The sequence below is a fragment of the Bradyrhizobium sp. B097 genome (assembly GCF_038957035.1).
Classification (GTDB): domain Bacteria; phylum Pseudomonadota; class Alphaproteobacteria; order Rhizobiales; family Xanthobacteraceae; genus Bradyrhizobium.
Window position 1 is genome coordinate 57,672 of record NZ_CP152412.1, and the last position, 56,098, is coordinate 113,769.

Consider the following 56,098-nt stretch of genomic DNA (forward strand, 5'->3'; position numbering starts at 1 on the left):
CTGGTGTCCTCGATCTCTGCGACTTCGATCGTTTTGGATTCGGCCGTGCTCATGCGCGTTCCCCGGAGAAATCATTCACCGGCTGTTTGCGATCCGCGGCCGGAGTTGCGCGGACCGCCAATCTATCGCGATGTTGCAGGCCGGGCAAAGCCGCGTTTGCCCCTCTAGGTCTTTAGTTCGAGCATGACCTTTTCGGAAAACCGCTTCGCACTCTTCCGGATATCATGCTCTAAGGCGCGATTATTCTTGGTTGAGTCAGCCGGACCGCAGACTCGCTTCGCCTCTCCCGCTTGCGGGGGAGGCCGACGAGCGACGCGGAGCGTGGCGGGTGGGGGCTCTCTCAACAATATGACTCGCGGATAGACCCCCACCCCAACCCTCCCCCGCAAGCGGGAGAGGGAGGGCAGCGTCTTCGCGGTCGCCGGTTCGACCTAACTTCATCAAGCTCTAGTATCCCGCGGCCTCGGAGCCGCGCGTGCGCGGGTCGGGCGCGCCGAGCAGACCATTGGTCGTGACGACGATCGAGTTCGCGGAGGAGTAGCCGAGCGGCTCGACCGGTTTGTGGCCCTTGGCGCGCAGCTCGGCCAGCACCTCGTCGGGAAAGCCGCGCTCGATCCGGACCTCGTCGGGCAGCCATTGATGATGCATGCGGGGCGCCGCGACCGCGGCCGCGATGTCCATCTTGTAGTCGATGACGTCGACGATGATCTGCGTCACCGCGGAGATGATGCGGCTGCCGCCCGGCGATCCCGTCACCAGCACGGGCTTGCCGTCCTTCAGCACGATGGTCGGCGCCATCGACGACAGCGGGCGCTTGCCGGGCCCCGGCAGATTGGCCTCGAAGCCGACCAGGCCGAAGGCGTTGGAGGCGCCCGGCGCCGCGGTGAAATCGTCGAGCTCGTTGTTGAGCAGCACGCCGGTGCCGTCGGCGACGAGGCCGACGCCATAGGGAAAGTTCAGCGTGTAGGTGTTGCTGACGGCGTTGCCGCTGGCGTCGACGACCGAATAATGCGTGGTGTTGTCGCCCTCATGCGGCTGTTTCGCATTGCGCACATCGGTCCAGGGCGTAGCGCGCGCAAGGTCGATGGTCGCGCGCTGCCTGGCAGCATAATCCTTGTCGATCAGCAGCTGCGTCGGCGCGTCGACGAAGGCAGGGTCGCCGAGATAGCGGGCGCGATCGGCATAGGCCCGCTTCATCGCCTCGATCATGACATGCAGCGAGGCGGCCGAGCCCTGCTTCATATCCGACATCGGAAAGCCTTCGAGGATGTTGAGGATCTCCAGCAGCACGACACCGCCGGAGGAGGGCTGCGGCATCGAGACGATGTCGTAGCCGCGATAGGTGCCGCGGATTGGCGTGCGGATCACCGGCTGATAGGCTTTCAGATCCGCGAGCGTAAAGATGCCGCCGGCATTCCTGATCCCGCTGACAAGCTTCTCGGCGACCGCGCCCTCGTAGAACCCACGAGGTCCCTGCTCGGCAATCGCCGTCAGTACGCCGGCGAGATCGTCCTGGATCAGGCGGTCGCCCTCATGCAGCGGCGTGCCGTCGGCATGCGAGAACGTCTTGGCCGAGTTCGGCCAGCGCGACATGCGGCGGTACATGTCCGACAGCGTGTCCGACGTATCGTCGGTGACGATGAAGCCGTCGCGGGCGAGATCGATCGCGGGCTTGACGATCTGTGCCAGCGTGAACTTGCCGGAACCGTATTTCTCCAGCGCCAGCGCGAGGCCCGCGACCGTGCCGGGAACGCCGATCGCGAGCGCGGAGTTGCGCGACTTGTCTGGATCAGGCTTGCCGTCGGCGTTCAGGAACATGTCGCGGGTTGCGGCCTGCGGCGCGGTTTCGCGATAATCGATTGCGACATCTTCGTTGCGGCCGGCGAGATGGATCACCATGAAACCGCCGCCGCCGATATTGCCGGCGCGCGGATAGGTCACCGCCATCGCAAAGCCGGTGGCGACCGCGGCGTCGACGGCGTTGCCGCCCTGCCGCAGGATGTCGGTGCCGACCCGCGCCGCCAGCTTCTCCTGCGCCACCACCATGCCGTTGTCGGCGCGAATGCTTTGAATCGTATTGGTGGCTGAGGGCTCGTAAGCGCGCCGCTGCACCTGACCGAAGGCCGGCGTCACGATGCCGATCACCAGGAGAGCGGCAAACAGCCGTCGCGACATCGTTGCTGTCAGCGCCATCGAAATGTCCTGCCCTGTTCATCGCCGTATCAGCAAACCGGCCCATGCTATATGGGAGCGGATTGAAGCGGCAAAAGCCTGCCTGTGGTTCGAGTTGGGGAATATCTTTCGCGATGACGGCAACAATGCAGACGGGCGCTGAACATGCGAAGGCCACCACCAAGGTCTATCCTGGCCGCGCCGCCGTCATCAGCTGGATCTTCTTCGACTGGGCCGCGCAGCCCTATTTCACGCTGATCACGACCTTCGTGTTCGCGCCCTATTTCGCGAGCTTCGTTGCGCCCGATGCCGCGAGCGGGCAGGCGCTGTGGGGCTTTGCCACCGCGGCTGCGGGACTTGCGATCGCGCTGCTGTCGCCGGTGCTGGGTGCGATCGCCGATGCCAGCGGCCGGCGCAAGCCGTGGATCGCTGTTTTCGGCGCGCTGCTGGTGATCGGCTCGAGTGCGATGTGGATCGGTAAGCCCGGCAATCCCGACATCATTCCCGCGCTGCTGCTGGCCTACGCGATCGCCAGCGTCGGCGTCGAGTTCGCCACCGTGTTCAACAATGCGATGATGCCGACCCTGGTGCCGCCGGAGCGGATCGGGCGGCTGTCAGGCACCGGCTGGGCCACCGGCTATGTGGGCGGCATCCTGAGTCTCGTGCTGGTGCTCGGCTTCCTCGCCGCTAATGCCGAGACCGGCCGCACGCTGTTCGGCCTCACGCCGCTGTTCGGTCTCGATCCCGTCATGCATGAAGGCGATCGCATCACCGGACCGCTGACCGGGCTGTGGTTCATCATCTTCGTGATGCCGATGTTCCTGTTCACGCCGGACTATCCGGCGAAACGGCCGATGCGCGAAGCGCTCGGCGAGGGCATGCGCGAGCTCAGGGAATCATTGGCCAGCCTGCCGAAGCAGCAGTCGCTGGCGCGGTTTCTGCTGGCGAACATGATCTACACCGACGGGCTGGTCTCGCTGTTCGCGTTCGGCGGCATCTATGCCGCCGGCACGTTCGGCTGGGACACCATCCGGATCGGCACCTTCGGCATCATTTTGGCGGTGGCCGGCACATTCGGCGGCTGGCTCGGCGGCAAGCTCGACGATGCGTTCGGTCCGAGACGCGTGATCACCGGCAGCCTCGTGATCCTGCTGTTTGCGATCGTCGTGATCCTCACCGTGAACAAGGATTCCATCCTGTTCATCCCGGTTGCGCCGCCGGTGCCTGGCGGTCCCCTGTTCGCGGGCGCCGCCGAGCGCGCATATATCGTGCTCGGCTGCCTGATCGGCGCCACCGGCGCGCCGCTGCAGGCGGCCTCGCGCTCGCTGATGATTCGGCTCGCGCCGAAGGATCGCATCGCGCAGTATTTTGGCTTGTTCGCGCTGACCGGAAAGGTGACGTCGTTCATCGGCCCGCTGCTGATCGGCGCGATCACGGCAGCGACCGCGAGCCAGAAATACGGCATGGCGGTCCTGGTGGGGTTCTTTGTGGTGGGGCTGGTGTTGCTGGCGAAGGTGCGGGAATAACCGCCGCCGTCGTCCCGGCGAAGGCCGGGACCCATAACCACCGGCCAAGCTTGGTGAGGGATAACTAACCCCAGCGCGCCTTCGATAGATCACCCGGTATGGGTCCCGGCCTTCGCCGGGACGACAACTGATAGATCAGTGCCTGAAATGCCGCACGCCGGTGAACACCATGGCGATGCCGTGCTCGTCGGCGGCCTTGATCACCTCGTCGTCGCGCATCGAGCCGCCGGGCTGGATCACGGCGGTCGCGCCGGCTTCGATGCAGGCGAGCATACCGTCGGCGAATGGGAAGAAGGCGTCGGAGGCGACCACCGAACCCTTGGTCAGGGGCTCGGCGAGCTTCAGCTCGGCCGCCGCATCCAGCGCCTTGCGCGCGGCGATGCGCGCGGAATCGACCCGGCTCATCTGGCCGGCGCCGATGCCGACCGTGGCGAGATCCTTGGCATAGATGATGGTGTTCGACTTGACGTGTTTTGCCACCCGGAAGGCGAATTTGAGATCGCGCAGCTCGGCATCGGTCGGCGCGCGCTTGGTCGCGACCTTCAGGTTCATGTCCTCGACCACGGCATTGTCGCGGCTCTGCACCAAGAGGCCGCCTGCAACGGTCTTGGCGGTGAGGCCGACCGCGCGCGCGTTCGGCAGGCCGCCCGCGAGCAGCAGGCGCAGATTGCGCCGGCCTGCGATGATCGAGATCGCCTCTTCGGTCGCGTCGGGCGCGATGATCACCTCGGTGAAGATGCCGATGATGGCGCGCGCTGCGTCCGCATCGAGCGTGCGGTTGACCGCGATGATGCCGCCATAGGCCGAGGTGGAGTCGCAGGCAAGCGCGCGGGCATAGGCGGTGGCGAGATCCGGACCCTCGGCGACGCCGCAGGGATTGGCATGCTTGACGATCACGCAGGCCGCGGTGCGCTGCGGGTCGAACTCGCCGACACATTCATAGGCCGCGTCGGTGTCGTTGATGTTGTTGTAGGACAGTTCCTTGCCCTGCAGCTGGCGTGCGGTCGCAACGCCCGGCCGCTTCTCCGGCGTGGCGTAGAACGCCGCGGTCTGGTGCGGGTTCTCGCCGTAGCGCAGCGACTGGATCAGCCGGCCGCCGAAGGCGCGGAAGTCCGGCGCCTTGGTGTCGAGCTGCACGGCGAACCAGTTCGAGATCGCGGCGTCATAGGCCGCGGTGCGCGCATAGGCCTTGGCGGCGAGCCGCCGGCGCAGGCCGAGCGAGGTCGCGCCCTTGTGCGCGGTAAGCTCGTCGAGAACAGCTTGATAGTCGTTCGCCTCGACCACCACGGCGACGTCGTCATGGTTCTTGGCCGCGGCGCGGATCATCGCGGGGCCGCCGATGTCGATATTCTCGATGCACTCCTCGAAGCCGGCGCCTTTGTCGACGGTGGCCTCGAACGGATAGAGATTGACCACCAGAAGGTCGATCGGCGCGATGCCGTGCGAGGCCATCGCCGCGGCGTGTTCCTTGTTGTCGCGGATCGCGAGCAGGCCGCCATGCACCTTCGGATGCAGCGTCTTGACCCGGCCGTCCATCATTTCAGGGAAACCGGTGAGCTCGGAGACGTCCTTGACCTTGAGCCCGGCCGCCGCGATCGCCTTGGCGGTGCCCCCGGTCGAGACCAGCTCGACGCCATGGTCGGAAAGCGCCTTGGCGAAATCGATCAGTCCGGTCTTGTCGGAAACGGACAACAGAGCGCGGGTCACGCGGCGAAGCTGTTCGGTCATTCTAGGAAATCCCTGGCTGTTAAGGCAGCCGGGTAGCACGGTTTTGTGTGGCACGAAACCGGTCTCCGAGGCCGATTCCCGGGAATCTATCCCCGTCACCCTGAGGAGCGCCAACGGGTCCGCGCGAAGCGCGGCCCGATGACAGGCTCCGCGCGTCTCGAAGGGTCGACGGCCACCGGCGGGGCCGTGGATCCTTCGAGACGCCGCTTCGCGGCTCCTCAGGATGACGGTTCAAATAGCGGAGATTGCCCTACAGCGGCAGTTCCGGCTCGCGGCGGGCGTTGCGGCGAGCGTTGGTGGCGGTGGCCGAGGTCGAGGAGCGCACGAAGCTCCAGCGGATGGTGGCGGCCTGCCTTGCGTCCTGCCGGATCACGATCTGGGAGGTGCGGCGCGGGCCGTCATTGCCGGCCAGGAAGACGCTGTCCTCGAGGTCGACCTTGTCGTCCAGCGCCTCGAAGGTCCAGACGTCGCGATTGGGCAGCACCAGCATCACGCCGCGGGCATCCGACAGCCGGCTCGCCTTCACCGAGGGGTGCAGATGGAAGCGCAGCGCGAAATCGGCCTCGCTGCCCTTGATGCGGCCGCCGGGCGCCGGCGACAGCGAGTCCTCGCCCTCCATCCGCGTGCCGTCCTGGGCGATCATCAGCACGCGGCGGTGGATCACGCCGAAGCGCGAGAGATAGCCGTCATGCGAGGCGGTCAGCACGTCGCCGCCGGGGATGGCCTCGCGGTAGCTCTCGACATTGCTGGGCCCGCTGGTGACCGGCGCGCCGCGCAACAGCCGCTTCATCGCCGACAGTTCGACGAACTGGCACGATGAGGTGTCGCGATAGGTCAGCGTCGAATGCGCCGCGGTGGAGCGAGCGAACGGCCGCCAATTGTCGCGCCCCGTGTTCGGCATGCCGCAATTGACGACGATGCGGCTGACGCCGGAGGAGAGCTCGAACGACAGGCAGCCGGCATGCGCATCCTGGCTGACGCTTGCTGGTGGCGGCGGACCGGTGTCGATGATCAGGGTCATGTTGCCGGCATCGAGGCGCTGGAAGCCGGTGTGGGGCATGCTCGCCATCGGCACGCCGCGGGTGTCGTCATAGGCGAGCAGTGTCGCGACGAGATCGGACGGCGCGGTGCTCATGCCGTTGAACAGCGCGAAGCTGCCGTCGCCGTGCCGGAAGAAGCGCAGCATCGGCATCATGCGGTCGATGGCGTTGAGCAGCGCCGGCGGCGGCGCGATATTGCGTGCAGCAAAGGTCTGCCGCAGCGGCAAGAGATCGCTGAGCAATTCGACCAGCGCGCCGGGATTGCGCGAGATGTGGCCGCCGTCGGGCAGGATCTGGCGCTGCAATTCGTCCGACAGCCTGCGCGTGGCCGATTTGATGTTGCGCGCCTGGTTGGCGAGGCAGAGCGAGGCGTAGCACAGCGCGATCAGCACTTGCAGGCGCGGCACGCCGTCAATGTCGAGTGTTGCGTGGCGCAGATAACGGATCTCGCGCGCCAGCCCGCGCAGATATTTGCGGTAGAATTTTCCGTCGGTGTCGCCGAGCACCAATGGGGCCTGCGACAACAGCGAGATCACCCGCCGTGCGCGCACGTCGGCGCGCCGCTCCAGCGGCCGCTTGCGGGCCTGGTTGGAGATCCAGTCGTCGACCAGCGAGCGGGCATTGGCGCGGGTCAGCGCGGTGTCGGCGGCGCGCAGATGGCGCAGCCAGCCGAAGCCGAGCAGGGCGGCCTCCCAATCCTCCGACGGCGGTTCGAGATCGAAGATCGAGCGGCCGTGGCAGGTGACGATCTTGCCAGCGAACACGAATCGCCCGGCATAGATCTCGGCCGCGCGGGTGGCGTCGGCGGTCCGCAGATCATGCGGGGCGATGATCAGCCGGTCGGTGCGGCCGGGCCAGAGCCGCGACAGTGCCACCGTGCTCCCGCTGGCGCGTGCGAGCATGCTGCGGGCAAACCGGCCAGCAATCAGCGTCGAGATGCGTCTGCTTTGAGCGACCGACACGCCTAACCTTGCGGGGAGGGAATTTTCAACGAATCCTTATTTAATCCGGAAACGCGGCCAAGACACCCTCTTGATATCGAAGACACCCTCTTGATACCGCGCGAATCACTTCGAGCTTAGAGGACTGAAGTTTAAAATCAGGATTTGACCAGCCGGGCCGCGTAAAAACCGTCCAGTCCACCCAGCCGCGGGTCGGCGTTGGGCAAATGGCTGGGCAGGGTGCGCAGATCGCCGTCGGCGGTGATGATGTCGTCGAGGCCGGCAACCTCGTCCTTCTCGATCGGCGCACGGCGCAGGCCTGATTCGCTCGCCAGCAGCGCGGCAATCGCGTGCTCGCCTTCCTCCGGCTCCAGCGAGCAGGTGCAGTAGACCAGCGTGCCGCCCGGCTTCAGCAGATTGGTGGCCTTATGCAACAGCCGCTTCTGCAGCGCCGTCAGCGCGGCGATGTCGCTTTCCTGGCGCAGCCAGGCGACGTCGGGATGGCGGCGGATGGTTCCCGTCGAGGTGCAGGGCGCATCGACCAGAATACCGTCGAAGCTCGCGGCCTCCGCCGGCCATTCGGCGGCGTCGGCGACGACGGTCTCGGCTTGCAACGCCAGCCGCGTGAGATTGTCGCGCAGCCGCGCGACGCGCGCCGGCGAGCGGTCGACCGCGGTGACCTGTGCGCCGGCCAGCGCGAGCTGGGCCGTCTTGCCCCCGGGCGCCGCGCAGAGATCGGCGACCCGCTTGTCCTTGATGTCGCCGAACAGGCGCACCGGAAGTGCTGCGGCGGCGTCCTGCACCCACCATTGGCCTTCGGCAAAGCCCGGCAGCATGGTCACGGAACCCTGCAGCAGCGTGCGTACGGTTCCCGTCGGCAGGATCTCGCCATGCAGGCGGCTCGCCCATTGCGGCGCGTCGGACTTCACCGTGAGATCGAGCGACGGTTCGTGGCCGAGCGCCAGCGCCATGTCGCGCGCGGTGGCTTCACCGTAATGCGCATTCCAGCGCGCCAGCATCCATTGCGGCAGGTCCAGCGTTTGCGGGCTGATCTCGTCGATCAGGCCCTGGCCCTCGCGCGCGCAGCGGCGCAGCACGGCGTTGACCAGCCCGGCATATTTCGCCGCGCGCCGGTCGGACTGTACGAGCCGCACCGAGAGATCGACCGCGGCATGGTCAGGCACGTCCATCCAGAGGATCTGCGCGGCGCCGATCAGCAGCGCGCTCTGCGCGCGCGGTGCATCGGTCGGGACACCGCGGTCGAGCAGGCGTGACAGCAAATGGCCGAGCGTGCCGAGCTTGCGCAGGATGGTCGACACCAGCCGGCGCATCAGCGCGCGGTCGCGATCGGCCAGCGATTTCAGGCCGGGATGCGCGCCGGCGCCGTCGAGCTGATCGTCGAGCGTGCGGTGCTTGTGCAGCACGCCGTCGAGGATGTCGGCCGCGATGCGGCGCGCGGCGAGACCGGGGACTTCGGCAGGGACTGCAAATCTTGAAGGAGGCATGGAGCGGAGATATCTCGAAGGTGCTGAGTTACATTCGGCTCATGCCATCAACTCGAAAACACCACTGGCATGCGAATATGCCAAATGTAAGAATCGTCTTGCGGGATTTTGTGATCGTGATGTCGTCACTGAGCCAACACCAAGATACGAAATTCGCAGGCAGAAAGTTTTGTCATGTCTGAGAAATCGCCATCGCCATCGCCATCGCCATCGCCATCGCCATTGCCGCCGGAACCCGCGCCGCGCAAGCCGCTGACGCCGGCGGCGCAGCGCGCGCTCGCCGAGGCTGCGGCGCGGCGCAAGGCTGCCGAGGAAGCCGCCGCGAAGGATGCGGCCGCGCGGCCGAAGGAATTCCAGGGCCCGAAGGGACCAGAACCGACGCGTTACGGCGATTGGGAGACCAAGGGCATCGCCTCGGACTTCTGAGAGTCTTGTCTGCCGGCCCGACTCAAGCCAGTCTGGGAATATGTCCCCATACGAGAGAATAAATCCTTATCGTGGGACGGGACGTCCGCCCTTTCGCCGCTCACCCTGGGGCCGGCGTGTCTCGGCGGCGCTGCCGTGGGTGTTCGTGCTTGGCATTGCCGTCGGCAGCGTGCTGCCGGTCCGCCGATGGGTGCCTGAATGGGTGCCCTTGCCGTCGCACTGGTCGTTGAGCCGGTCGCGCGATGCCGAAATGATCCGGCAGCGCGCCGGCGCGCCTGACGCACGCCACGCTGTTGATGTCGTCAGGACGATCGATGGCGACACCTTCGAGGCGCGGGTGCATCTCGCGCCGGGACCCGATCTGTACACGCGGGTCCGGCTGCGCGGCATCGATGCGCCGGAGCTGAAGGCGTCGTGCGCGCGCGAACTGCAAATGGCGCAAGCGGCAACGGTGGCGCTGCGCGATCTGCTCGGCCAGGGCGACGTCGCGATCTACAATGTCGGTCCCGACAAATACCAGGGACGTGTCGTCGCCGACGTTGCGACGAAGAAGACCGACAACGTTTCGGCCGCGCTGCTCGCGGCCGGCCATGCGCGCGCCTACAATGGCGGCCACCGCTTCGGCTGGTGCGGATACTTTACGCGCTGAGCGGTCGTGGCGGCGATAGCGCAGGACAGGCAAACAAAAAGCCGCGCATCTGCGCGGCTTTTCTTTCGACGAAGCGCCCTGCGCGATCAGCGGGTGACGACGACTGTCGTGCCGATCTCGACGCGCGAGTAAAGATCGGTGATGTCGGTGTTCAGCATGCGGATGCAGCCGTAGGAGACGAAGCCGCCGACCGAACCCGGCACGTTGGTGCCGTGGATGGCATATTCGCCGCCGGCCAGCGTCATCGCGGCGACGCCCATCGGGTTCGCCGGCGAACCGCCTGCGATTACGTTCGGGATGCTCGGCTTGTCGCGCCTGATCTCGGCGGGCGGCGACCAGGCCGGGTTGCGATACTTGCCGTCGATCCGGGTCGTGCCGGCCCACTGCTTGCCGGACCTGCCGACGCCGACCGGGTAACGCATTGCGTGACCGGAATCGAGAATGAGATAGAGCCGCCGTTCGTTGGTCTTCACCACGATGGTGCCCGGCTCATAATTATCAGCGTGTATTCCGACCATTTCCGGCCGCGCTTCGGCCGTCTGCGACATCACAACAACAGCGCCAAGGGTGGCAGCCAGCGCCACCGCAAATTTCATCGACATCAACCTCTCCACTTCCCAACAGCTCCCAGGAGGAGCCAAAAACGAAGGTGTAGAACCCTGAAAAAGCCGGGCCCGCCGGTCCACGCACGCAATATTAACCGCGTGTCTTAACCGAGTGGTTTCACACCGGCCGCGAGACACGTCCTGATGGCGGGCAGAAAAGGAAAAGTTCGGATTAAAGTAAATGACCTGAAAACAACACTTGGCCACAAACGCGCCGCAATGGTGCCGCGCCTCTGACAATCCCGTGAAACAGCCGGCCTCGGAGTGTGATGAGATTACGCTGAATGGCGGCCGCGACCGCAGTGTGCTCCCGGTCCCGCATGCGGGGAGGCTGGCCAGTCTGCCGTGAGATCGATTCAACCTGACTTGATCGTGCTCCAAAAAAGCGAAGGGCCGCGGCGGTGATCGCACGCGGCCCTTGCTCGATGTTCCGATCTTGCTGCCGCCGGCCTATGCCGGCGCGCCCTTCTTGTTCTGCCGGTTCTGCACGAGGTCGTCGACCACGGCCGGATCGGCCAAGGTCGAGGTGTCGCCGAGGCTGGACGGTTCGTCCTCGGCGATCTTGCGCAGGATGCGGCGCATGATCTTGCCGGAGCGCGTCTTCGGCAGGCCGGGCGCGAATTGAATGAGGTCCGGCGAGGCGATCGGGCCGATGTCCTTGCGGACCCAGGCGACGAGCTCCTTGCGCAAGGCCTCGGTCGGCTCGGTGCCCTTCATCAGCGTGACATAGGCGTAGATGCCCTGGCCCTTGATGTCGTGCGGGTAGCCGACCACGGCGGCTTCCGACACCGCCTCATGCGCGACCAGCGAGCTCTCGACCTCGGCCGTGCCCATGCGGTGGCCAGAGACGTTGATGACGTCGTCGACGCGACCGGTGATCCAGTAATAGCCGTCGGCATCACGCCGGCAGCCGTCGCCGGTGAAGTACTTGTTCTTGTAGGTCGAGAAATAGGTCTGCTCGAACCGCGCATGGTCGCCATAGACCGTGCGCATCTGGCCCGGCCATGATTTGGCCAGGCAGAGATTGCCCGAGGTCTCGCCCTCCAGCGTCTTGCCGTCGGCATCGACGATTTCAGGCGCCACGCCGAAGAACGGCCGCGTCGCCGATCCCGGCTTCAGCTTGGTCGCGCCGGGCAGCGGCGTGATCAGGATGCCGCCGGTCTCGGTCTGCCACCAGGTGTCGACGATCGGGCAGCGATCGTCGCCGACCACGCGGTAGTACCACTCCCAGGCTTCCGGATTGATCGGCTCGCCGACCGAGCCGAGCAGGCGCAGCGATTTGCGCGAGGTCTTCTTCACCGGCTCGTCACCGCCCTGCATCAGCGCGCGGATCGCGGTCGGCGCGGTGTAGAAGATGTTGACCTTGTGCTTGTCGACCACGTTCCAGAAGCGCGAATTGTCCGGGTAGTTCGGCACGCCCTCGAACATCAGCGTGGTCGCGCCGTTGGCGAGCGGCCCATAGAGGATGTAGCTGTGGCCGGTGACCCAGCCGACGTCGGCGGTGCACCAGTAGACGTCGCCGTCGTGATAGTCGAAGACGTATTGATGCGTCATCGACGCGAACACGAGATAGCCGGCCGAGGTGTGCAGCACGCCCTTCGGCGTGCCGGTCGAACCCGAGGTGTAGAGGATGAACAGCGGGTCCTCGGCATGCATGTGCTCGGCCGGGCATTCCGTCGTGACCATCTTGGCGGCCTCGTGATACCAGAGGTCGCGCGTCGGGTTCATGTCGACCTTGCCGCCGGTGCGCTTCACCACCACGACCCAATCGACGCCGCCGGTTTTGGCGATCGCGGCATCGACATTGGCCTTCAGCGGCACCTTCTTGCCGCCGCGCAGGCCCTCGTCGGCGGTGATGACCACCTTGGAGTCGCAGTCCTTGATGCGCTGGGCAAGGCTGTCCGGCGAGAAGCCGCCGAACACCACCGAGTGGATCGCGCCGATCCGCGCGCAGGCCAGCATGGCGTAGGCCGCTTCCGGAATCATCGGCAGATAGATCGTGACGCGGTCGCCCTTCTTGACATTCCGCGTGCGCAGGATGTTGGCCATCTTGCAGACTTCGTCGTGCAACTGGCGGTAGGTGATGTGCTTGGATTCGGAGGGGTCGTCGCCCTCCCAGATGATCGCGGTCTGGTCGCCGCGCTTCTCGAGATGGCGGTCGATGCAATTCCAGGCGACGTTCAGCACGCCATCTTCGAACCACTTGATCGAGATGTTGCCGGGCGCAAAGGAGACGTTCTCGACCTTGGTGAAGGGCTTGATCCAGTCGATCCGCTTGCCGTGCTCGGCCCAGAAGCCGTTGGGGTCCTTGACCGAGCGCGCGTACATCTCGCGATATTTGGCGTCATCGATGTAGGCGCGCTTGGCCCAGTCGGCCGACACGTCATAGATCTTCTCGGACATCATTTTCCTCCACTCATTGCCGATCGCACACAACGCGCCGACAAGCCATCTTGATCATTGCCGCGATTATGCGTTGCCGCATTCCGGCCCGGCAAGGAAAAAGGACTGTCACTTTCGTCGCGGCAAAGCCGCCGGGCATCCTGCCGGCTTCCTCATCTGATTGGGCGGTTTACCGCGCCTGGTTGACGAGCGAAACCTATGCTCCATCGTCTGCTTCAGGTCACTGGTCTCTTGGTCGTAGTGGTATCGTTCTCTGCTCCGCTTGCCGGCGTTTCACGCCGTCACCGCAGAGGCTGGATGTCGCGAAGGAATTGCTGACCGCGATCCGCTGATGCCGATATTGGAGAGCCTCAATCAACGTTCAGGGAGCGACGCCGACGGTGGCACGGCGCCAATTCTGCTGGACCACCTCCAGCGTGCTTCGATGAATACCGGCAGGGCCGCCGCGACGATCCGCGCCGACAATTTCGCCCGAACAGGCTGTGAGGTTTGATCATTCTTCCGGACGAGCTGGACGGATCGTGAGGTGCGGCGGTGCCGTCCGGGGACCTGGTACGAAACGGCACGATCCCTGACCTTTCTCGTGGAGCCTGGTCGCCCTGGTCGCGCCTAAAAACCCGGTTCCCAAGCCGGGCTTCCGCCATTTTGACCGATCCCGGAGGGCTCAAAATCAAGGTTAGCGGGCGAATGGCACCCATGAAAGGTAATTAGAAACCGTCGATAACCGATTCGCGACTCGCAATGTCAGCCCTGACGCCCTAAATCGCCATTCCGAGGCCGGACGGCCCCACCGGAACGAAGCCCGAAGCAACGGCATTACCGGGAGAACAGCGGAACAAGGCGTCTTGGAAGTATGATGGATCAGCAGAACATCGCGGCTGTGCGGCCCATGTCCGCCGATCCCGCTGTCGCCTTGGCCAAGGCGCTGGGCCAATGGCCCAAGCAGCCGCAGGCAAAATTGCGGCCGCAGGCGAAGTTGCAGCCGCCCCGGGCAAAGCTCATGCTCGACGCGCCCGCTGCCATCAAGACCTCGGTCGAGGATCTGGCGCGTGATCTGGGCCTGCGGCTCGGCGACCAGAATGAGCTGACCATCCGCCGCATCAAGCGCGGCAAGAATTATTCGTTCGTTCGCGCCAACGGTTCGCGCGTCCGCGATGCGCGTACGATCCGCCGGCTGCATGCGATGGCGGTTCCGCCGGCCTATCGCCAGGTGCGCTATTCCAGCGATCCGAGCTCGCATCTGCAGGCGGTCGGCCGCGATGCCGCGGGCCGATTGCAGTACCGTTATCACGCCGACTGGGAGAAGGTCCGCGAGCAGCGCAAGGCGCATCGCCTGGCCAAGCTCGTCGCCGCGCTGCCGAAGATCCGGCGCAAGGTCTCGGCGTTCCTGTCCGGCGACGAGCCGACGCGCGAGTTCGCGCTGTCGGCGGTGATCGAGCTGATCGCGCGCACCGCGATCCGGCCCGGCAACGAGTCCTATGCCCGCCTCAACGGCACCCGCGGCGCCACCACGCTTCTGAAGTCCAACGTCACGCTGGAAGACGATTCCCTGGTGCTGACCTTCAAGGCCAAGGGCGGCAAGGCCGTACGCAAGGAATGCGATGCGGCCAAGCTGGTGCGTGCGATCGGCATTCTGCGCGGTGTCCCGGGCAAGCGCATGTTCCAGTACCACGACCGCTCCGGCGTGGTCCGCGCTGCCTCGACCACGGCGGTGAACGCATTCCTGCGCGAGCTCGCCGGCATCAAGATCTCGCTGAAGGATTTCCGCACCCTGATGGCCTCGGCCGTCGTCGTGGAATCGCTGTCGCGGATCACGCCGGCCGCCAGCCAGCGCGGCCGCAAGCGCCAGGTGCTGGACGCGATCCGCGCCGCCGCCGACCAGCTCTCCAACACGCCGGCGATCTGCCGCAAGAGCTATGTCCACGACACCATCGTCACCGCCTTCGAGGACGGCATCCTCGAACGCTTCGCCGCGACGATGGGCGGTTACCGCACCCAGTCCAAGCGCGAGCAATTGCTGGCGCAGGTGGTGATGGCGGCGGGGGCGTAAGCCCGCCTCACTCGTCGTCCCGGCCAAGCGAAGCGCGAGCCGGGACCCATTACCCCAAATGTTGATTGTGGAAATGAGCTGGAGCCACAGCACGCCCTAACAATGGTCGCCTGTGGTTATGGGTCCCTGCTTTCGCAGGGACGACGGTTGAGTTTGTGGAACGCTACAGCCCGCCCATCTTGCAGACGTATTTCCATTCCTCTGATGTCACCGGCTGCACCGAGAGCCGCGAATATTTCACCAGCGCCATGTCGGCGAGTTTCTTGTCGGCCTTGATCGCGGCCATCGTCACCGGCGTCTTCAACGGCTTGTCGGCCTTGATGTCGACGCAGACGAACTTGCCGGTCTTGTCGGTCGGATCGGGATAGGCCTCCTTGATGATCTCGGCGATGCCGACGATCTCCTTGCCCTCGTTGGAATGATAGAAGAACGCCTTGTCGCCCTTCTTCATGTTGACGAGGTTCTGCCGCGCCGTGAAGTTGCGCACGCCGGTCCAGGCTTCGCCCTTCGCGCCCTTGGCGACCTGCTGGTCCCACGACCAGGTCGACGGTTCGGATTTCACCAGCCAGTAATTCATCGCAACTCACCCCGTTCTCGAGCGTCCATTGCGCGGCAATCTACAGGCAGCCGGATGCCCGCGACAAGCACGGGCATCTGATCCTGATGGCAGCACTCACTGCTTCAGGTATCGATCGAAGAATTTGGCGATGTCGGTGAAGGCTTCCTTGGTCTCGGGCGCATCGACGTTCATCTGGTACTGCGCGTGGGATTGCCCCTCATAGACATTGAGATCGGCGATCACGCCGGCGCGGCGCAATTTGCGATGCGTGCGAACCGTGTTGCTGAGGAACAGGTCGCGCGTGCCCGACGTCAGGATGGTCGGCGGGAAACCCTTGAAGTCGCCGTAGATCGGCGAAATGTAGGGATTCTTCAGGCTGGTCCCGTTGGCATAGAGCTTGGCCGCGCGGCCGAGCCATCCGTCCCAGGTCACCAGCACATTGTCGAGCCACTCGTTGCTCGCGTAGCTGTCGCCGATCTTGTCGATGTCGGACCACGGCGTGCCGGGCGCGATGGCGGCAGGCAACGGCAGCTTCTCGTCCCTCGCCCGCAACACCATCGCAAGCGTCATCGCGCCGCCGGTCGAGGTGCCGAAGATCGCCAGCCGGTGGCGCTCGTGCGATTTCAGAACCTCCTTCCACACCGCCATCGCGTCGTCCATGGCAGCCGGATAGGGGAAGTCCGGCGGCATCCGGTAGTCGACGGAGATCACCTTGTAGCCGCCGAAGCCGGCCATCATGATGGCTTCCGGCAACGCCGCTTCGCCGGGGCCGAATACGTAGCCGCCGCCATGCACGTGGATCAGCAGGCGCCGCCGGTTCTCGAGCGCGATCTTGTTCGGCGTCACGATGTAGCAGTGCACGCCGGCAAGCCTGGTTTCCTCGACCTTGACGCCGAGCTTCGCCTTCATCGCCGGGATATTTGCGACGGCTTCCTTGGCGCGGCGATCGATCAACTCCTTCCATTCCGCCGGGGTCTTCGGGTCGGCGTTGAAATGCGCCGGATAGGGCGCGCCGATCATCGCCTGCATCTCCGCCGAGACGTCACTTGAGGGATTGCCGATCGATTTGAGCGGGGCGACCCGCTTGCCATCCTCGGCGTTCGCCGCAGCCTCGCGCTTGGCGAGTTCGTCGTACGGTACCGCCGTTTGCGCGCGCGTGGTGGCGCAAGAGGTGGCGACGGCAAACAGAATGCTGATCGAAACGATAACGCGACGCAGTTGACGCATGTACTTTCCCCAAGTTCGGTTTCTTGTTGTTGGAACGGGATCCGACGGTCGCTGCTACGCCAGCACAGTGCGCATGATGTCTGCGCGAAAGCCAGCGCCGTCAAGCGCGACGGCTGCAGACCCGCTATGGGTGGTTGAATGCCGTCTGGGGTAGCTCACCCGCGGCGAAGTTCAGGAAGCTCCGAATGCGCGGCGCCATCAGGCGTGCGCTGGGAAAGACCAACTGGACCGGGATCGGCGCCACTTCATAATCCCTCAGCACGCGGACCAGGGTCCCTGCCGCGAGTTCACCCGCAACCTGGTACGACAGCACGCGCGTCAAGCCCATGCCGTCACGCGTCAGTCCGATCGCCGTTTCGGCGCGGTTGACCTCCATGCGGCTCGACACCTTGACCTTCTGCGGACCCCCTTGTTTGTGCTGGAACGACCAGGCCGCGGGGCTCGCCTGATTGACGAAGGTCACGGCGTGATGCCACGCGAGATCGTCGGGTCTGCGCGGCCGGCCATGCCGCTTCAAGTAATCGGGGCTGGCGACGACAATGCGCCGGACTTCCCCGACGCGTCGGGCCCTCAGCGAGGAGTCCGTCAGATGGCCGATCCGCAGCGCGATGTCGATCCGCTCGTCGATCAGATCGACGAGACGATCCTCGAGCACCAGTTGCAGCGTGATGTCAGGGTGACGTTCAAGGAATGCGCGCACCAGCGGTGCGATGTGACGGCTGCCGAACAGCGTCGGCGCTGACAGCTTGATGTTGCCGCGCAGGCTTGCGGCCTCGCCGATCGCGCCGTCGATCGCGTCGTCATAATCGGAGAGCAGGCGGCGCGCCTGCGCCGCAAGCCGCGCGCCGGAGTCGGTCAGCGACAGCTTTCGCGTGGTCCGCTGCAGCAGCCGGGTGCCGAGGCGCCGCTCGAGCTCGGCGACGATCCGCGTCGTCGAGGAGGGTGAACGTGCGAATTTTCGGCCGCCGGCCGCAAACTTTCCGCTGTCGACGATCGCGAGAAACAGGCGGAGCTCCTCGAGCCGGTCCATCGTCATCCCTCCCTGATTGTTCTGAAACACGGAATGATCTCTGCTGAAATCGGGCGATTGTGCCAACACGCAATTGTGTGAACGCTGGCGGCACGCAATGCGAGGAAACGACATGCTCCTGGATCGCCGGACGTTTACGACCCTGGCCGCGGCTTCAGTCACGGCCGCGACGGTGCTGCCCGATCGGTCGCGCGCGGCAGGCCGCCCGCCGTTCCGGGCGGTCGCCTTCGACGGCTTCCCCGTGATCGATCCCCGTCCCGTGTTCGCCCGGACGGACGAGATGTTCCCGGGCAAGGGCGCGGAGCTGAGCGCCATGTGGCGAACCCGGCAATTCGAATACACCTGGCTCAGGACGCTCGGCGGGCAATATGCCGACTTCTGGCGGGTCACCGAGGACGCGCTGGTGTTCGCGGCAAAGGCGATGAAGATCTCGCTCTCGCCCGAGCAGCGCGACCGCCTGATGCAGTGTTACCTGGAACTCAAGGTGTGGCCGGACGTCGTGCCGGCGCTGGTGCAGCTTCGCGCCGCCGGCCTGCGCATGGCGTTTCTTTCCAACTTCACCGCACCGATGCTGGACGCGGCGATCAAGAATTCCGGGCTCGAGGGTCTGTTCGAAGATCACCTCAGCACCGACAAGGTCGCGGCCTTCAAGCCGGATGCGCGCGCCTATCAAATGGGTGTCGACGCGTTCGGACTGAAGAAGGAGGAGATCGTCTTTGCCGCATTCGCCGGATGGGACGTGGCCGGCGCAAAATGGTTCGGTTATCCGACCTTTTGGGTCAACCGCAGCAATGCGTCAGCCGAGGAACTCGGCGTGACACCCGACGGAGCGGGGCCCGGACTGCACGACCTCGTCGCCTTCGCGACGGCGCGGTGATGAGAACGCTCTTGAACGAAGCGGTCGCCGTCTCGCGTGGAGAAAGCGCGTCAGCACGACCAGCTCTAGCCTTCCGCCTTGAATGGCCGCGTCAGCAGGCCTTCGATCGCGTCATCGATCGTCAGCCGGTCGCTCAGGATCGCGGCGACCGCGTTTGACACCGGCATATCGACCTTCTGCGCGGCGGCGAGCTCGCACAGCACCGGCGCGGTGAATGCGCCCTCGGCGAGCTTGCCGACCGGCGCCGCTTCGCCGCGGCCGAGCGCGAGGCCGAGCGCGAAATTGCGCGATTGCGCGGTCGAGCAGCTGAGCAGGAGATCGCCCAATCCTGACAGGCCGGAGAGGGTTTCGGTGCGCGCCCCGCAGGCGCGGCCCAATCGCGCGAGCTCGCTGAAGCCGCGCGTGGTCAGCGCGGCGAGCGCGGAAGCGCCGAGATTTTTGCCGGCGACGATGCCGGCGGCGATCGCCAGCACGTTCTTGGCCGCGCCGCCGATCTCGACGCCGCGGACGTCGGTGGTGTGATAGGGCCGGAAGGTCGCCGAGCCGAGCGCTTGCACGAGCGCACGCGCCAGCGCCTCGTCTTTGGTTGCCAACGTTACGGCCGTCGGCAATCCGCGCGCGACGTCGTCGGCGAAACTTGGTCCCGACAGGATCGCGGGCACGGCGCGCGGTGCTGCTTCCGCGATCACCTCGGTCATGAACTTGTGCGTGCCGTGCTCGATGCCCTTGGCGCAGGCGATGACCGGTGTATCGGGCGCAAGATACGGCGCCAGATGGCTGACCGCGGCGCGCAGATGCTGCGCCGGAGTGACCGCGAGAATGATGTCTGCGCGCGCGGCAGCGGCGATATCCGATGTCACCGCGATGTCGGGATGAAGCTGGACGCCAGCCAGCCGCGGATTGACCCGCGTCGCCTGGATCTGCGCGGCATGCTCTGCATTGCGCGCATACAGCGTCACCTTGCGTCCGGCGCGCGCCGCGACCTCGGCCAATGCGGTGCCCCAGGCGCCGGCACCGATCACGCTGACTGACATATGCGCGGGCATCGGAACCCTCAGCTCAATATCCGGCGCGGCTGTTGGCGTAGCCGGCCGGCGCCTTGGCGTTGGCATCGAGCAGCCAGCGTGCGCGCGGCGGCGCTTCCAGCGTGTCGGTGAGGCCGAGCGCCATTCGCTCGGCGCCGGCCCAGGCGATCATCGCGCCATTGTCGGTGCAGAGCGCCGGCGGCGGGATGATCAGCGTGGTCTGCGCTTTCGCCGCGACATCCTGCAACGCGCTGCGAATGGCATGGTTGGCGGCAACGCCGCCGGCCGCGACCAGCGCGCGCGGCGTGCCGAACCGCTCCTCGAACAATCTCAAGCCGACGGTCAGCCGATCCGCGGTCGATTCCAGCACCGCGGCCTGGAAGCTTGCGCAGAGATCGCTGATGTCCTGCGGCTCCAATGGCTCCAGCCGGCTGGCTTCATTGCGCACCGCCGTCTTCAATCCCGACAGCGAGAAATTCGCATCGGGCCGGCCGAGCATCGGGCGCGGAAACGCAAACCGCGTCGGGTCGCCGCCGGCGGCTGCGCGCTCGACTTGCGGTCCGCCGGGATAGGGCAGCGACAGCATCTTCGCCACCTTGTCGAACGCCTCGCCCATCGCGTCGTCGACGGTGGTGCCGAGCCGCACATATTCGCCGACGCCCACGACGGCGACGATCTGGGTGTGGCCGCCCGAGGCCAGGAACAGACAATAAGGAAACGCCAGCGCGCAGGTCAGCCGCGGCGTCAGCGCGTGCGCCTCGAGATGGTTCACCGCAATCAGTGGCGTATCGTGCACCATCGCGATCGCCTTCGCGGTGGTGAGGCCGACAATCACGCCGCCGATCAGGCCGGGGCCGGCGGCTGCCGCGACCGCCGACAATTGTCCGTAGCCGACACCGGCCTCCTTCATGGCGGAGGCGACGATCCCGTCGAGCAGGTCGACATGGGCGCGTGCGGCGATCTCCGGCACCACGCCGCCGAAGCGGGCGTGCTCGTCGGTCTGCGAGCGCACGACGTTGGAGAGGATCCTTGCCTGTCCGTCAGCCTGGCGCTCGACCACCGCGGCTGCGGTTTCATCGCAGGTGGTCTCGATCCCCAGCACCAGCATCGGTGGTTCGTGTCCCAATTGAGGCCCTTGTGCTACCAGCATGATCCGGACAGGCCGGAACCGGTTTCCGGCAAGATCATGTTCATCAAAATGTCCCCTCCGGGGTAGCATTGCGAGGTCTCAAAGTGCAATCGGTCGGCAAGGTCCAATTCGCAAGCCGGGAGACCTGATCCGTGACCATCCTTGTCACACGACCGCATCCGGACAACGAAGCGACGCTGGCGACGTTGCGCCAACGCGGCTTTGCGGCCGTCGCGGCGCCGGTGCTGCGCTTCGAGCCGTTACCGTTCCATGACGACGACGCGGATTATGACGCGGTCATCCTGACCAGCGCCAACGCCCCGCGCGCAATCGATCTCGCCGGCAGCCGGCTGCTGCGGCTGCCGCTGTTCGCGGTCGGCGCACACACCGCCGACGCGGCGCGCGCCGCGGGCTTCGGCAAGGTGATGGTGGCCGAGGGCGATGCGGTGAGCTTGCGCGATCTCGTGCTCGCGCGGGTCAAGGCCGGCGAACTAGAGGCTTCGGCCACGCTGCTCTATCTCGCCGGCGCCGACCTGTCGCGCGATCTGGCGGGCGAGCTCAGCGAAACCGGCCTGACCGTCGTCACCCACACCACCTACCGCATGGCGCCGGTGGCCGGCTTCCCAACGGCGGTCAGTGACGCCTTCCTGGCCAACCGGATCACCGCGGTGCTGCATTATTCCCGCCGCAGCGCGCAGGCGTTTCTGGACACAATACGGGCCGACGGAATCGAGATTTCGGCGCTCGCCCTGCCGCAATGCTGCATCTCGGCCGCGGTCGCCGCGGTGCTCCATGACGCCGGCGCGACCAAGGTGGTGGTGGCGGCGCGGCCGGACGAAAACGCCCTGCTGGAGGCGCTCGGTCGCACCCTGCGGCCGTGAGCGGAATAATTCTTTCGTCTGACCATGATGTTAGGCAATGCTCCGGTTTTCGGATCGTGCTCTAAGAACGTCGGCCGATTCTGCTACAATGTGCGGCCAGTAGTTTTGAGGACCCTCGCGATGGCTGAAGAAAGGCCCGACGACCCAGGACCTTCGCCGGATTCCCGGCCCAAGCGCCCGCCGCCGACCATCGATCTTCAGGCGACCGAGATCTCCAGCGAGCCGGCTAGGGCGGAGGGGGGCGAGGAAGCCGCCAAGGAAACTGACAAGGATACCGACAAGGCAGCGGAGGCGGCCGCGCCTGAGGCGGAGCCCCATCCGGATCCTGCTCGCCAGGCAGAGCCGCAGCCCGAGGCCGCCCCCGCAGCGTCCGTGGCCGAGCCGTCGCGGCCGGTGTCGCCCTGGGTGGTGGCGCCGGTATCGGGCGCGGTCGCGGCAGCGCTCGTGATCGGGGTCGGCTGGCTGCTCGGCTGGCCCGCGGTGCCGCCGGCGTCCGCGCCGCAGCCCAGTGCCGCAACGGTGGACGAACTCGGCACGCGCCTGACGGCGCTTGAAGCAAAAGCGAGCAGGCCGGTCACTGCGGCCGCCGATCCCGCGGCAGCCGCGCGGCTGGAGGCGCTCGACAAATCGATCGCCGCGTTGCGCACCGAGCTCGCCGCCACGCGGGCGCAATCCGACAAGCTTGCGGCGGCGGTTACTGATGTGAAGGCCGCGCCGCGCGATGGCGCGGCTGCGCCCGACATCTCCGGCATCACGGCCCGCATCGACAAGGTCGAGAGCGCGGTGAAGGCGCAGGGTGCCGCGATCGCCAAGCAGGATAGCAAGATCGCCGACACCAAGGCCGAGGCGAAGGCGGACGACGTGCCGTTGCGCCGCGTGGTGGCGGCATCGTTGCTCGACGTCGCGGTTCGTCACGGCGATCCCTATGCCTCGGCGCTCGAGGCCGCGAAAGCGATCGCCGACAATCCTGACGCGCTGAAGCCGCTCGACGTCTTCGCCGCATCAGGCGTGCCTAGTCCGAACAAGCTGTGCCGCGATCTGATCGAGATCGTGCCGCAGCTCGCACCGCCGCCGCCGGACGCCGCGGCGGCCAGCGCCGGGCTGGTCGATCGTCTGCAGGCCGGCGCTTCCAAGCTGATCCGCATCGAGCGGACCGACGGCACCGGGACCGACCGCGGCAGCATCGTCGCGCGCGTGACATCGGCCGCCGTGCATAATGATCTCGCATTGACCGAGCGCGAATTGAAGTCGTTGCCGCCGGCCGATCGCACCGCGGCGCAAGCCTGGCTCGCCAAGGTGGACGCGCGCCGCGCCGCGCTCGACGCGTCGCGGAAATTTGCCGACAACGCCATGGCGGCGCTCGCCACGGTCAACCAGTAAGTCTTTGCAATAGGCTCTCGATGATCCGCATCATTCTGTTCCTGCTGCTGATCGCGCTCGCTGCAGCGGGTGCGGCCTGGTTGGCCGATCAGCCCGGCGATCTCGTGCTGAATTGGGGCGGTCTGCGCCTGACGTCCAAGCAGCCAATGTATCTGCTCGGCCTCGTCATCGTCGTCGCGATGGTCGCCGGCGTGATCCTGCGCGGAATGTGGAAGATCCCGGGCCATGTCCGCCGCGGCAGGCGCGAGCGGCGCCACGCGCGCGGCCGTCACGCGATCACGCGGGGCCTGCTCGCGATCGGGCATGGCGATTCGTCGGCAGCGCGCGCGCATGCCGAAGTGGCACGGCGCCATGCCGGAGGCGATCCGCTGACGCTGTTGCTGCACGCGCAATCGGCGCAGCTCGACGGCGATCGCGACGGCGCGCAGCGCGCCTTCCGCGCCATGGCCGAGCGCGCGGACACGCGGCTGCTCGGCCTGCGCGGCCTGTTCATCGAGGCACAGCGCGCCGACGATCCGGTTGCGGCCGTGATGATCGCCGAGGAAGCGCTGAAGATGTCGCCGTCCTCGTCTTGGGCCTCGCATGCGGTGCTCGGTTTCTGCTGCGCCAAGGGCGATTGGGCCGGCGCGCTGTCGATCATCGACAACAACCAGGCCGCCGGGTTGATCGACAAGGCGACCTATCGGCGGCAACGCGGCGTGCTGCTCGCGGCGCGTGCGCTCGAGTTCGAGACCATCGATCGCGACCTGTCGCGCGCGAGCGCGATGGAGGCGCTCAAGCTGGCGCCGACGCTGATCCCGGCCGCGGTGCTTGCCGCCAAATTCGAGAGCGAGGCGCATCAGGTGCGCCGCGCGATGCGGATCGTCGAGACCGCGTGGCTGGCGCAGCCGCATCCCGATCTCGCCGACGCCTATTCGCATGTGCGGCTCGGCGATGCCGCGCGCCAGCGCCTGGTGCGCGTCGAGACGCTGGCAGCGAAAACGCCGGGCCATATCGAGGGCGCGCTGGCGATCGCGCGCGCCGCGATCGATGCGACCGAATTCGCCAAGGCGCGTACGGCGCTGGAGCCGTTCACGGCGGCGCCGACGCAGCGCGTCGCGCTGTTGATGGCGGAGATCGAGCGCACCGAGCACGGCGACAGCGGCCGGGCGCGGGCCTGGACCTTGCGCGCGGTGCGCGCGCTTCACGATCCGGTGTGGACCGCGGACGGCTATGTCTCCGACCGCTGGCGTCCGGTGTCGCCGGTCACCGGCCGTCTCGATGCCTTCCAGTGGCAGACGCCGGTGGCGGCGCTGCCGTCCGACAAGGGCCATGCGATCGAGCCCTCGCCGTTCCAGGAGGCGATGCTGGCGCCACGCCGGGTCGAACCGCCCAAGGAAGTCGCCAGCGAGCCGCCCCCGCCCAAGCCGGCTGAGCCGGTCGAGGCCAAGGTCGAGGTCAAGCCCGTCGAGCCGGCTACGCCGACGGCGCAGGATAACGCCCCGCTGCCGGCGGCTGTCGAGGCTGAGCCAACCCCCGCCGACCCGCCCGCATCGGAGCCGGCTCCGCCGCCGGCCGCCGAATCGGCCCCCCCGGCGCCCGCGCCCCTGTTCCGTTCCCGGACCGACCTGCCCAAGGCGGCGCCCGCTCCCGTTCCGGCCGTGATCCCCATCGTCCGGGCCCCCGACGACCCCGGGGTCGACGAGGACGGCGCGGTAGACGAATTTGCGGAACAAATCGGCCCGCCCAAGGCCCAGATCGGCGGTTGGCGCGGATTTCTGTCACGTTTGGGAAGCTAATTCGCGGTTAGATAACCGGTGTGTGGTTCAATAACCGCGTTTGCCTTGCCAATCGGGGTCATGCCCGATATCAGGTGGCGCGTTGTCAGGCCGTTGCCGAACGGTTCGCCGCAATAGCTCAGTTGGTAGAGCACGTCATTCGTAATGACGGGGTCGGGGGTTCGAGTCCCTCTTGCGGCACCACCCCTCAGCGACATCCCCCGCCTCGATGCGCAGGTGAGATTTACTCGCCTGGATTCTCGCGCGGCACAGTCTGCATATGATCGCAATCGCGACCGGTCCGCCGGCTGCCCGGTTGGCGACAGTGGCGGCCCCGCAGTGCGTCAGAACATGGTACAACCCCGGCGCGAGATGCCCAAACACGAAGAAAACGCCGAATGCACCGCCCGCGCCGAGACGAACGCGGTATTCAGATGGGTGACGATGAACGTGGCGAGATAAACGCCCGAGCCGATCTGCAACACCCGGAACACATCCGGCGGTAGCGAACTCCAGCGCAACACCAACCGCACCCAATGCGCAAGCCGACTAAATGATTGGTGAGATGAGACGCGACATGGAGCAGAATAACCGCGGCGGAATCGGTCTTCGTAGATTGGGCGTTTTCGCGCGGAAGACTTAATAACCAAAATACGTTGCCGGGGAGTGACGTTGGGACCGAAGAATCGCGATAGCGAATTTCAACTACAGCTTGCCTTCCTGAGGGAGTTCCAACGCGCCCATAATCGCCCGCTGCGCGTCCTGCATATCGGCAATATCGCGAACAACGCCTACAATAATGCCTTGATTCAGCGGCGCTTCGGAATCGAAGCGGATGTCATTTGCTATAACTACTATCACGTCATGGGTTGCCCGGAATGGGAGGCCGCAAGCTTCGACAGCAACATCGACAACATGTTCCCGGATTGGTGGGCGACCGAGTTGGGCGGTTGGCGGCGACCGGATTGGTTTGTGCAAGGCCCCGTTCTCGATTGCCTCTCGTACCTTCGTGCAAAGAACGCCGGCGACGGCGGAGCAGCCGCATTTTTCTGGACGCTGCTGCAGGCAAGATATTGGGAGATGCTTGATGGCATCGCCGCCGCAGAGAGCCGGGTCCGTCCACCGATGCCGGAGCATCTGGCAGACACAATTTCAATTGCGCGTGAGTTTCAGGACTTCCAGGCAAGCAAGGCAATTCCGCAGCCGCTCGATCAACCGACCAGCGTCCTGCCAGGGGCGACCATAGAGCCTGAGCCTACACTCTTCCCGATTTCGTCGGCCTCGTCAGAGCCGGCCTCGCCTGATCCGCAGCCTGTGCAAAGCCGATCTTCTGCCAACGAATATCCAGATTCCGAAGGACCAGGCCGCTTCGTATCAACCTATCGCTCCTTGCTGGCGAAGTACGTGTTTGTTCATTTGCGGCGTGAGGCGGAAACCGGCGTCGTCGACGGGGCGAGTCTGGCGGTCGCAATTTGGCGAAGCCAGAGACGCAGCCGCGGCTTGCCGCGCTTTGGCTTCGAGTTTCCAGCCGATGTCTTCACGATGCCGAATCCTGACACCGCGCCGCCGGCTGCAAGCAAAGGTAAGGAATATCGGACGTTCCGCGGCTCGCGGTCATCAAGTGCCAAGGGGCCAAGCCGCCTCGTATCAATCTATCGTTCCCTGCTAACGAAGTACGTATTTGTTCATTTGCAGCGTGAGGCGGAAACCGGCGTTGTCGCCGGGCCGAGCTTGGCGGTCGCAATCTGGCGAAGCCAGAGACGCAGCCGCGGCTTGCCGCGTTTTGGCTTCGAGTTTCCTGTTGGTGTCTTTACGGTGCCGAATCCCGACGCCGCGACGTCGGCTGCAAGCGAGAGCGATGAAGATGGGACGTTTCGCGATTTGCGGTCACCAAATCCCAAAGGGCCAGGCCGCCTCGTATCAATCTACCGTTCGCTGCTAACGAAGTATGTGTTTGTTCATTTGCAGCGTGAGGCGGAAACCGGCGTTGTCGACGGGTCGAGTGTAGCGGTCGCATTCTGGCGAAGTCAGAGACGCAGCCGCGGCCTGCCGCGCTTTGGCTTCGAGTTCCCAGCTGATGCCTTCACGATGCCGGATCCCGTCACCGCGACGCCGGCCGCAAGCAACAGCGCGGCCGCTGACGTCGGTTCATCAGGCATTGCCGTGGTGATCCAACCGGCCATCGTCGACCGCCCGGAGTTTCGCTATTTCGAAAAATACGGCAAGGGCGAGGATCGAAACGCCTCGCAACGTGCGGCACGTCTTGGTGACCTGCTGCGACAGTTCACGGACTATCCGGCAGAAGCCTTGGTCTTGGTTGAAGCCTTCGCATCCACCATTGCCAATGAATTCGCCGACGTATTGGAGCACTATGACATCATTCAGGGTTATTCGATCGACGGGTTCATTCCGTTCATCAACGGACTCAAGAATTACACATGTTACGAGCATGGCACGTTGCGCGAACTGCCTTTTGAGAAAACCTATAATGGCATTCTTTGTTCGGCGTCGTACAAGAATGCGGCTTTCTCCTTCGTGACCAACTCGGACGTGCTGCCGTCTGTGGCACGGCTGAAGTTGAATAGAGAGCGGACCGTTTATCTTCCGCATGCCTTCGACGATGAAAAGATTTCAAGCTTTCGAGCAGGCCTCAAGATTCCGAAGCGGGACCCCAAGGTCACCACATTCTTTAGCCCGACGCGACATCACTGGCACGCAGCACCTGTTTCGATGCAGAAAGGCAACGATCTTTTCTTGAGGGCGGCAGCGCAGGTTGCGCAAGCGGATCGCGATTTTCGCATCATCCTGGTCGAGTGGGGCGTTGACGTTTACCGAAGCAAGGAACTCATTCAGGAACTTCGAATCGAAGATATGGTTTCGTGGATACCGTCGTTGAACAAGGCGGAGCTTCGACAGCGGTACTGCTCGAGCGACGTCGTCGTCGATCAGTTCAGGATACCCGCAATCGGCGGCGTTACCTTTGAGGCAATGGCGCTCGGACGCCGCGTTATAACCAATCTTGATGAAACCCAATCAGCGGAGTTCTTTGGAGCGACGCCGCCTTGCCTGGTCGCCGACAGCATCGAGTCGTGCGCGGCCCGGATTCTCGAGGTTCTTGCTGATCCGCTGGACGGCAACGGCTGCGGCGATGCCGCGCGTCTGTGGTTTGAGAAATGTCATTCCGCGCAGCGCGTCGTCGCGCTTCAACTGGCCGCCTATCGAACGATTTGCGCCGCCTAGATCCGCGCCCCGCACAGTCCGCTCATGATCGCGATCGCGACCAGCGCGCCGGCCGCGAGCCCGGTTGCCCAGATACGGTTGGCAACCGCCGTGGCCACACCATGCGCGATCAGGACGCCGCGCAGTCCCGATGCGAGATGCGCGAGGACGAAGAACACGCCGAGTGCGTAGTGCGGCACCAGGCGGATGCTCCAGGCGTCGTGGATCAGGCCGGTCGGTGCGCCCGACGCCCAGTCCCAATTGGTGTCGATGTGGTGCACGGCCCGCGCCGAGACGAACGCGGAATTCAGATGGGTGACGATGAACGCCGCGAGGTAGACGCCGGAGCCGATCTGAAACACGCGGAATGCATCCGCCGGCCGTGAGCTCCAGCGCCAGGCGAGCCGTACCCCGACGACGACCTGGAACAGCATCAAAGCGACAAGCACCGGCTCGACCACGGACGATCGATAGACCGTGCGGCCCATCTTCATCACGGCGGCATGAACCTCGGGTCCAAGCAGGCCGAGCAGATGATTGGTGAGGTGAAACGCGACATAGAGAAGGATGACCGCCGCGGCGATGCCATGCGTGACACGCCATCCGGCAATGGACGGAGCAGTCGCGGCTGATACTGCCGGCCGCTCTTGCTCGCCGCCGAGCAGCACATAGAGACACGCGGCGAGCCAGCCCGCGACCCAGACGAGCTCGTCGCTGACATGGATATGCAGCAGTCCAAGACCGACGCCGGTCAACACGAACAGTGGCGGCGCACCGATGCTGAGATAGGCGAGCCGCCGGGCGCGCAGCTCGAACGAGGAAGGTGCTGGCTTGGTCATCCAATAGGCGCAGGCGAGACCCAGCAAGGGCGCGGCCGTTGCAGCCAGCAGAAGGAGTGCCGCCAGCGCCAGCCGCCCAAACGATATCGGACCGTTAGCGGGCGAGACCGCGAGATGAAATCCATCGAGCAGGAACGGATAGGCGATCGCGCCGGCGACCGGGATCGTTGAACGGAGCCTTTCGGCGACCGCATTCGCCAAGCCATCGTCGCCGGGCCGTGCGCGACCTTGTTCTAGTGCACTCACCGAGTTCTCCAGAGTTCAGGCATCGTGCGAAGGAGAGGGCCAAACCGACGGATCTATTCCCGGGTCACCATCCGCGGCGCAACACACAAGCTCGTGCTGTAGACGCCGGCGTGCACGGCAAATGATGTTGCGCCGAGACCGTGTCTCAAGGCGCATCATCGTACAGTGATACGGGCCCGCCGACAGGACCAGGTTCCAACAATCCGACTGGACCACCGACCCGTTGGCAGTACTGTCCTGCTGGCGTGATGGAAGACGCCTCCGATCACTCTTTCGCGTTGACAAGCGATTCAATGCGCCGCGATTGCGCGATGGCGTCGCCGAGATCCACGAACGCTGCAATATCTTGAGGTGCCGCCGCCAGACCGATCCCGTCGGCATCACCGGAACGCGGAGCCCATATCGTGCGGCTCTCCAGAAGATAGGCGCCGTATGCCGCTTCGATCCCGGTGTAGCCGTTGGTCCTCAGTTCTTCCTGGATCGAGTAGGCCGCCAGCGCGGCGTTGGTGACAATCGACGTCTCAATCAGGGCTTTTCGATACCCAGGGCGGTGCACGACACTTGGCCCGAACGCGGCGACCAGCTTTCTCTCGGAAGTCTGGACCACGACCAACGCACCGTCGAGAATGCTGCGGAGCGAACGCTTGGTCGCGAGCGGCAAGTATTCACGCGGATTCAGGAATACATCGACGGCTGTCGTAAGCGCGCCGCACCCGCTGTGGCCGAGTACGACGATGAGTTTGAGGCTGCCGCCAAGGTTCTCGACTGCGTATTTGAGGCTTCCAAGCACCTCTATTCCGAGGCCGTTGCCCGCGACGCGGACCACGAAGAGATCATTGGGTCCGAACGGAAACTGCAATCCTATTGAGCGATCCATCGGCAAGCCGCCGTTGATCCAGATCAAGACTGCTGCAAGGCGGGGACCGCGGTGATGCCCTGTCCAGGGCGCCGCCGAGGTGGGGCGCAGCTGCGGCTGATGATCACAGGGAGATGAATGCGGCACGCGATGGCTGCGTGAAGCAGCTCACACAGTCGTCTGGACGACCTGGCTAGTTTTCCGGCCACCAACGGGAGAACAACAATGCGCAAACTCATCCTGATCACGGCGATGGTTTTGGCTTCCGCTTGCGCGCAGGCCGGTGAACGAAGCCTGTCGTTGGGCGGGGCAGGGTCGCTGCCGGTCGCCGCGTCGAATTCGGTCAATGCTGCCGCTGTCGAGCCGCCACCGAAGCCGCCGGAAGCGCCAAAATATGTCGAGCGCGCCGCGCCTGTCGCGACGCCGGCTCCCACTCCGCAGGCCCAACCCACAGTGCAGCAGGCGCCACTGCAGCAGGCCAACGTCCAGCCGCAGGCGGCGCCCGACACCAGACCGGCAGGCGAGCAGCGGGCGCCCTCGCACAGGTCGGGCCACCGCCGCCACGCACGGCGCTGGACCGAGGGCCGCATCATCGGCGAGCTGCATCGCCACGGGATTTACTGGTAGCCACCAGTTCAATTTCGTCATGCCCGGGCAAGCGCGCGAGGGCGCGTCTTCAAGCAAAACCGCCCGGGCATCCCCGTCTTTGCCCAACGGGTCAAATTGCCTTGTCGAGCGCCGGCACCCGCCAGCTACTTTGCATGGGGTTGTTTTCGATATTTTGGTGGGACCCGCAGCTACCGGACGCGATGGCGCCACGCTCGAAGGCGCATAGGCAGAAGGTGGCTGCGATCAGAAAGCGAAAACGCCCCCGGATCGGATCCAGGGGCGCTTTGCGTTTGGCGTATTCAATGCGTGGGTTGTGCTAGTCGGCGATCGTCTGCACGACGTTGCCGATTGGCCGGCCCGTTGCGATCGGCTTCTCGGTCTTCGCCATCATCGCGTCGTATTCGGGCAGCGTCTCGATCTGGGTCTTGGCCTTCATCCAGACCACCTTGTAGCCGCCCGCCTTCAGTTTGCGCAGCAGCGTCGGCAGCGCCTGCGCGGTGTGCTTCTGCAAGTCATGCATCAGGATGATGCCCTTGTGCTCCTTGTCGAGCTTGGTCATCACGTTGTTGATGACTTCGTCGGAGCTCTTCGATTTGAAGTCGTTGGAGTCGACGTCGACCGAGAACATCGCGATGTTACGGGTGCCGAGATAGGCTGTGGTTGCCGGGGTGTGCGCCAGCGCCGGGAAGCGGAAGAACGGGGCGGGGTTGCTACCCAGCGCCAGCTTCACCGCGCTAAAGCCTTTCTCGATCTCGTCCTTGGCCTGCTGCTCGGTGAGCTTCTTGCTCGCCAGATGCGCATGCGACCAGGTGTGGGCGCCGATGGTGTGGCCGGCGGCGGCGACCTGGCGGAGGATGTCCGGGTGATAGGTGGTGTGCAGGCCGATCGGGAAGAACACCGCCTTGGTGCACTCGTCCGCCAGGGCTTTGAGCACGGCCGGCGTGGTCGGCCACGGACCGTCGTCGAAGGTCAGCACGACCTCATGGTCGGTCAGGAAGTCATATTGCTTGTACTGCAGGAAGCCGAAACCCGGGCCGCCAGTGGTGTCGACCACGACGGTGCGGCTGATGCCGAGCGCATCGGGATTGGCGCATCTGGGTGCGGCGGCAACCGGGGCCGGCGCCGGGGCGGGGGCAGCGGCCGGGGCTGCCGCCTGGGTGGCATCGGCGCGCTTCGACAGCGCGGCGGTCGTCTCGACATCGTCCCTGGTAGCCTGCTTTGCCGCTGCCGCAGGAAGCGCATCGGCCTTGGCTGCGGCAGTTGTCTGCGGAGGAGCCGCGTCGGCACGCGGGGAGGAGGTCCAGAACCACACACCGGCGATCACGATCGCCGCTACAACACTGGCCAGCATCAGGCCCAACGCACTACGCATCGCTACACTCTCTCGGAACTTAAGGATACGCCACACCCGTAACGAGCGATTAATGCCAACAAGGTCTTAACGCGATCCCAACACGGCGCCGGAAGGACAAGAAAAAGTGCGGCTTACGCGTGCGTGATGACCATCACAGTTGGTCAGCTCGCTCCCGTGCAGGATCGAACCCATCGAACAACGGGCCCCGCCATTTGCGGCGCCGATGGGAGCCGATCATGACCACCGTCTTCAAAAGTCAGGTTCTAGAGCGTGCAGTTCGCAGCGTCGGCGTCGCGCTGGCTTTTGCGGCCAGTTTTTCCGTGCTGTCGTCGACCGCGAGCTTTGCGTTCAGCGCCGAGGCGCAGCAGATGTGCTCGGGCGACGCGTTCCGCCTGTGCAGCGCGGAGATCCCGAACATCCCCAGGATCACGGCCTGCATGGTCAAGAATCGCTCCCAGCTGAGCAGCGGCTGCCGCGTGGTGCTGGATCGCGATCTCGCCGCCCAGCGCAGGGCCGCCGCGGAGTGATCTTGCGCGGCATCTGACGGGGCAGACCTGCGGCGACGAGACGCAGGCCGTCTCCGGATGGTCATCCCGGGGCGGAACCTGCCGCTTCGCCCTCGGTTTCAAGCTTCTTCGCGGCCCTGAAACGCTATAGAACCGGCGTTGCATTCCTTAGAGGCATTGAAGATGACCCGATTTCTATTCGCCGTCGTTCCACTGGTTCTGTTGACGTCGGCCGCCTCGGCACAGCAGCAGGGGCGTGATGCCTGCTCGCGCGACGCCTCGCGGTTCTGCCGCGCCCATCTCAGCGAGGGCGATCAGGTCGTGCTGGCCTGCCTGAAGGAGCATCGCAGCCGCCTCAGCAAGGCCTGCCAGCAGACGCTCATCGACAACGGGCAGTAGCTCCGATCACCGTCGTTCCGGGATGCGCGCAAGCGCAGACCCGGAACCCCGAGATTCCCCGATGCGCAATTGCGCATCTGGGGTTCATGCTTCGCATGCCCCGGAATGACGACTGAGACTACGTGCTGCTGCCCGCCGCCGTCGCGACCACCGGGATCACTTCCTTGGCGGCGCGGTCCGGGGTCTCGTCCTTCCAGCGCACCGAGCCGAACGGGCGCTCCAGCATCCGGCGCACCCGGATCGGGTCGGCGCCGATGTGGAAGTCGGCCGCCTTCTGGTGCAGCTCGCGCTCGATCTGGGTGGCGCGGTTGCGCTGGCGCAGGAAATCGAGCCAGGTCGGGCAATGATAGCGCTCGGTCCACAATTCGGGATCGGCGATGTCGCGTGCGATCGACCAGCCATAGGCGCCGTTGCGCTGGCGGCTCAGCTGCACGTCCTGCATCACATTGTGGAAGGCGCGGGCATTGTCCTGCGCCACCCGGTACTCGATCTCGACCACCAGCGGGCCGCTGCGCCCGGTCAGTTGCAGCCGCACCTCGGGATCGGCCAGCGTATCGGTGGCGTCCTCGTTGCGCGCGCCGACCGGCGGCATCCTGAGCCAGATGCCGAGCACCGGCGACAACAGCATCAGCCCGGCGGAGATCAACAGCGCCATCTCGACGCCGCCGAGGTCCGTGATGCGGCCCCAGCACCAGCTTCCGATCGCAATGCCGCCGGCGATCGAGGCCTGGAAGGCCGCCAGCGAACGGCCTGCGACCCAGCGCGGCGCCGACAGCTGCACGCCGATATTGAACAGCGCGATCGCAAGCATCCACACCGCGCCGGCAACCACCAGCGCGGCGGCGGTGAGCACCGGCTGCCTGCTCACGGCGACGATGGCGATCGCGACGCCCATCAGCAGCGCGCAGGTGCGCACCGCGGCTTCGCCGCTGAGCCGGCTGCGAATCTCGCTGATGTTGAGCGCGCCGATCACCGCGCCCATGCCGAAGGCGCCGAGCATGATGCCGTAGGTCTGCGCGCCGCCATGCAGCAGGTCACGCGCCACCAGCGGCATCAGCGCCGAGACCGAGCCGCCGATGATGCCGGTCACCATGGTGCGGGTCAGCACGATTCTGATCGACGGCGAATTGGTGATGTAGCGCACGCCGGAGACGATGGCGCGGTTCAGCCGCTCGCGCGGCAGCCGCGACGGCTCGCTGACGCGATTCCACAGGAACAGCACGGTCAGCAGCGGCAGATACAGCACGGCATTGGCGGCGAATGCCGCCACGGCGCCTGCGGACGCGACCACGATGCCGCCGATCGCCGGGCCGAAGCTGCGCGCGATGTTGTAGCTGATGCCGTTCAACGCGACCGCGGCGGGCAGCGTCTCCGACGGCACCTGCTCGCTGACCGAGGATTGCCAGGCCGGGCCGAACAGCGCCATGCCGCTGCCGACGACGAAGCACAGCGCAAGCAGGATGTTCGGCGTCACCAGACTGAGCCAGGCCAGCACCGTCAACGTGGTGGCGCCGGAGAGTGCGATCGCCAGCGACACCAGTGCCACGATGCGGCGGTCATGCATGTCGGCGATGGCGCCGGCCGGCATCGCGATCAGCATCACCGGCAGCATCAGCGCGGTCTGCACCAGCGCGACCTTGTCGGCCTCCGCGGTCATCTGGGTCATCGCCCAGGCGGCGCCGACGCCCTGGATCAGGATGCCGAGGTTGGAGAGCAGGCTGGCGAGCCAGATTCGCCTGAAGATTGAGTGCCGCAACGGCGCAGTGATACTGTCGGGTCGATCAGGCGGTGCGGTCATATCCGGTTCCGGTTGGCCTGCTATGGCTTGTTGAATGATTCCGGCTGCATCAACTGATGCCCGCCAAATGCGTGTCCTGTCCAGAGATTACGGTATCCTTGGCGGGTGTAGGACACAGCTAAAGCCCTGAAAGGGTTGGGGAAGGGGACAAATGGCGCTGTCGCGGCGGAGTATTTTGCAAGGAGCCGGCGCGCTGTCCCTGCTGGCGGGCCGTCTTGCCGTCCCGGCCCTGGCTCAGTCGGTCCTCGCTCAGTCGGTCCTGGCGCAGCCGGCGCCTGCCGGCGACATCCCGCCGATCCTGTTCGTGCATGGCAATGGCGATCACGCCGCGCTCTGGTTGACGACGCTCTGGCGGATGGAATCGAACGGCGTGCCGCGTGAGCGCATGGCCGTGATCAATTTCACCGATCCCTTGGCGCGCACCGACGACAAGGTCGAGCAGGCGGGCCGCTCCTCGACCGAGGACCAGCGCCGCGAGCTCGCCGAGGCGGTCAGGGAGCTGAAGCAGAAGAGCGGCGCCGCCCGCATCGCGCTGGTCGGAAATTCGCGCGGCGGCAATGCGATCCGCAACACCATCAAGAATGGCGGCGGCGGCGACATCAGCCACGCGGTGCTGTGCGGCACGCCCAATCACGGTGTGTATGCCTCGGACGACGGGCTCGGCAACGAGTTCAACGGGCGCGGTCCGTTCCTGCGCGGGCTGAACGACGGCGACAGCGAAGTGACTGCTGGCACCGCATTCCTGACCTTGCGCAGCGATGGCCTCGACAAATATGCCCAAGCCGACGGCCGCTTCATCGGCAAGCCGGGCACGCCGACCAACGTCACGGCCGAAGGTCCGGCGTTGAAAGGCGCGACCAATCTGGTGCTTGGTGCCGTGGATCATCGCGAGACCGCGTATCATCCGCGCGCCTTTCGCGAGATCTACAAATTCATCGCGGGGCACGAGCCGTCGCGGATCGAGATCGTGCCGGAGGCGGCGGTGAGGCTGAGCGGCCTCGTCACGGGCACGCCCGGCGGCGTGCCGACCAACCGGCCGGTGCCGGGTGCCACGGTCGACATCTATCGCGTGTCGGCGGAAACCGGCGAGCGCCTCAGTGGTCCGCTGCACAGTTCGCAGACCGGCGCCGACGGCCGTTGGGGACCAGCGCAGGTCGATCCGTCCTGGCCGCTCGAATTCGTGCTGACCTCGCCGGGTGCACTGACGACGCATATCTATCGCTCGCCGTTTCCGCGCTCCTCCGAGATCGTGCATCTGCGCGCGGCACGACCGCTGCTGCCTGCCGATGCCAGTGCGGGCGCCATCGTGCTGATGTCGCGGCCGCGCGGCTATTTCGGGCTACCGCGCGATATCGTGCTGTTCGACGGCAAGGAACCGGCCGATGTCAAATCCGGCGTGCCGACGGATGCCGTGACGACGTTGCGGCTCGCCGCGGCCGATGTCGGCCGTCCGGTGGCCGCGATCTTCAACGGGGAACGCATCGTGGCGCGGGCCTGGCCGGCGTCGGAGAATCGGATTGCAGTCGCCGAGCTGACTTATTAGGTCTGGTGCAGGGTCCGCGCGCCTTCATGGCGCCGGGATCGCATGGCCGGATCGGCCGTTGCGTGAGGCAGGAAGCGAGGACCATGAGCATAGCCGAAGTCTACGACATCACGGTCACGCGGCGTCCCCTGGTCCCGCCGGCGCCGCCGCGGGCCCCCGACGACATGGGTGCGTTCGAGCGGATGCGGGTGATGCGCAACTCGCCGATCGAGACCTGGGGCCAGCGCGCCTATGAGGACGACATCGTCCAGGGCCGCTTCCTCAACCACTCGAGCTTCATCCTCAACACGCCGGATGCGATCCGCCACGTGCTGGTCGACAATTACGAGAACTACACCCGCACGCCGGCCGGCCTTCGCGTGCTGCGCCCGATGCTGGGCGAGGGACTGCTGATCGCCGAGGGCCGTGCGTGGAAGCATCAGCGGCGTACGCTGGCGCCGGCGTTCACGCCGCGCGCGGTGACGACACTGGTGCCGTACATGATCGCGGCGGTCGACGAGACCATCGCCAAGCTGAAGGCCGCGAGCGGCGGCCCAGTCGATCTGCGCGAGGTCATGCAGCGCATGACGCTGGAGATCGCCGGCCGCACCATGTTCTCGTTCGGCATGGATCGCCACGGCGCCGCGCTGCGTGACTTCGTGATGGAGTACGGCGACACGCTGGCGCGGCCGCATATGCTCGACCTGGTGCTGCCCTTGAGCTGGCCGACCCTGCAGGATTTCCGGCGCGCCCGATTTCGCAAGCGCTGGACCGCGTTTGTCGGCCAGCTGATGGCCGAGCGTCGCGCTGCCGGCAAGGATGACAACGCGCCGGCCCGCGACCTGTTCGACCTGATGGGCGCCGCGCGCGATCCTGAAACCGGCGCGGCCTTCACCGACGCCCAGCTCGGTGACCAGGTCGCGACCATGATCCTGGCCGGCCATGAGACGACCGCGACCGCGCTGTTCTGGGCGCTCTATCTGCTGGCGCTCGATCCCGACACCCAGGAACAATTGGCAGCAGAAGTCAGGAGCGTGTCGACATTAGGCGCGCTCGACATCGAGCGGCTGAAATTCACCCGCGCCGTGATCGATGAAACCATGCGGCTTTATCCGCCGGCGTTCCTGATCGCGCGTGCGGCTGCCGGTCCCGATAGCATCGCGGGCCGTCCGGTCAGGGAGCATGACGTAATCCTGATCGCGCCGTGGCTGCTGCACCGGCACGAAAAGTTGTGGCGCGATCCTAACGCGTTCGTGCCGCAGCGTTTCATGACACAGACGCCGCCCGATCGCTTCGCCTATCTGCCGTTCGGGGTCGGCGCGCGGGTCTGTATCGGCGCGCATTTCGCGCTGGTCGAGGCGACGCTTGCGCTTGCGCGGATCATCGGCACGTTCCGCGTCGCGCTGGCGGACAAGGATCCGGTGCTTCCGATCGGCGTGGTGACGACACAGCCGAACCGCTCGCCGGTGTTCACGATCAAGCCGCGCTGACCTTGCGCGACGGTGTCGCAATGCTCATCTAAAGCGGGATAACTCTTCGTCGAATCGTCATCCCGCTCTATCTCTGTGTTTTGAGCATGATCTCTGCGGAAAACCGCTACACGCTTTTCCGGATCATCCTCTAGGGGCTCACCATGAGCGATACGCAAGCCCACTTCGCAGTCCTCAGGCAGACGACCGATCCGGCCGTCGTCGATGCCATGCAGCAGCTGATCGCGGACGGCCATGACCGCGAGCTCAATCGTATCAACGTTCTGGATTTCTCGCGCCGTACCGGGCTCGACCAGGAGAAGGTGATCTCCGGCTTCCTGCATGCTTCGCGGCTCGGCCTGTTCGACATGAGCTGGAACGTGCTGTGTCCGGGGTGTGGCGGCGTGCTCGACGCCCACACCACGCTGAAGTCGCTGCGCCATGACGACTACAATTGCGCGCTGTGCGCAGCCGGCTACGAGGCCTCCGTCGACGAGCTGGTCGAGGTTGCCTTCACCGTCAGCCCGCGGGTCCGTCACATCGCCGCGCACGAGCCGAACACGCTGCCGATCTGGGAATATTTCCGGCAGATGTTCTGGAGTTCCGGGATCGAGTTCGACGAGAGCGCGGTGTCGACCCTGATCAACGAGGTGACGCTGGAGGGGCTCGAGCTGCCGCCCGGCGAAAAGGCGATCCTGTCGCTCAATCTGCCCAATCAGTTCGTCATCGTGTTCGAGCCGGTGACGCATTCGGCGCACTTCTTTGCTGTCGAGGGCGAGCCGACTACCGAGCGCCAGCAGTTCTCGATCGCGTTCAACAAGTCTCATGCGCCGACCGGCACCTCGACGATGCGGCCGGGGCCCCTGCGGCTCTCGCTGGAGAATCACGCCGACGTTCGCGTGCTGCCGTCGGTGTGGATCGCGGGCGATCCGCTGCACAAATTGCTCGGCAAGCGCAAGCCGATCCTCACTGCGAAGCGGATGCTGTCGAACCAGACCTTCCGCGACGTGTTCAAGGCCGACAATCTCACTGTCGACCAGCGGCTGAAGATCACCGCGCTGACCTTCCTGTTCACTGATCTCAAAGGATCGACCGCGCTCTATGAGCGGGTCGGCGATCTCGCTGCGTTCGACCTGGTGCGCGCGCATTTCCACGCGCTGCTCGAGATCATCGCCTCCGAACACGGCGCAGTCGTGAAGACGATCGGCGATGCCGTGATGGCGACCTTCATCCGGCCCGAGCACGCATTGTCGGCGGGCCTGCGGATGCGGGCTGCGATGAAGCAGCTCAACACCGAGCGCGGCAAGGAAGATCTGATCGTGAAGATCGGCATCCATGAGGGGCCGTGCCTCGCGGTGACGCTGAACGAACGGCAGGATTATTTCGGCCAGACCGTAAATATCGCCGCACGGGTGCAGAGCCTGTCGACGTCACAGGAAATCCATTTGACTCAGCCGGTGATGGAAGCAGCGGAGGTCGCGGGCATCCTCGATCGCGCGGCGATCAAGCCGATCCAGAAGGAAGCGGCGCTGCGCGGCATTGCCGACAAGCTCGTGGTGTACGAGATACCGTAGTCCGGTGCGCTGTCATTCCGGGGCGATGCGACAGCATCGAACCCGGAATCTCGAGATTCTCGGTGCGCAATTGCGCACCTGAGGGTTCTCGCTTCGCGTGCCCCGGAATGACTCAAATTCACATTGCCGACACGTAATGCTTGCTGAAACGTAATGCCGCAGCGGGAACCCGCGCGGATTGCGCCGGTTCTGTTTCCACGCCATATAGATTTCAACAGCGCATGGTCCGGAAAAGTGCGTAGCGGTTCCGGACAGATGCTCAATCAAAGCCTCCAGGCTTCATCCCACAGAGAGAGCGATGCTCGACGGACTCCGCCAATTCATTGCCGATATCGTCTCCCCCGATGCCCAGGCTGACCGCGCCTTCGATGACGGCGACTACCGCCTGGCGGCGACCGCGCTATTGGTGCATGTCGTCTCGCTGGATGGTGAGCCAACGCCGGCCGAGACGCGCAAGCTGCACAGCCTGATCGAGAGCCGTTTCCAGCTCGATCCCGGCACCGCCGACAAGTTGATCGCCTCCGCCATGCGCGTTGAGGGCGAGGCCGTGGATCTCTATCACTTTACCAGTGTGATCATGCGCTCGGTGAATGAGGAGGGACGGCTGCGCATCGTCGAGATGATGTGGGAGCTGGTCTATGCCGACGGCCAGGTTAGCGAGTTCGAGGACAATGTGGTCTGGCGTGCTGCCGATCTGCTCGGCATTTCCTCGCGCGACCGCATCGATCTCAAGCACCGGGTCGCCGAGAAGCAGGCGGAGCTGCCAAAGGGCCCCTGGGGCACGGCAGACGCGGCAATCTGACACGGCTGCCTGCGCAGGCGGACGCCCCCCTGCCGGCGCTGCGCATGACGAAATTTTAATGTCCGCCGCGATTGTGGGCGATCCGACTGAAAATCGGTCGTTTCGTCACGAAACCAGCGGCCCCGCCGCTATCCACAAGCCCATACGCGGCTTGCGTCACACCGCATCCCTATGCTCTCGTCGCCCCGTTGGGGACCTCACTAGAATTTGCAGTAAGAGTTTGAAACGTGACTGAGCGTGTGACGCTGATAACCGGGGCATCGGCGGGCATAGGCACCGAACTGGCGCGCGTGTTTGCATCGAATGGTCACCGCGTGGCGCTGGTGGCGCGGCGCGCCGATCGCCTGAAGACGCTTGCCGACGAGCTCGAGGCCAAGGGCGGCGCGGCGCCGATCGTGATTGCCTGCGATCTGCAGCAGACCGATGCCGGCGAGCGGATCGCGCAGGCCCTGACCGATGCCGGGGTCGAGGTCGAATATCTCGTCAATAATGCCGGCTTCGGCCTGTTCGGCCTCGCGATCGAGCGCGACCGCGCCGAGCAGCTCAATATCATCAACCTCAATATCCGCGCGCTGACCGACCTGACGCTGCGCTTTGCCGATCAGCTGATCCGCAACCGCGGCGGCATCCTCAATCTCGGCTCGATCGCCGGATTCCTGCCGGGCCCCGGCATGGCCGTGTACTATGCCAGCAAGGCCTATGTGCTCTCGTTCTCCGAGGCGTTGCGTTGTGAACTGGCACCGAAGGGCGTGCGCGTCACCGTGGTTTGCCCGGGTCCCGTGCCGTCCGAATTCCAGGACCGCGCCGGCTTTGCCCCCGGATTCGATTCCGCCATCCTCAACGTCGCGCCGGCCGAGGTCGCCCGCCAGGCCTATCGCGGCCTGATGGCCAACAAGCGCGCCGTGCTGCCCGGCGCCTTCATCAAAATGGTGCCGTTCCTGCTCCGGCTGTTTCCGCGCTCCTTCATCCTGACCGCGGTCGGCGGATTTCAGCTCCGCAAGCGCTAGCCTCACCCGAAAAAGCCCGTTCATCGCCGTTAGGCCTGTTTCTGGCCCGCGATTTGCTTCGCATGGGTGTGCGCAAACTCACACGATGTTAACGACCACTTAGCTATGATCGTACCTTACGTGCCGAAACTTTAAGCAGAGGCAATGTTGTTCCGGTCTGACCAAAGCCGTGTCGTGGTGCCCTTCGCGAGCCGAAGGCCGGCCGCGGTCACGCCGGCGGACCAGGCGTCGCTGCGGCCGGTGCTGGTGGTCCTGCATCAGGAGACATCGACCCCCGGCCGGATCGGCAACGCCCTGCGCGCGCTGGGCTACCCGCTCGATATCCGCCGCCCGCGCTTCGGCGATGCGCTGCCCGACACGCTCGAGGCGCATGCCGGCGCGGTGATCTTCGGCGGTCCGATGAGCGCCAACGATCCCGACGACTATGTGCGACGCGAGATCGACTGGATTTCAGTGCCGCTGCGCGAGCAACGTCCGTTTCTCGGCATCTGCCTCGGTGCGCAAATGCTGGCGCGGCAACTCGGCGCCAAGGTCGCGCCGCATCCGCAAGGCCGCGTCGAGGTCGGTTATTACCCGGTGCGGCCGACCGAGGCCGGCCGCGCGTTGTGCCCGGACTGGCCGGCGCGGGTCTATCACTGGCATGGCGAGGGCTTTCAATTGCCCGCGGGTGCGGACCTGCTCGCGGCGGGCGATGATTTCCCGGTGCAGGCGTTCCAGTTCGGCAACGCCTTCGGTCTGCAATTTCATCCCGACGTGACCTACGCGATGATGCATCGCTGGACCACGCGCGGTTGCGCGCGGATGGATTCGCCGGGCGCGCAGCCGGGTCATCTGCACTTCGCCGAGCGCGCCGTGCACGATGCCGCCGAGCGCGCCTGGCTGAAGCATTTCATCGACGGCTGGATCGCGCGCGTGCCGCGGCCGGTGATGCTGCAGGCCGCGGAATAGCCGCCGCGCGGAATTTCGCGCCGCCTTTTCATTTGTAGGGATGTGCTAGTCTTGCCGCGGCTGCCGCGCGCGGCCCGCATCGCCGCGCGTATCAATAACAACGAGGCACAGGGAGATCGTCGTGAGCTACGAACACATCCTCTATGAGGTCAGCGACAGGATCGCGACCATCACGCTCAACCGCCCCGACCGCATGAATGCGTGGACCGCGATCATGGAGCGCGACGTGCGCCACGCGATGGAGACGGCGGCCAATGACGACAATGTTCGCGTCATCGTGCTGACCGGCGCGGGCCGCGGCTTCTGCGCCGGCGCCGACATGGAAGCGTTGAAGGGGATCGATCCGAACGAGGTCAGGCGCGGCGAGAACATTCCGTTCGATATGAACCGCCGTGCCGACTGGCAGACGCGCTACGCCTACTACCCCGCCATCAAGAAACCCGTGATCGCCATGCTCAACGGTGCCACCGCCGGCATCGGCCTGGTCCACGCGCTGTATTGCGACCTGCGCTTCGCGGCCGACAGCGCAGTGTTCACCACCGCCTTCGCGCGGCGCGGCCTGATCGCCGAGCACGGCATCAGCTGGATGCTGCCGCGCATCGTCGGTCACGCCAACGCGCTCGATCTGTTGATGTCGGCGCGGCGCGTGTCGGCTGCGGAGGCGCTGCGCATCGGCCTCGTCAACCGGCTCTCTGCGCCGGAGAAGCTGCGCGAGGAAACCTATGCCTATGCCCGCGATCTCGCCGATTTCGTCTCGCCGAGCGCGATCGCCGTCATCAAGCGCCAGGTCTACGACGTGCCGTTCCAGTCGCTCGCCGAAGCCACCATCGACGCCAACCGCGAAATGCTGATCGCGCTCAAGGGTAACGATTTCAGGGAAGGCGTCGCGAGTTTTGTCGAGAAGCGCCCGCCAAGGTTTACGGGGACGTGAGGGGAGGGGGCCGGGGACGATAAGGTCCGTCTTCGCCCTTTGGGCTTCGCCGGACACCACGCTTCACCCTTCGGGCTCTGCGCGGCTGCGCCACGCGTAGCCCGAAGGGCGAAGCGTGGTGGAGCCAGGCGGGATCGAACCGCCGACCTCGTCATTGCGAACGACGCGCTCTCCCAGCTGAGCTATGGCCCCATTGCGGCCGGGTGTTGCTGAGTATCCCGGCCGTCAGTCGGGCGCCATTTACAGTCCCGCCCAAGGTCAAGTCAAGAACGGTGAAACAACGGTTTTCGGCCGTCCCGCCGGGAACTTCCCTTGTTTGCGGGGGGATGAACCGATATTTAGAGCATGATCTGGACCCGGCGGGCTGCGCCAGCGAAAGTACGTAGCGGTTTTCCGAGAAGATCCTGCTCAAACGAGAAGCGCGCTGGCGGTTCAGTCCGGTCTCGTAGCGCTTCACCTGGTCGTCCCACCCGCGAGCCCCCATCAAATGCGCGCTGTTCTCGACATCGTCATCATCGTCCTCGACCTCTATGTCTGGCTCTTGATCGCCTCCGCCATCCTGTCCTGGCTGATCGCCTTCAATGTGGTCAACACGCGCAACCAGTTCGTCTCCGCGGTGGCCGAGTTCCTGTACCGGATCACCGAGCCGGTGCTGCGGCCGATTCGCAACGTGATGCCGAATCTGGGCGGGCTCGATATCTCGCCGATCATCGTGATCCTGATCATCATGTTCATCCAGCGGGTGATCGCCTATTACATCTACCCCAACGTGATCTGATCCCTCGCGATCGACCCTTGCTGATGGAGCCCTGGCGATGGATCCTTGGCGCTATTCCACCGGGGGCATCAGCATCGCGTTGCGCGTGACGCCGCGCGGCGGCCGCGACGACATCGACGGGATCGAGACGCTGGCCAACGGCCGCTCGGTGGTGAAGGTGCGGGTGCGCGCCATTGCCGAAGGCGGCGAGGCCAACCGTGCGGTGACCGAGCTGCTGGCCAAGGCGCTCGGCGTGCCCAAGGCCAGGGTGAAGCTGTTGTCCGGCGCCACCTCCCGGCTGAAGCAGGTGGCGGTCGACGGCGACCCGAAAGGGCTTGGCGAAACGCTGAGGAAGCTGACCAAGCAGGAAACAAGGGACTGACATGACTGCCCGCATCATCGACGGAAAAGCCATCGCCGCCGAACTTCGCGCCCGCGTCGCCGACGAGGTCGCCCGCGTCAAGCGCGACCATGCGCTCACGCCGGGGCTCGCCGTCGTGCTGGTCGGCCATGATCCGGCGAGCGAGGTCTACGTCCGCAGCAAGCACACCCAGACCCAGGCAGCCGGCATGGCCTCGTTCGAGCACAAGCTGCCGGAGGACGTGTCGCAGGCCGATCTCTTGGCGCTGATCGCACAGCTCAACCGCGATCCGAAGGTGCATGGCATCCTGGTGCAGCTGCCGCTGCCGAAATCGCTGCACACCGAGACCATCATCAATGCGATCGACCCGGCGAAGGACGTCGATGGCCTGCATCCGAACAATGCCGGCCGGCTCGCCGGCGGCCTTGCCGCGCTGTCGCCCTGCACGCCGCTCGGCTGCATCATCCTGACCAAGAGCGTGCACCCCTCGCTCGAGGGCATGAACGCGATCGTGATCGGCCGCTCCAATCTGGTCGGCCGTCCGCTGGTGCAATTGCTGCTGAACGAGAACGCGACGGTGACGATCGCGCATTCGCGCTCGCGCGATCTGCCGAAGCTCTGCGCCCAGGCCGATCTGGTCTATGCCGCGGTCGGCAAGCCCGAGATGGTGCGCGGCGACTGGCTGAAGCCGGGCGCGACCGTGATCGATGTCGGGATCAACCGCATTCCGGTTACCGGCGGCAAGCCGAAGCTGGTCGGCGATGTCGCATTCCAGGAAGCACTCAACGTCGCCGGCGCGATCACGCCGGTGCCTGGTGGCGTCGGGCAGATGACGGTGGCGTGCCTGTTGGTCAACACGCTGCGCGCCGCCTGCGCGATTGCCGGCCTGCCGACGCCGGCGGTGTGAGCAAGCGCAAAGATCTCTAGGCCGTCATTGCGAGCGAAGCGAAGCAATCCATCGCGCAGCATTCGCGGAACTATGGATTGCTTCGTCGCTACGCTCCTCGCAATGACGGAGAAGGCGGAAGGACTTCAGTCCTTCCCTATTTCTTCTTCGCGCGCTCGATGCCTTCGAGGATCAGCTTGCGGGCTTCGTCGGCGTCGCCCCAGCGCAGCACCTTCACCCACTTGCCCTTCTCGAGATCCTTGTAGTGCTCGAAGAAGTGCTGGATCTGCTGCAGCGTGATGTCGGGCAGGTCGCTGTAGTTGTGCACCTTGTCGTAGCGCTGGGTCAGCTTCGACGACGGCACTGCGATGATCTTCTCGTCGCCGCCGGCCTCGTCTTCCATCAGCAGCACGCCGACCACGCGGACGCTCATCACGGCGCCCGGCACGATCGCGCGGGTGTTGACGATCAGCACGTCGCAGGGATCGCCGTCGCCCGACAGCGTGTGCGGGATGAAGCCGTAATTGCCGGGGTAGCGCATCGGCGTGTAGAGGAAACGGTCCACCACCAGTGTGCCGGCCTCCTTGTCCATCTCGTACTTGATGGGCTCGCCGCCGACGGCAACCTCGATGATGACGTTGACGTCGTGGGGCGGATTTTTTCCGATCGATATGGCGTCGATACGCATGGATTGCTCCGCGTGGCCTTTGGAAGTTGTGAACGATGTGATTTTTTGCTTGGCGCCGCCAGGCCGCGAAACAGCATCAGACCCGGCCTTGGGGCCGGGCTGGCCGTCGCGCGCAAACGCTCAGGCTGTTTAGCCTTGCTGCAGCTGCGAGAGAAGCAGGATTTTCAGTTGCTCCAGGCGAAAGCGACCTTGTCGAGCGACTTCGGCCCGAACCGCTCCGAGGAGCGCGCCACCATGCGGCCGCCCAGTGCGCGGTAAAACTCGGTCGCCGGCTCGTTGTCGGAGAGCGCCCAGATCACCATGGTCTTCAGGCCGCTCTGCAGGAGGTCGCGGCGGGCTGCGGCGAACAGGCGCCGACCGAAGCCGAGGCCCTGGAATTCCGGCCGCAGGTAGAGCTCGTAGATCTCGCCTTCGAAATGCAGGCTGCGGGCGCGGTTGCGGCCGTAATTGGCGTAGCCCGCGATCCGGTCGCCGAACACCAGCACGCTGACGCGGCTGCCCTTGCGGATGGCGCTGTCCCACCACTGCGGGCCACGGCGATTGATCAGCTTTTCGAGTTCGGCGCCGGGGATGATTCCCTGATACGCCGAGCGCCAGGCTTCGTCATGGGTAGACGCCACCGAGGCTGCGTCTGCAGCTTTGGCCGGCCGGACCTCGATTAGCGTTGTGCTCATGCATGTAATCAAAGCAAGTCGGAGGGCCGCCTTCAAGGTCCATCGTTAATTATCGGTTAACCTGTGGATTTTTTGCATCAGTGTCATGAAAACTTGTACCGAAAGAGGACACTCGCCGGGCTCAAGCGACCGATCGCCGATCCTGGCCTGTGCAAAGCGTGGATCGCGAGCGCTGGATGACAATGCCGCAGATCGGGAAAAGGCCGTTCGGAGCTGATTCGCCGCGGGAATTTTGCGAGCGAATCCAGTCGCAACGTGGTTGCGTCGCGCGTTCTGCGGCCGCGCCGCCGCAGTGGATTTCCGCGCGTACCCGGCCTATGGCTGCGGCGGTATTGTTGCGCGCCGGGACCGGCCTGATCGCGAGCGGACTGCGATGACGCTCTACTTCCTGATCAAATATCTGCATGTGCTCGGCGCCATCGTGATCCTCGGCACCGGGACCGGCATCGCCTTCTTCATGCTGGCGGCGCATCGCACGCATGATGCGGCCTTCATCGCGCGCACGGCGTCGACCGTCGTGATCGCGGACATGATCTTCACGCTGAGCGCCGTGCTGCTGCAGCCGGTGAGCGGCGGACTGCTCATGATGCTGTCGGCCACAAGCCTGACCGAACGCTGGCTGTTGGTTTCGCTGGCGCTCTACGCGCTGGCCGGCGCGTTCTGGGTTCCCGTCATCTTCATGCAGATGGAGATGCGCGACCTCGCGCAGGCGGCCGCCGAGAAAGGTCTTCCGCTGCCGCCGCGCTACGATGCGCTGTTTCGCCGTTGGTTCCTGTTCGGGATTCCCGGCTTCGGGTCGGTGATGATCGTCCTGTGGCTGATGATCGCGAAGCCATTTTAGAGCATGATCCTGTCCCCATGAGTGACGACGCATCACACAACATCCTCGTGATCGGCGCGTCGGGATTGATCGGGCGCACCATCACCGACGATCTGAGGGCGCGCGGCTTTCATGTGATCGGGATCGCGCGGCATTTCACGCCTGCACAAAAGATGAGCGCGGCCGACCTCGAGCTTCCCGTGATGTCGATGGATGCCGCGGCGCTGACGCAACTGCTTCGCGCGTACGAGGCGAACATTGTCGTCAATTGCCTCGGCGTTTTGCAGGATGGTCCGGGCAGCGACACCCGCGCGGTGCATCGCGACTTCGTGGCGCGGCTGTTGCAGGCTGTCAGCGACAGCCACCGCGCCATCCGTCTCGTGCACATCTCGATTCCCGGCACCGCCAACGAGGATCGCACGGCCTTCAGCACCACCAAGCGCGAGGCCGAACGGCTGATCGCCGCGTCCGGCATCGCCTACGCGATCCTGCGCCCGGGCTTTGTCATCGCGCCATCGGCATATGGCGGCAGCGCCATGCTGCGCGCGCTGGCGGCGCTGCCGGTCGATTTGCCGGCCGACGAGGCCGCGACGCCGTTCCAGCCGGTTGCGGTCGAGGATATCGCGGCGACCATCGCATGGCTCGCGGCGCGCGATGTCGCCGATGAAGCGGTGCGATCGGTGACATGGGATCTGATGCAGCCGCAACCGATCGTGCTCGGCGGCGTCATCGCCCAGTTCCGCTGGTCGTTCGGCACAACGAAATATGTCCGCCTTCCGACGCCGTCGTTCCTGATCGATCTCGGCGCCCGTCTCGGCGATCTTACAAGCCGCCTCGGCTGGATGCCACCGCTGCGCTCCAATGCGATCGCCGAATTGCGCCGCGGCGTCACCGGCGATCCCACAGCCTGGATGACCGCGACCGGCATCGTGCCGAAGACCATCGCGCAAGCCGTCGGCGGCCGCCCGGCGACCATCCAGGACAAATGGTTCGCGCGGCTGTTCCTGATCAAGGCGCTGATCTTCGCAAGCCTCGTGCTGTTCTGGGTCGCGTCCGGCTTCATTGCGCTGGTCATCTCTTACCACGCCGCGGCCGGCATGCTGAGCGCGCATCATTTCCCGCCTGCCTTGATCGGACCGGTGACGGTCTTGACCAGCCTGATGGACATGAGCATCGGTGTGCTGATCGCCTTCCGCCGCACCGCGGCGTTCGGTCTTGTTGCAGGCATCATCGCCTCGCTCGGCTACATGGCCGGATCGGCGATCCTGACGCCCGATCTCTGGATCGAGCCGCTCGGCGCGCTGGTGAAGACCGGGCCTGCAATCGTGCTGATGCTGGTCGCGTTGCTGATGTTGGATAACCGATAGCGTTTTCGAGCGAAGTGGGAACCGGTTCGCGTGAAGAAAACGCGTCGAAGGAAATCAAGATGAGCAAGTGGCCGGATGACGACGTGATCCTCTACGACGGCGTCTGCATCTTCTGCTCACGCTGGGTTCGCTTCGTCATCGCCCGCGACACAACGCGCCGCTTTCGCTTCACGCCGATCCAGTCCGACTACGGCACGCGGCTGGCAAAGACTTTCGGCATCGACCCCGACGATCCCGACACCAACGCCGTAGTCCATGGCGGCATCGCCTGGATGAAGTCGGACGCCGCACTGACGGTGCTGAGTCATCTGCCCGGCTGGGGATGGACCCGCGTGCTGTTTAAGGTCCCGAAGCCGCTGCGCGACGCGGTCTACAGCCTCATCGCGCGCAACCGCTACAAGATCTTCGGGAAGTACGAGACGTGTTTCGTGCCGGATGCCGACATGCGGGCGAGGGTGTTGGAATAGTTTCCGCCGTCATTGCGAGCGGAGCGAAGCAATCCATCTCTCCGCCTGTGGCAGTATGGATTGCTTCGCTCCGCTCGCAATGACGATGCTGCTATTTGCGCGTCAACTCAGCCACCACTTCCCTCGCCGCCCTCTCCCCGCTGTCCCGCGCGCCATGCGCAGTCGAGAAGAAATGCGGCGAGGTGGCTTCGCCGGCGAAGAACAGCCGGCCGTCGACCGGTGCGGCCAGCACGGCGCGCTTGTCGGCGTGACCGGGCAGAGCGTGCGAGTAGGAGCCGCGGGCGAACCGGTCGTGCGCCCAGCGGGATTCGCTGAGCGGCTTCAGCTTGCGACGGAAATCGTTGCCGAGAAAGGAAACGATCTCGTCGATGCTGTGGGCGGCGATCGCGCCGTCGCCGGCATCTTCGAGCTCTCGCGCAAAACGTCCGCCGAAGAAGCCTTCGATGCAGGGCTGGCCGAACGGGCGGATGTGATAGGTGCCCATCTCGGTGCGCATGGTGGCGCCGCGCAGGTTGCCTTCCTTGGGCAGCGCCTCGGGCTCGGCGAGTGCCAGCGTCACCTTGTCGGCAAGGCCGAGCGGCAGGCTGCGCGCGGCATCGAGCTTGTCGGGCAACGCCGGCGAAAAGCGGATCGCCTCGTCGCCGATCAGATTGGTCGGCACGGTGACGATCACCTTGTCCGCCTCCAGTGTGCCGCGCGATGTCTCGATGCGCAGGCGCTTGCCGGAGTGATCGATCAGCCGGACCTCGCAGTTCAGCGCGACCGATACTTGTTCGCCATAGGCCGCGACCAGCGCGCCATAGCCGCGCTTGACGCGCCAATTGACGTTGCTGTCCTCATAGGCGTCGAAGTCGAGGATCGAGAGCTGGTCGAGCTCGCAGCCGTTCACATAGGTCGAGATCGCATCGATCATCGGGTTCCAGCGGTTGCCGGGCTCGAGATAGCGATCGGCGGATGCGTCCATGCCGCCGTGCGCGGCCTGCTCGATGCGATCGTAGAACTGGTCGAGCGCAAGCATGAACGCGTCGCGGTCAGCCTGCGGGAATGCCTTGCCATATGCGCGCTCGCGCCACGGCGGCAGGTCCTTGTTGAGCTCGAAGCCGAGCTGCTGGGCGATGCCGACGAAGCTGTTCTGGTCGGCCGAGTGCAGCCAGCCGCAGCCGACGTCGAACACCACGTCAGGCGCGGCCTGGATCGTATGCGCGCGGCCGCCGAGGCGGTCGCGGGCTTCCAGAACGATGCTGGAAAGGCCGGTGCCCTTCAGCGCATGCGCGGCGCCGAGGCCCGCAGCGCCGGCGCCGATGACGGCAACATCGACCGTGGAGGGAAGGGAACTCATGTCCCGGCTCTAGCACGTCTGGAAAGACGCCTGAAGTCACCACGCGCATAACTGTTATCACCCGTGAATGCGGGTGATCCAGTATTGCCGAGACGGCGATGATAGAGCCGATAGGCCGCGGCGTACTGGGTGCCCCGGTCAAGCCGGGGCACGACAGATGGGGCTTACGCTACGGCTTCCTTGGCCTTTTCGGCGCGCTTGCGGTCGTTCGGATCGAGATGCTTCTTGCGCAGCCGGATCGACTTCGGCGTCACCTCGACGAGCTCGTCGTCCTCGATATAGGCCAGCGCCTTTTCCAGGGTCATGCGGATCGGCGGCGTCAGGCGCACCGCTTCGTCCTTCGAGGTGGTGCGGATGTTGGTGAGCTGCTTGCCCTTCAGCACGTTGATCTCGAGATCATTGTCGCGGGTGTGCTCACCGACGATCATGCCCTTGTAGACCTTCCAGCCCGGCTCGATCATCATCGGGCCGCGATCTTCCAGCTTGAACATCGCATAGGCCACCGCTTCGCCCTGGTCGTTGGAGATCAGCACGCCGTTGCGGCGGCCCTGGATCTCACCCTTGTAGGCGGCATAGCCGTGGAAGATGCGGTTCATGATCGCAGTGCCGCGGGTGTCGGTGAGCAGTTCGCCTTGGTAGCCGATCAGGCCGCGGGTCGGCGCGTAAAACACCAGCCGCAGGCGGTTGCCGCCGGACGGGCGCATCTCGATCATCTCGGCCTTGCGCTCGCTCATCTTCTGTACGACGACGCCGGAATGCTCCTCGTCGACGTCGATCACGACCTCCTCGATCGGCTCCTGCCAGGCGCCGGTCGCCTCGTCCTTCTGCAGCACGACGCGCGGGCGCGACACCGAGAGCTCAAAACCCTCGCGGCGCATGGTCTCGATCAGGATCGCGAGCTGCAATTCGCCGCGGCCGGAGACTTCCATCGAATCCTTGTCGGCGGCCTCGACGACGCGCAGCGCGACATTGCCCTCGGCCTCGCGCAGCAGGCGGTCGCGGATCATGCGCGAGGTCACCTTGTCGCCTTCAGTGCCGGCAAGCGGCGAGTTGTTGACGATGAACGACATCGACACCGTCGGCGGATCGATCGGCTGCGCGGTCAGCGGCGCCTCGACGCTGGGATCGCAGAAGGTGTCGGCGACGGTGCCCTTGGTGAGGCCCGCAATCGCGACGATGTCGCCGGCGTCGGCTTCCTCCAGCGGGGTGCGCTCGATGCCGCGGAAGGCGAGGATTTTGGTGATACGGCCTTGCTCAATGGTCTTGCCGTCGGCGCCAAGCACCTTCACGGCCTGGTTCGGCTTGATGGAACCCGATGAGATGCGGCCGGTGATGATGCGGCCGAGATAGGGGTTGGCTTCGAGGATGGTGCCGATCATGCGGAACGGGCCCTCTTCGACCTTCGGCGGCGCGACGTGGCGCACGATCAGGTCGAACAGCGGCTGCATGCCGGCGTCATGCGAAGCTTCCGGGCTGTCGCCCATCCAGCCCTGCTTGGCCGACCCGTACAGGATCGGGAAGTCGAGCTGCTCCTCGGAGGCATCGAGTGCGGCGAACAGGTCGAACACCTCGTTGATGACTTCGGTCGGGCGTGCGTCGGGGCGGTCGACCTTGTTGATCACGACGATCGGCTTCAGTCCGACCTTGAGCGCTTTCGACACCACGAATTTGGTCTGCGGCAGCGGGCCCTCGGCGGCATCGACCAGCACCAGCGCGCCGTCCACCATGTTGAGGATGCGCTCGACCTCGCCGCCGAAATCGGCGTGGCCGGGGGTGTCGACGATGTTGATGCGGGTATCTTTCCACTGCACCGAGGCCGCCTTGGCCAGGATGGTGATGCCGCGCTCGCGCTCCAGATCGTTGGAGTCCATGGCGCGCTCGGTGACCTTCTGGTTCTCGCGATAGGTCCCGGATTGCTGCAGCAGGCGATCGACGAGCGTGGTCTTGCCGTGGTCGACGTGGGCGATGATGGCGACGTTACGAAGGTTCATGGCTCTTCTTCTGGTCGTGCAATGGTTAGATGCGCGATCTCGCCGGACCAGTTTGGCCGGCCGCTCGCTCACGTGGCCCAATCGGGGCCCGGATCACGCTCATACCCAAGAAATTTGACGGGGACGCATCACCCCAAAAAGGAAGCCCGGTCAGAGGACCGGGCACCTTGCGCGTTGCGGCGCAATATAGTCAGAAAACGCCAAAAAACAACGGTTTATTGGCGGTTCAAGTGCCTGATTTTCGCTCCGGAAGCCGGTTTTGAGGGGCTTTTCGGGGCCGATTCAGCCTCGCTTCTGCGCCCGCGCGAACACAATCAGCCCGAGCCCGCCAAGCGTCACCAGCACCGCGAGCCCGGTGATCGGGTCGTTGGACCCACCCAGAGTAACACTGAGGACCACGCAGAGGGCGCCCGGGACCAGCAGCAGCACCCCGACGATCAGCATGAAAATCGCGCAGCCAGGCGGCAGGCGCGGCTCTCGCCACGGCGGCTCTGTTGGCGGGGGCGGGTCGGAATTGCTCATGAGCTCCCCTTGATCGCGGCGCGGATCAGCATCACGCCGGCAAAGCAGACCGCGAGCCCGAGCAGGATCAGGAAGAGAATGGAGGGATCGGTCTTCGACTCGCTCAAAACGCCGAACCCGAACAGGAGGGCGCAGAGCCCGGGCAGCAGCAGGATCAGCCCGAACAGCACCATGAACGCGGTAGCGCAGCCGCCACGTTGCGGTGGGAGCGGCGGAGGCAGCGAGGGCGGAGATCCGTCCGGATTGATGGGGCGGTCGTCGTCGCTCACCTTGGCACCTCCTCACCTTGCCGTGCCTCGCGATAGGTCTGCCCCGCCAGGCTTGCGCGGATGCCGTCGATCAGCCCATTGCGATAGAACAGATTGTAGGTGTCGAACGGGATGATCGCGCCGCTCTCGGTGACGAAGTGGATGCAGCTTCGCTTGACGTTGCCGACGCAGAAGTTGAAGCGATCGAGAAACTGCACGATGGTGACGCGGAACACGCTCTCGTAGGTCAGGCCGTCCGGCACCTCGAAGCTCGGCAGGCAGCACAGCAATTCGCAGACCCGCTCAGAGGTGTTGAGCGGCCCCGACGACAGCGAGAACAAATCGACGAACTTCTCCCGCAGCACCGGATATTTCTCCGGACTGATCGTGTTGGGCATCACGGCGATGAGCTGTTCCTGCGGGATCAGCGAGGTCAGCGGCAGCACCTTGTCGCCGTTGCGCAGGCCATAGCCGATCGAGATGCTCTCGGGATTGCACGGCAGCGGGATCATATCCTTGTCGCCGAACACCCCGGTTTCGATCACGCGCCGGCGGATCTCCGACAGCATGATGCGGTCGGTGTCCTTGTTGAAATCCTGGTTGCGGCCGGCGTCCTGCACCGGTTGCAGCGTGACGCCGCGGACGCATGTCCAGGTCAGCGCGTGGCGGACGATGTCGCCGATCTCGGCGTCGTTGACGCCGCGCTTGATGGTCGCGACCAGCGTGGTCGAGACGCCGTGGCGCTCGAGATTCTCCAGCGCCTGCTGGCGGATCTTGCGTAAGTCCGCGCCGCGCAGATTGACCAGCGCCTCGCGCTTCAGCGAATCGAACTGCAGATAGACTTCCAGCCCGCGCTTGTTCTCGGCGAGCTTCGCCACGAAGTCGGGCTCGCGCGCGATTCTGAGGCCGTTGGTGTTGATCATGACGTGACGGATCGGGCGGGCACGCACCGCGTCCAGAATGGCGAAGAAATCCGGATGCAGCGTCGGCTCGCCGCCCGAGATCTGCACCAGGTCGGGCTCGCCCTCGCTCGCCACCAGCGCATCGAGCATTTTCTCGATCTTCGCCAGCGGCGTGAAGCTTAAGCGTGCCGGCGAGGACTCCGCAAAGCACACCGGGCAGGTCAGGTTGCAGTGCTCGGTGATCTCGATCAGCGCCAGGCAGGAGTGCTGCTCGTGGTCCGGGCATAGCCCGCAATCATAGGGACAGCCGAATTCGGTGTGGCGCTGGAAGGCCAGCGGCCGGTCGCCGGGCTTGATGAAATCCTTGCACAGCCGCCAATAGGCCGCATCGGTCGAGACCAAGGTCGACTGCACGCCGTGCTGCTTGCAGCGCTTCTCGTACCAGACCTCGTTGCCTGATATCTGGATCTTGGTCGGCACCAGGGTCAGGCAGGTCTCGCAAAGCGACTGGGTCTGGCCCCAGAAGATGTAAGGGCGGGACTTACGCAGCGGCGCGTTCATGCTTCAAGCTCACATTCGGGGCCGTCGCCAGCATGACGGCGGCATAAACCATGACAAACAGCGACAGCAGGTGGAACAGCGAGAACGGGCCGATCAGCGCGCCATAGGGCTTGATGAACTCCCACACGAAGCGCTGCAGGCCGTAGTAGAACAGCACGAGGTAGAATCCATTGGTGATGACAGCGGCGTTGCGGTTCAACACGGCCCAGACGTAGAAGGCCGCGAACGCCGCCATCGCCAAGCTTTCATAGAGCTGTACCGGATGGCGCACGACGCCGTCGCCGAAATCATGGCCCCAGGGCAGTGCGGTCGGCGTGCCATAGGTGAAATCCTCGAGCCCCGCGAAATAGCAGCCGAGCCGGCCGACCGCGACGCCGACCGCAAGCGGCAGCGCAAACCGCGCCCCGGTGCGCAGCGAGATGCCGTGCAGCCATTTGTAGAGCTCGATCGCGACGATGCCGCCGGCCAGCGCGCCCTCGACCGAGCGGGCGATGCCAGATATGCCCGAGAACCACAGGTTCAACGTCCCGAAGATGTAGGCGCCGATGCCGGCGCCGAACACCAGCGCGGCGATATACGTCAGCTCGAAGGATTGCCGCGGGAATTGCAGCCCCCGCACCCGCGATAGCCACCACATCGCGATGGCCGCCGCGCACCATGCTGCGACGTCGAAAACGGCGTGAAGTTCAGCCCCACTCATGAAGCGAGTGTAGCGTGATTTTCGCGGTCCGCGATAGCTGTCCTCCCTCTCCCCGTTCTTACGGGCTCGAGACGAGCGAAGCTCGCTCTCTCGCCGAGTTCTGACCGCGGTGAGACCTGTACCTCCTCACCCGGATCGCATCTGGCGATGCAATCCGACCTCTCCCCGCAAGCGGGGCGAGGTGAGCCAGGGCATCAGTTCGCCGGGTTGTCCTCGCTCGGATACACCCCGCGCAGCACTTCCTCGAAGTGATCCTTCACTGCGTCGTTGCACAGGCAGGAGCGCAGCTTGAGCTTGTCCGGGTCGCGGATCACGATCGCGCCGCGGCGCGTGTCCAGCACGCCCTCCGCCTTGAAGTTCTGGATCACGCGGCTGGTGTAGCTGCGGCCGACGCCGAGCAGGGTCGAGAGCTGCTCATGCGTCAGCGGCACCACGCCATCGCCATTGGTGCGCTCGATCGCCGAGATGATCCATTTCGCGGTGCGCTGCTCGATCGAGTGGATCGCATTGCAGGCGGTCGACTGGAAGATCTGCGCCAACATGCAGTCGGCATAGCGCGCGAAGATGTTGCGCACCGAGATCGACGTCAGCTTGGCGGCGTCGAGCTTGCTGATCGGCAGCCGCACGAACGGCCCGCCGAACTTGACGGTGATGCGGGTATAGGCCGGCAGGAATCCCTGGCTGACGATGCCGCCGACCGCGCCCTCGCGGCCGACCAGGATGGTCTCGACGTCGCGGCCGTCCTCGTTGGCCACCAGGTAGGACGCAAGGCTCGGTCCGCATGGGAAATGCACGATCTGGACGTCGTCGCCGGGATTGTAGAGCA

The 56,098-nt window shown here is 65.2% G+C and carries 52 protein-coding genes and 2 tRNA genes (2 of these 54 only partly in view); 27 read left to right on the top strand and 27 right to left on the bottom strand.

The features are described from left to right. Both AAFG07_RS00300 and ggt read right to left on the bottom strand, forming a co-directional pair. Positions 1-53: the 5' end (the start) of an MFS transporter gene (locus tag AAFG07_RS00300; protein ID WP_092121178.1), read on the bottom strand. It extends 1,246 nt beyond the left edge of the window; only the first 53 of its 1,299 coding nucleotides appear in the window; the start codon lies at positions 51-53; its stop codon lies off the left edge, out of view. Positions 54-447: 394 nt separating this feature from the next. Then, positions 448-2,193 (bottom strand): gamma-glutamyltransferase, encoded by a 1,746-nt coding sequence (ggt, locus tag AAFG07_RS00305; RefSeq protein ID WP_342725502.1) that lies wholly within the window; start codon positions 2,191-2,193, stop codon positions 448-450. A 125-nt stretch (positions 2,194-2,318) separates the two neighbouring features. On the opposite strand from ggt, the gene AAFG07_RS00310 reads away from it, so the two are divergent. Then, the gene (locus AAFG07_RS00310; protein ID WP_342725503.1) at positions 2,319-3,698 is read left to right on the top strand and encodes an MFS transporter; all 1,380 of its coding nucleotides are present in this window, start codon (positions 2,319-2,321) and stop codon (positions 3,696-3,698) included. Between the two features lie 135 nt (positions 3,699-3,833). On the opposite strand, the gene purH is transcribed toward AAFG07_RS00310, so the two are convergent. The 3 genes from purH to AAFG07_RS00325 all read right to left on the bottom strand — a co-directional run bounded on the left by purH (position 3,834) and on the right by AAFG07_RS00325 (position 8,912). Then, positions 3,834-5,426, bottom strand: coding sequence for a bifunctional phosphoribosylaminoimidazolecarboxamide formyltransferase/IMP cyclohydrolase (purH, locus tag AAFG07_RS00315; RefSeq protein ID WP_342725504.1), 1,593 nt, complete (start codon positions 5,424-5,426; stop codon positions 3,834-3,836). Positions 5,427-5,676: 250 nt separating this feature from the next. Further along, on the bottom strand, positions 5,677-7,428 hold the full coding sequence (locus AAFG07_RS00320) for a heparinase II/III family protein (protein ID WP_342725505.1): 1,752 nt from the start codon (positions 7,426-7,428) through the stop codon (positions 5,677-5,679). 137 nt (positions 7,429-7,565) lie between these two features. Further along, on the bottom strand, positions 7,566-8,912 hold the full coding sequence (locus tag AAFG07_RS00325; protein WP_342725506.1) for an RsmB/NOP family class I SAM-dependent RNA methyltransferase: 1,347 nt from the start codon (positions 8,910-8,912) through the stop codon (positions 7,566-7,568). 174 nt (positions 8,913-9,086) lie between these two features. Between AAFG07_RS00325 and AAFG07_RS00330 the strand changes: the two genes are divergently transcribed. Further along, positions 9,087-9,338 carry a DUF1674 domain-containing protein gene (locus AAFG07_RS00330; protein WP_342725507.1) on the top strand — a complete coding sequence of 84 codons (252 nt, stop codon included), beginning with the start codon at positions 9,087-9,089 and terminating at the stop codon, positions 9,336-9,338. A gap of 40 nt (positions 9,339-9,378) precedes the next feature. Next, complete coding sequence (locus AAFG07_RS00335) at positions 9,379-9,987, top strand: thermonuclease family protein (protein WP_342725508.1); 609 nt, start codon at positions 9,379-9,381, stop codon at positions 9,985-9,987. An 86-nt stretch (positions 9,988-10,073) separates the two neighbouring features. Here AAFG07_RS00335 and AAFG07_RS00340 read toward each other — a convergent pair whose 3' ends face one another. Both AAFG07_RS00340 and acs read right to left on the bottom strand, forming a co-directional pair. Then, positions 10,074-10,589: a L,D-transpeptidase gene (locus tag AAFG07_RS00340; protein ID WP_342725509.1), complete on the bottom strand. Its 516-nt coding sequence runs from the start codon at positions 10,587-10,589 to the stop codon at positions 10,074-10,076. Positions 10,590-11,042: 453 nt separating this feature from the next. Then, positions 11,043-12,995: an acetate--CoA ligase gene (gene acs, locus AAFG07_RS00345; RefSeq protein WP_342725510.1), complete on the bottom strand. Its 1,953-nt coding sequence runs from the start codon at positions 12,993-12,995 to the stop codon at positions 11,043-11,045. A gap of 50 nt (positions 12,996-13,045) precedes the next feature. On the opposite strand from acs, the gene AAFG07_RS00350 reads away from it, so the two are divergent. Both AAFG07_RS00350 and AAFG07_RS00355 read left to right on the top strand, forming a co-directional pair. Beyond that, a complete protein-coding gene (locus tag AAFG07_RS00350; protein ID WP_342725511.1) occupies positions 13,046-13,327 on the top strand; it encodes a hypothetical protein in 282 nt (93 codons plus the stop codon). A gap of 521 nt (positions 13,328-13,848) precedes the next feature. Continuing rightward, positions 13,849-15,045, top strand: a complete 1,197-nt coding sequence (locus AAFG07_RS00355) for a DNA topoisomerase IB (protein ID WP_342725512.1) — start codon at positions 13,849-13,851, stop codon at positions 15,043-15,045. 163 nt (positions 15,046-15,208) lie between these two features. On the opposite strand, the gene AAFG07_RS00360 is transcribed toward AAFG07_RS00355, so the two are convergent. The 3 genes from AAFG07_RS00360 to AAFG07_RS00370 form a co-directional block, all read right to left on the bottom strand. Then, positions 15,209-15,622, bottom strand: coding sequence for an EVE domain-containing protein (locus AAFG07_RS00360; protein ID WP_092121214.1), 414 nt, complete (start codon positions 15,620-15,622; stop codon positions 15,209-15,211). A gap of 96 nt (positions 15,623-15,718) precedes the next feature. Next, the gene (locus AAFG07_RS00365; RefSeq protein WP_342725513.1) at positions 15,719-16,831 is read right to left on the bottom strand and encodes an alpha/beta hydrolase; all 1,113 of its coding nucleotides are present in this window, start codon (positions 16,829-16,831) and stop codon (positions 15,719-15,721) included. Positions 16,832-16,955: 124 nt separating this feature from the next. After that, positions 16,956-17,861 carry a LysR substrate-binding domain-containing protein gene (locus AAFG07_RS00370; RefSeq protein ID WP_342725514.1) on the bottom strand — a complete coding sequence of 302 codons (906 nt, stop codon included), beginning with the start codon at positions 17,859-17,861 and terminating at the stop codon, positions 16,956-16,958. 112 nt (positions 17,862-17,973) lie between these two features. Here AAFG07_RS00370 and AAFG07_RS00375 point away from each other — a divergent pair, with 112 nt between their 5' ends. Then, entirely contained in the window at positions 17,974-18,738 is a 765-nt protein-coding gene (locus AAFG07_RS00375) for a haloacid dehalogenase type II (protein WP_342725515.1), read from the top strand. 65 nt (positions 18,739-18,803) lie between these two features. On the opposite strand, the gene AAFG07_RS00380 is transcribed toward AAFG07_RS00375, so the two are convergent. Continuing rightward, positions 18,804-19,784 carry an NAD(P)H-dependent glycerol-3-phosphate dehydrogenase gene (locus AAFG07_RS00380; RefSeq protein WP_342725516.1) on the bottom strand — a complete coding sequence of 327 codons (981 nt, stop codon included), beginning with the start codon at positions 19,782-19,784 and terminating at the stop codon, positions 18,804-18,806. Positions 19,785-19,797: 13 nt separating this feature from the next. Next, positions 19,798-20,871 (bottom strand): tRNA (adenosine(37)-N6)-threonylcarbamoyltransferase complex transferase subunit TsaD, encoded by a 1,074-nt coding sequence (gene tsaD, locus AAFG07_RS00385; RefSeq protein ID WP_342729411.1) that lies wholly within the window; start codon positions 20,869-20,871, stop codon positions 19,798-19,800. A gap of 173 nt (positions 20,872-21,044) precedes the next feature. Here tsaD and AAFG07_RS00390 point away from each other — a divergent pair, with 173 nt between their 5' ends. From AAFG07_RS00390 to AAFG07_RS00405, 4 genes are all read left to right on the top strand, one after another. Further along, positions 21,045-21,773: a uroporphyrinogen-III synthase gene (locus tag AAFG07_RS00390; protein WP_342725517.1), complete on the top strand. Its 729-nt coding sequence runs from the start codon at positions 21,045-21,047 to the stop codon at positions 21,771-21,773. A 120-nt stretch (positions 21,774-21,893) separates the two neighbouring features. Then, positions 21,894-23,153: a hypothetical protein gene (locus AAFG07_RS00395; RefSeq protein WP_342725518.1), complete on the top strand. Its 1,260-nt coding sequence runs from the start codon at positions 21,894-21,896 to the stop codon at positions 23,151-23,153. 20 nt (positions 23,154-23,173) lie between these two features. Further along, a complete protein-coding gene (locus AAFG07_RS00400) occupies positions 23,174-24,931 on the top strand; it encodes a heme biosynthesis HemY N-terminal domain-containing protein (protein ID WP_342725519.1) in 1,758 nt (585 codons plus the stop codon). A 107-nt stretch (positions 24,932-25,038) separates the two neighbouring features. Next, a tRNA-Thr gene (locus AAFG07_RS00405) sits at positions 25,039-25,114 on the top strand. Positions 25,115-25,254: 140 nt separating this feature from the next. On the opposite strand, the gene AAFG07_RS00410 is transcribed toward AAFG07_RS00405, so the two are convergent. Then, positions 25,255-25,434, bottom strand: coding sequence for a hypothetical protein (locus tag AAFG07_RS00410; RefSeq protein ID WP_342725520.1), 180 nt, complete (start codon positions 25,432-25,434; stop codon positions 25,255-25,257). Positions 25,435-25,582: 148 nt separating this feature from the next. Between AAFG07_RS00410 and AAFG07_RS00415 the strand changes: the two genes are divergently transcribed. Beyond that, complete coding sequence (locus tag AAFG07_RS00415) at positions 25,583-28,150, top strand: glycosyltransferase (RefSeq protein ID WP_342725521.1); 2,568 nt, start codon at positions 25,583-25,585, stop codon at positions 28,148-28,150. On the opposite strand, the gene AAFG07_RS00420 is transcribed toward AAFG07_RS00415, so the two are convergent. Continuing rightward, positions 28,147-29,214: a hypothetical protein gene (locus tag AAFG07_RS00420; RefSeq protein WP_342725522.1), complete on the bottom strand. Its 1,068-nt coding sequence runs from the start codon at positions 29,212-29,214 to the stop codon at positions 28,147-28,149. The two genes, AAFG07_RS00415 and AAFG07_RS00420, sit on opposite strands and share 4 nt — an antisense overlap. A 265-nt stretch (positions 29,215-29,479) precedes the next feature. Continuing rightward, positions 29,480-30,118, bottom strand: a complete 639-nt coding sequence (locus AAFG07_RS00425; protein WP_342725523.1) for a carbonic anhydrase — start codon at positions 30,116-30,118, stop codon at positions 29,480-29,482. 177 nt (positions 30,119-30,295) lie between these two features. Between AAFG07_RS00425 and AAFG07_RS00430 the strand changes: the two genes are divergently transcribed. After that, entirely contained in the window at positions 30,296-30,697 is a 402-nt protein-coding gene (locus AAFG07_RS00430; protein ID WP_342725524.1) for a hypothetical protein, read from the top strand. 298 nt (positions 30,698-30,995) lie between these two features. Here the strand turns inward: AAFG07_RS00430 and AAFG07_RS00435 are convergent, their stop codons facing one another. After that, positions 30,996-32,051, bottom strand: a complete 1,056-nt coding sequence (locus AAFG07_RS00435) for a polysaccharide deacetylase family protein (RefSeq protein ID WP_342725525.1) — start codon at positions 32,049-32,051, stop codon at positions 30,996-30,998. 218 nt (positions 32,052-32,269) lie between these two features. On the opposite strand from AAFG07_RS00435, the gene AAFG07_RS00440 reads away from it, so the two are divergent. Together AAFG07_RS00440 and AAFG07_RS00445 are read left to right on the top strand one after the other, a co-directional pair. Continuing rightward, positions 32,270-32,560: a hypothetical protein gene (locus AAFG07_RS00440; RefSeq protein ID WP_342725526.1), complete on the top strand. Its 291-nt coding sequence runs from the start codon at positions 32,270-32,272 to the stop codon at positions 32,558-32,560. A 162-nt stretch (positions 32,561-32,722) separates the two neighbouring features. Next, the gene (locus AAFG07_RS00445) at positions 32,723-32,938 is read left to right on the top strand and encodes a cysteine rich repeat-containing protein (protein WP_092126426.1); all 216 of its coding nucleotides are present in this window, start codon (positions 32,723-32,725) and stop codon (positions 32,936-32,938) included. Between the two features lie 118 nt (positions 32,939-33,056). On the opposite strand, the gene AAFG07_RS00450 is transcribed toward AAFG07_RS00445, so the two are convergent. Further along, positions 33,057-34,736 carry an MFS transporter gene (locus AAFG07_RS00450; protein ID WP_342725527.1) on the bottom strand — a complete coding sequence of 560 codons (1,680 nt, stop codon included), beginning with the start codon at positions 34,734-34,736 and terminating at the stop codon, positions 33,057-33,059. A gap of 151 nt (positions 34,737-34,887) precedes the next feature. Between AAFG07_RS00450 and AAFG07_RS00455 the strand changes: the two genes are divergently transcribed. From AAFG07_RS00455 to AAFG07_RS00485, 7 genes are all read left to right on the top strand, one after another. Next, positions 34,888-36,279, top strand: coding sequence for a hydrolase (locus AAFG07_RS00455; RefSeq protein ID WP_342725528.1), 1,392 nt, complete (start codon positions 34,888-34,890; stop codon positions 36,277-36,279). Between the two features lie 83 nt (positions 36,280-36,362). Beyond that, positions 36,363-37,748, top strand: a complete 1,386-nt coding sequence (locus AAFG07_RS00460; protein WP_342725529.1) for a cytochrome P450 — start codon at positions 36,363-36,365, stop codon at positions 37,746-37,748. Between the two features lie 143 nt (positions 37,749-37,891). Next, positions 37,892-39,301 (top strand): adenylate/guanylate cyclase domain-containing protein, encoded by a 1,410-nt coding sequence (locus tag AAFG07_RS00465; RefSeq protein WP_342725530.1) that lies wholly within the window; start codon positions 37,892-37,894, stop codon positions 39,299-39,301. A gap of 298 nt (positions 39,302-39,599) precedes the next feature. After that, complete coding sequence (locus AAFG07_RS00470; protein ID WP_092121262.1) at positions 39,600-40,103, top strand: TerB family tellurite resistance protein; 504 nt, start codon at positions 39,600-39,602, stop codon at positions 40,101-40,103. 227 nt (positions 40,104-40,330) lie between these two features. Next, on the top strand, positions 40,331-41,110 hold the full coding sequence (locus tag AAFG07_RS00475) for an SDR family oxidoreductase (RefSeq protein WP_342725531.1): 780 nt from the start codon (positions 40,331-40,333) through the stop codon (positions 41,108-41,110). 144 nt (positions 41,111-41,254) lie between these two features. Beyond that, positions 41,255-42,058 carry a glutamine amidotransferase gene (locus tag AAFG07_RS00480; RefSeq protein ID WP_342725532.1) on the top strand — a complete coding sequence of 268 codons (804 nt, stop codon included), beginning with the start codon at positions 41,255-41,257 and terminating at the stop codon, positions 42,056-42,058. A gap of 121 nt (positions 42,059-42,179) precedes the next feature. Continuing rightward, a complete protein-coding gene (locus AAFG07_RS00485) occupies positions 42,180-42,989 on the top strand; it encodes an enoyl-CoA hydratase (RefSeq protein ID WP_342725533.1) in 810 nt (269 codons plus the stop codon). Positions 42,990-43,105: 116 nt separating this feature from the next. On the opposite strand, the gene AAFG07_RS00490 is transcribed toward AAFG07_RS00485, so the two are convergent. Next, positions 43,106-43,181: transfer RNA gene (locus AAFG07_RS00490), tRNA-Ala, on the bottom strand. A 295-nt stretch (positions 43,182-43,476) separates the two neighbouring features. On the opposite strand from AAFG07_RS00490, the gene AAFG07_RS00495 reads away from it, so the two are divergent. The 3 genes from AAFG07_RS00495 to folD are packed head-to-tail and all read left to right on the top strand — an operon-like array spanning position 43,477 to position 45,014. Then, positions 43,477-43,767, top strand: a complete 291-nt coding sequence (locus tag AAFG07_RS00495; protein WP_212320146.1) for a YggT family protein — start codon at positions 43,477-43,479, stop codon at positions 43,765-43,767. A 37-nt stretch (positions 43,768-43,804) separates the two neighbouring features. Beyond that, positions 43,805-44,128, top strand: a complete 324-nt coding sequence (locus AAFG07_RS00500; RefSeq protein ID WP_092121274.1) for a DUF167 domain-containing protein — start codon at positions 43,805-43,807, stop codon at positions 44,126-44,128. A gap of 1 nt (position 44,129) precedes the next feature. Then, positions 44,130-45,014, top strand: a complete 885-nt coding sequence (folD, locus tag AAFG07_RS00505) for a bifunctional methylenetetrahydrofolate dehydrogenase/methenyltetrahydrofolate cyclohydrolase FolD (RefSeq protein WP_342725534.1) — start codon at positions 44,130-44,132, stop codon at positions 45,012-45,014. 136 nt (positions 45,015-45,150) lie between these two features. Here folD and ppa read toward each other — a convergent pair whose 3' ends face one another. Together ppa and AAFG07_RS00515 are read right to left on the bottom strand one after the other, a co-directional pair. Next, entirely contained in the window at positions 45,151-45,681 is a 531-nt protein-coding gene (ppa, locus tag AAFG07_RS00510; RefSeq protein ID WP_021078233.1) for an inorganic diphosphatase, read from the bottom strand. A 164-nt stretch (positions 45,682-45,845) separates the two neighbouring features. Next, a complete protein-coding gene (locus AAFG07_RS00515) occupies positions 45,846-46,355 on the bottom strand; it encodes a GNAT family N-acetyltransferase (RefSeq protein WP_194457662.1) in 510 nt (169 codons plus the stop codon). A 373-nt stretch (positions 46,356-46,728) separates the two neighbouring features. On the opposite strand from AAFG07_RS00515, the gene AAFG07_RS00520 reads away from it, so the two are divergent. Genes AAFG07_RS00520 through AAFG07_RS00530 form a run of 3 tightly spaced genes read left to right on the top strand, consistent with a single transcriptional unit; the run spans position 46,729 to position 49,009 of the window. Beyond that, the gene (locus tag AAFG07_RS00520; protein ID WP_342725535.1) at positions 46,729-47,196 is read left to right on the top strand and encodes a DUF2269 domain-containing protein; all 468 of its coding nucleotides are present in this window, start codon (positions 46,729-46,731) and stop codon (positions 47,194-47,196) included. A 17-nt stretch (positions 47,197-47,213) separates the two neighbouring features. After that, positions 47,214-48,542 carry an SDR family oxidoreductase gene (locus tag AAFG07_RS00525; RefSeq protein WP_342725536.1) on the top strand — a complete coding sequence of 443 codons (1,329 nt, stop codon included), beginning with the start codon at positions 47,214-47,216 and terminating at the stop codon, positions 48,540-48,542. Positions 48,543-48,601: 59 nt separating this feature from the next. Continuing rightward, complete coding sequence (locus AAFG07_RS00530) at positions 48,602-49,009, top strand: thiol-disulfide oxidoreductase DCC family protein (protein ID WP_342725537.1); 408 nt, start codon at positions 48,602-48,604, stop codon at positions 49,007-49,009. A gap of 91 nt (positions 49,010-49,100) precedes the next feature. Here the strand turns inward: AAFG07_RS00530 and AAFG07_RS00535 are convergent, their stop codons facing one another. From AAFG07_RS00535 to AAFG07_RS00565, 7 genes are all read right to left on the bottom strand, one after another. Next, the gene (locus tag AAFG07_RS00535; protein ID WP_342725538.1) at positions 49,101-50,348 is read right to left on the bottom strand and encodes an NAD(P)/FAD-dependent oxidoreductase; all 1,248 of its coding nucleotides are present in this window, start codon (positions 50,346-50,348) and stop codon (positions 49,101-49,103) included. Between the two features lie 164 nt (positions 50,349-50,512). Beyond that, positions 50,513-52,339 (bottom strand): translational GTPase TypA, encoded by a 1,827-nt coding sequence (typA, locus tag AAFG07_RS00540; protein WP_298370832.1) that lies wholly within the window; start codon positions 52,337-52,339, stop codon positions 50,513-50,515. Between the two features lie 282 nt (positions 52,340-52,621). After that, positions 52,622-52,861, bottom strand: coding sequence for a hypothetical protein (locus tag AAFG07_RS00545; protein WP_342725539.1), 240 nt, complete (start codon positions 52,859-52,861; stop codon positions 52,622-52,624). Then, positions 52,858-53,130: a hypothetical protein gene (locus tag AAFG07_RS00550; protein WP_342725540.1), complete on the bottom strand. Its 273-nt coding sequence runs from the start codon at positions 53,128-53,130 to the stop codon at positions 52,858-52,860. The genes AAFG07_RS00545 and AAFG07_RS00550 overlap by 4 nt, the downstream gene beginning before the upstream one ends. After that, positions 53,127-54,572 carry a radical SAM protein gene (locus tag AAFG07_RS00555; RefSeq protein ID WP_342725541.1) on the bottom strand — a complete coding sequence of 482 codons (1,446 nt, stop codon included), beginning with the start codon at positions 54,570-54,572 and terminating at the stop codon, positions 53,127-53,129. The genes AAFG07_RS00550 and AAFG07_RS00555 overlap by 4 nt, the downstream gene beginning before the upstream one ends. Next, a complete protein-coding gene (locus tag AAFG07_RS00560; protein WP_342725542.1) occupies positions 54,553-55,272 on the bottom strand; it encodes a prolipoprotein diacylglyceryl transferase family protein in 720 nt (239 codons plus the stop codon). Before AAFG07_RS00560 ends, AAFG07_RS00555 begins: the two co-directional genes overlap by 20 nt. 194 nt (positions 55,273-55,466) lie before the next feature. After that, positions 55,467-56,098: the 3' portion of a Crp/Fnr family transcriptional regulator gene (locus tag AAFG07_RS00565; RefSeq protein WP_342725543.1), read on the bottom strand. 133 nt of this gene lie beyond the right edge of the window; only the last 632 of its 765 coding nucleotides appear in the window; its start codon lies beyond the right edge, outside the window; its stop codon occupies positions 55,467-55,469.

Excerpts from the sequence above, each read along its gene's own strand:
- ggt (WP_342725502.1), bottom strand. The coding sequence starts at position 2,193 with ATGGCGCTGACAGCAACGATGTCGCGACGGCTGTTTGCCGCTCTCCTG.
- AAFG07_RS00310 (WP_342725503.1), top strand. The coding sequence starts at position 2,319 with ATGCAGACGGGCGCTGAACATGCGAAGGCCACCACCAAGGTCTATCCT.
- purH (WP_342725504.1), bottom strand. The coding sequence starts at position 5,426 with ATGACCGAACAGCTTCGCCGCGTGACCCGCGCTCTGTTGTCCGTTTCC.
- AAFG07_RS00325 (WP_342725506.1), bottom strand. The coding sequence starts at position 8,912 with ATGCCTCCTTCAAGATTTGCAGTCCCTGCCGAAGTCCCCGGTCTCGCC.
- AAFG07_RS00330 (WP_342725507.1), top strand. The coding sequence starts at position 9,087 with ATGTCTGAGAAATCGCCATCGCCATCGCCATCGCCATCGCCATCGCCA.
- AAFG07_RS00335 (WP_342725508.1), top strand. The coding sequence starts at position 9,379 with ATGTCCCCATACGAGAGAATAAATCCTTATCGTGGGACGGGACGTCCG.
- AAFG07_RS00340 (WP_342725509.1), bottom strand. The coding sequence starts at position 10,589 with ATGTCGATGAAATTTGCGGTGGCGCTGGCTGCCACCCTTGGCGCTGTT.
- acs (WP_342725510.1), bottom strand. The coding sequence starts at position 12,995 with ATGTCCGAGAAGATCTATGACGTGTCGGCCGACTGGGCCAAGCGCGCC.
- AAFG07_RS00355 (WP_342725512.1), top strand. The coding sequence starts at position 13,849 with ATGATGGATCAGCAGAACATCGCGGCTGTGCGGCCCATGTCCGCCGAT.
- AAFG07_RS00360 (WP_092121214.1), bottom strand. The coding sequence starts at position 15,622 with ATGAATTACTGGCTGGTGAAATCCGAACCGTCGACCTGGTCGTGGGAC.
- AAFG07_RS00365 (WP_342725513.1), bottom strand. The coding sequence starts at position 16,831 with ATGCGTCAACTGCGTCGCGTTATCGTTTCGATCAGCATTCTGTTTGCC.
- AAFG07_RS00370 (WP_342725514.1), bottom strand. The coding sequence starts at position 17,861 with ATGGACCGGCTCGAGGAGCTCCGCCTGTTTCTCGCGATCGTCGACAGC.
- AAFG07_RS00375 (WP_342725515.1), top strand. The coding sequence starts at position 17,974 with ATGCTCCTGGATCGCCGGACGTTTACGACCCTGGCCGCGGCTTCAGTC.
- AAFG07_RS00380 (WP_342725516.1), bottom strand. The coding sequence starts at position 19,784 with ATGCCCGCGCATATGTCAGTCAGCGTGATCGGTGCCGGCGCCTGGGGC.
- tsaD (WP_342729411.1), bottom strand. The coding sequence starts at position 20,871 with ATGCTGGTGCTGGGGATCGAGACCACCTGCGATGAAACCGCAGCCGCG.
- AAFG07_RS00395 (WP_342725518.1), top strand. The coding sequence starts at position 21,894 with ATGGCTGAAGAAAGGCCCGACGACCCAGGACCTTCGCCGGATTCCCGG.
- AAFG07_RS00400 (WP_342725519.1), top strand. The coding sequence starts at position 23,174 with ATGATCCGCATCATTCTGTTCCTGCTGCTGATCGCGCTCGCTGCAGCG.
- AAFG07_RS00430 (WP_342725524.1), top strand. The coding sequence starts at position 30,296 with ATGCGCAAACTCATCCTGATCACGGCGATGGTTTTGGCTTCCGCTTGC.
- AAFG07_RS00435 (WP_342725525.1), bottom strand. The coding sequence starts at position 32,051 with ATGCGTAGTGCGTTGGGCCTGATGCTGGCCAGTGTTGTAGCGGCGATC.
- AAFG07_RS00440 (WP_342725526.1), top strand. The coding sequence starts at position 32,270 with ATGACCACCGTCTTCAAAAGTCAGGTTCTAGAGCGTGCAGTTCGCAGC.
- AAFG07_RS00445 (WP_092126426.1), top strand. The coding sequence starts at position 32,723 with ATGACCCGATTTCTATTCGCCGTCGTTCCACTGGTTCTGTTGACGTCG.
- AAFG07_RS00450 (WP_342725527.1), bottom strand. The coding sequence starts at position 34,736 with ATGACCGCACCGCCTGATCGACCCGACAGTATCACTGCGCCGTTGCGG.
- AAFG07_RS00455 (WP_342725528.1), top strand. The coding sequence starts at position 34,888 with ATGGCGCTGTCGCGGCGGAGTATTTTGCAAGGAGCCGGCGCGCTGTCC.
- AAFG07_RS00460 (WP_342725529.1), top strand. The coding sequence starts at position 36,363 with ATGAGCATAGCCGAAGTCTACGACATCACGGTCACGCGGCGTCCCCTG.
- AAFG07_RS00465 (WP_342725530.1), top strand. The coding sequence starts at position 37,892 with ATGAGCGATACGCAAGCCCACTTCGCAGTCCTCAGGCAGACGACCGAT.
- AAFG07_RS00470 (WP_092121262.1), top strand. The coding sequence starts at position 39,600 with ATGCTCGACGGACTCCGCCAATTCATTGCCGATATCGTCTCCCCCGAT.
- AAFG07_RS00480 (WP_342725532.1), top strand. The coding sequence starts at position 41,255 with ATGTTGTTCCGGTCTGACCAAAGCCGTGTCGTGGTGCCCTTCGCGAGC.
- AAFG07_RS00495 (WP_212320146.1), top strand. The coding sequence starts at position 43,477 with ATGCGCGCTGTTCTCGACATCGTCATCATCGTCCTCGACCTCTATGTC.
- AAFG07_RS00500 (WP_092121274.1), top strand. The coding sequence starts at position 43,805 with ATGGATCCTTGGCGCTATTCCACCGGGGGCATCAGCATCGCGTTGCGC.
- folD (WP_342725534.1), top strand. The coding sequence starts at position 44,130 with ATGACTGCCCGCATCATCGACGGAAAAGCCATCGCCGCCGAACTTCGC.
- ppa (WP_021078233.1), bottom strand. The coding sequence starts at position 45,681 with ATGCGTATCGACGCCATATCGATCGGAAAAAATCCGCCCCACGACGTC.
- AAFG07_RS00515 (WP_194457662.1), bottom strand. The coding sequence starts at position 46,355 with ATGAGCACAACGCTAATCGAGGTCCGGCCGGCCAAAGCTGCAGACGCA.
- AAFG07_RS00520 (WP_342725535.1), top strand. The coding sequence starts at position 46,729 with ATGACGCTCTACTTCCTGATCAAATATCTGCATGTGCTCGGCGCCATC.
- AAFG07_RS00525 (WP_342725536.1), top strand. The coding sequence starts at position 47,214 with ATGAGTGACGACGCATCACACAACATCCTCGTGATCGGCGCGTCGGGA.
- AAFG07_RS00530 (WP_342725537.1), top strand. The coding sequence starts at position 48,602 with ATGAGCAAGTGGCCGGATGACGACGTGATCCTCTACGACGGCGTCTGC.
- AAFG07_RS00535 (WP_342725538.1), bottom strand. The coding sequence starts at position 50,348 with ATGAGTTCCCTTCCCTCCACGGTCGATGTTGCCGTCATCGGCGCCGGC.
- typA (WP_298370832.1), bottom strand. The coding sequence starts at position 52,339 with ATGAACCTTCGTAACGTCGCCATCATCGCCCACGTCGACCACGGCAAG.
- AAFG07_RS00545 (WP_342725539.1), bottom strand. The coding sequence starts at position 52,861 with ATGAGCAATTCCGACCCGCCCCCGCCAACAGAGCCGCCGTGGCGAGAG.
- AAFG07_RS00555 (WP_342725541.1), bottom strand. The coding sequence starts at position 54,572 with ATGAACGCGCCGCTGCGTAAGTCCCGCCCTTACATCTTCTGGGGCCAG.
- AAFG07_RS00560 (WP_342725542.1), bottom strand. The coding sequence starts at position 55,272 with ATGAGTGGGGCTGAACTTCACGCCGTTTTCGACGTCGCAGCATGGTGC.